Source organism: Limnohabitans planktonicus II-D5, from assembly GCF_001270065.2.
In the GTDB taxonomy this organism is placed as follows: Bacteria; Pseudomonadota; Gammaproteobacteria; order Burkholderiales; family Burkholderiaceae_C; genus Limnohabitans_A; species Limnohabitans_A planktonicus.
Genome location: NZ_LFYT02000026.1, coordinates 1 through 57,201, shown reverse-complemented (window position 1 = coordinate 57,201; position 57,201 = coordinate 1). Strand labels below are relative to the sequence as shown.

Sequence of the window (57,201 nt, the reverse complement as noted above, 5' to 3'; positions counted from 1 at the left end):
GGATCTGGTCGCGGCCCACCGGCACCTTGTGCGCCTTGAACATCAGAATGTCAGCGCCCATCAGCACCGGGTACATGAACAGGCCTGCGGTCACATCGGCATCGGTGTCCTTGCCTGCTTCGTGGTTCTTGTCCACGGACGCTTTGTAGGCGTGAGCGCGGTTGAGCAGGCCTTTGCCCGTGACACAGGTCAGCAACCAGGTGAGTTCGGGAATTTCGGGGATGTCGGACTGGCGGTAGAAGGTGACTTTCTCGGTGTCCAGACCCGAGGCAATCCAGCTGGCGGCGATCTCCAGCGTGGAGCGCTGGATGCGTGCGGGCTCGTCGCATTTGATGAGCGCGTGGTAGTCGGCCAGAAAATAAAAACCGTCGTTGTGGGCGTTGCGGCTGGCTTGCACGGTGGGTCGGATGGCGCCCACGTAGTTGCCCAGGTGCGGGGTGCCGGTTGTGGTGATGCCGGTGAGAACGCGTGTGCGAGGCTGGGAAGTCATGTGAATCGAGTGGGCGAAAGATAAATCAAAAAAGCACTGGTTCAAGGGACCAGGAATGACAAGGGGCTGAGGACCATCTTGATCAGATCAAAGGTCACACCCATCAGAGGCTGCATCCACAAACTGCTGACCACGCCGGTGATGACCAGGGCCATCACGATGAAAAACCCCCAGGGCTCCATGCGGGAAAACATCAGCGCCTGGCGCATCGGCAGCAGGCCGACCACAATGCGGCCCCCATCCAGCGGAGGCAGTGGAAACAGGTTGAAAGCGAACATGACCACATTGGTGAGCATGCCGGCCTTGCACATCTCCAGAAAAAAGCGCTCGGTGACGCCGCTGCCCACCAGCACATAGAGCAGCACACCCCACAACAGGGCTTGCAGCAAATTGGACGCAGGCCCGGCCAGTGCCACCCACACCATGTCGCGTTTGGGGTGACGCAGGCGGTCAAAGCGCACCGGCACGGGTTTGGCATAACCAAACAGGAAAGCGCCGCCAGTGCTGAAGTACAGCAACAGTGGCATCAAGATGGTGCCAACAGGGTCAATGTGGGGCAGGGGATTGAGGGTGACGCGCCCCAGCATGGCGGCGGTCGAGTCGCCCAGGCGCTGCGCCACAAAGCCATGCGCCGCCTCGTGCAAGGTGATCGCAAAGATCACCGGCAGGGCGTAGATCAGGACGGTTTGAATGAGTTCAGAGATATTCACCCCCCGATTGTCTCAGACCTCGGAGGGAACTTGCCTGATCCAGTCCCGCAGGTTTGGCCGCCACAGGGGCCAGACCTGCCCTTCACGCTGCCACTGGCAAGAAGCGTTCGACCAGCAATGACCAGTAGGCCGAGCCCACAGCCACGTTCTTGTCGTTGAAGTCGTAGCCCGGGTTGTGCACCATGCAAGCCCCGTGGCCGTCCCCTGAGCCATCGCCATTGCCAATCAGCAGGTAGCTGCCAGGCACTTCTTCGAGCATGAAAGCGAAGTCTTCGCTGCCATTCAGGGCGCGGCCCTGGCGCACCACTTTGTCAGCCCCCACCAGCTCTTCGGCCACATCGCGGGCAAAATCGGTTTCAGCCAGGTGATTGACCAAGACCGGGTAGCCGCGTTGGTAGTCGATGTCTGCCGTGACACCATAGCTTTGGGCTTGGGCATGGACCAGTTCGGTGATGCGCTTTTCGAGCAGGATGCGCACATCGCGGTCCAGCGAGCGCACGCTCAGTTTGAGCGTGGCGGTTTGCGGAATCACGTTGTTGGCCACCCCGGCGTTGAACGCGCCCACCGTGATGATCGCCATCTGCTGCGGGTCGACATTGCGGGCCACGATGCTTTGCAGCCCCATGACGATGGCCGATCCGGCCACCACCGGGTCGGCGGCCACATGCGGCATGGCACCGTGCCCGCCCTTGCCATGCAAGGTGATGGTGACGTTGTCAGAGGACGCCATGGCCGAGCCGTCACGCAAGACCAGGTGGCCTTGCGGGTGGCTGGGCATGTTGTGCATGGCAAAGATGGCGTCACAGGGGAACTGCTTGAACAGGCCGTCTTCCATCATCTTCTTGGCACCACCCAGGCCTTCTTCGGCGGGCTGGAAAATCAGGTTGACGGTGCCCGAGAACGCGCCTTTTTGCGCGATGTGCTTGGCCGCTGCCAGCAGCATGGCGGTGTGCCCGTCGTGGCCGCAGGCGTGCATGATGCCCACGTTGCAACTGGCGTAAGGCAGGCCGGTGGCTTCGTCAATCGGCAGGGCGTCCATGTCGGCACGGATACCGATGCTTTTGCTGCCCGTGCCCTTTTTGATCTGGCCCACCAGGCCCGTGCCGCCCAGTCCGCGCGTGACCTGGTAGCCCCAGGCGCTCAGTTGCTCGGCTACCAGATCGCTGGTGCGGTATTCCTTGTAGCCCATCTCCGGGTGCTTGTGGATGTCGCGGCGCACCGCGATGAATTCATCCGCCTGGGCATGCAGGGCGTGCAGTTTGTCGTGCAGAAAAGCTTCACTGGGTGCGTTCATGAAGGGCCTCTTTGGGGGTGGATTACTGGGCTTGCAGATTAATCGATTTGGCAATGGCGCGGTAGCGCTCGATGTCCCCAAGGTAAATGCGGGCCAGCTCGGCGGGCGTGCGCGAAGGCAACACCACGTTCCCGCTGCCTTCCAGGGCCTTGCGGGTTTCGGGCACTTCAGCGGCCGCATAAAAGGCCTTGTTCAGGGTGTTGACCACAGCGTCCGGGGTGTTTTTGTGCACTTGCACACCGGCCCAGAGGTCAAAGTCCATGCCTTCCAGTCCCTTCATGGTGGCCATGGCGGGAAATTGCTTGAACAGCGCGTGTGGCGTTTTGGCCGTGACAGCCAGTCCCTGGATTTTTCCGTCGATGAGGGTTTGGGGAATCGAGCCTGCCATGGGCAAGAAAGCCATGTCGATTTGCCCGCCCATCAAATCGGTGAGCAGGGGCGCAATGCCTTTGTAGGGCACATGCAGCATCTTCACCTGGGTCAGTTGGGAGAATTTTTCGCCCACCAGGTGGTACAGCGAGCCGGGGCCCACGCTGCCGTAACTCAGCGGCTTGTCCGAATTTTTGCGGGCCAGAGCCAGCAGTTCATCCACGGTTTTGACGTTGAGTGAGTTGCGCACGGCCAAGATGGTCGTGGTGGTCGCAAATTGGGCCACCAGTTTGAAGTCTTCGGGTTTGTACTTCACGCCCTGAATGGCCATGGGGGTCAGCACCAGTTCCATCGGGCTGCCCAAGCTCAGGGTGTAGCCGTCGGCGGGTGCGTTGACCAGTTTGCTCATGCCGATCGCACCACCGGCACCGCCAATGTTCTCGATGATCATGGGCTGGCCGAGTTTGGCCGCTGCGTCGGGCTGCACCTTGCGGGCAAAAAAGTCCGAGGGCCCACCAGCGGGGTAGGGCACGATCAGGCTGACGGGTTTGGCCGGGTAGGTTTGCGCCCAGGCAGCGCCACAAGCGCTGGAGGCTACAACCAGGCTGCACAAGAGGGTTTTGAGGTTCATGGTGTCTCCGATTGAATGTTTGAATGGGTGGGTGGTTCAAAAGCCACAAGCGGATCGTAGGAAGCTCAAATTCATGTGTCCAATGACTTATTTTTCTAATTTTCATTCTTAAAATGAATATATGAACCTCAAGCACCTGTCCCACTGGCTGGCCTTGGCCGAAACCGGGTCCTTCAGCCGTGCCGCTGAAAAGCTGCACATCACGCAGTCGGCCCTGAGCCGCAGCATCCAGGTGCTTGAAGACGAGCTGGGCGGACCTTTGGTGGACCGCATTGGCAAGAAAAACGAGCTCACGCCCCTGGGCCTCACGGTGCTGGAGCGGGCGCGGCGCATCGTGCACGAAGCGGCCGAACTCAAGCAGGGGGCTGCCTTGCTGCAACAAGGGGGGCTGGGCAACCTCAGGGTGGGTCTGGGCTCAGGGCCGGGCGCTTTGCTCATGACCCCTTGGCTGCGCCATGTGGCTCTGCACCACCCCGGCGTGCAGGTGTCCATTGGGCGCGGCGCGACCGAATTGCAGTTGCAGCAACTGCGAGAGCGTGAACTCGATGCCCTGGTGGTGGATGTGCGCCGTGTGGCACCTGCCGCCGATTTGCAGATCGAAGTCATGGCCGATTTGCGCGCGGGATTTGTCTGTCGCAAGGGCCATCCGCTGCTGCGTGCTTTGAGCGAAGCCGAGCAGCACGGCGATACGGGGGCCATGAGCCAGGCCATGCCTTTCGAAGCCCTGCTGGCTTACCCCATTGCCTCCACCCCCTTGTCGGACGAAGTGGCGCGGATTCTTGTGGCCCATTACGGGGCGGCCGCCGACCCGCAGCACATGACCACGCTGCGCTGCGAGGAAATTGCCAGCCTGATGGACACCGTGCGCCACACCGATGCCGTTTACCTGGGCATCATCGCGGCGGCGCAACACGGCTTGAAAAGTGGCGAACTGGTCGAAATGCCACTGAGCCCGGCCTTTGTCGGCGCAGCTCGACTGGCTCTGGTGACCCTGGCCGGTCGCACCGAGGCACCCATGATGGCTGTGTTTCGACGATTTGTGGCCCAGCAGATGCAAGAAGCTCAACCCGCTCTGGAAGACCGTGAGCCACCTGTTTTCCGGTAGACAGCCCTGCTGGCGATGGCTGAGGTGGTGGTGTGCGAGAGACCGCTGACAGGGCAAACCCCTATAAAAACAGTCGCTGCTTTGATTGATCCAGCCTGTGAAGTCTTCAATGCTCAAAGATGTTGTGGGTCGGCGGTCGAAGACCCCGACATGGCTTATGCCCAAACCCATCATGGCGGACTCTTCGAGTGGCGACCTGCGAGATGACATGTCTCACCCATTTCAAACTTCAGCGTGCCGGATCAGCAGCTGTTGCAGCGGGGCCTGCACGAGGGCAACCGTGCCTGAAAAAGTTTTGACTGGGACGTGATGGAACGCGTGCACGCCAAGGGCTGCATCAGCAACCCTGAGGGTAAGCAAAAATCGGTGGTCTGCACAGAAGAAGGTTTGCAGGCGTCGGGTCGGCAGTTTGAGGCACTTTTCGGCGCACCAAAACCTTAAGGTTTGCGTGTTCCAGTTGGCTGGGCAGCTTGCGGTTTTTTGTGCATGCGCGCTTTGCATGCGGCGGCTTTGGCTTCGGCCTCTTGTGCGTTACCCGCATCCACCAAGGGCAGCACAGATGTCAGCGGGTTCACCAGTCCCAGCAGCAGCGCTAAACCCAGCTTCATGCCCAAGGGGCCATTTTCCACCGTCACCAAAGGATGGGAAAAACTGCCCTGGATGAGCACAGGCGCGCGCAGCGTCAACACACTGAAATCCTTGGGCGCCACCATGGCACGCAAGTCCAGCTTTTCTGTGGCAAGGGATAGGCTGCCTTCTGCCCAGAGTGTCGAGTCAGAGGTGTCAAGCACCCACAAACGCAGGCGCAGAGTGCCAGCCGACACACGCAGGTCTGCCAGAGCGCAGTCCAGTTTCAAGGAGTCATCGCCTTGGAGATACACGCCCAGAGATTCGGCCACATCCAGTCCCGCCATCTCCACCAGCAGATGCGACACCGTGCCACCCACCACATTGGCATGGATATCGCCCTCCAAAGTGGCCAGGATTTCAGCGGTGGAACGGCCTTGGCCTTGCACCTTGGCGTGACCCTTGAGCAGACCAGACACATAAGGTGGCCGACCTGCGGGGCGCTTTTGGTGAATCCAGCGCTGCAGTTGCACGCCGTCCCAATTCAGGGCAGCCACCCAGTTCGCAGTGTTTCGCTGGCCGTTGAGCGACAGAGTGCCAGCCAGATGGCCCTGGGCCGTTCGGGCCTCAATGCTGGACAGCGTGAGCACGCCGTTGAACAGCGTCAAATGCGTCTTGAAAGGACGCAGGGGTTCGAGCCACTGGGTGGGGGGATCGACTTGCTGAAAGGCGATGTGCAGATCGGCATCCATGGCGCGTAAAGAGGCCAGATCAAAGGGCCGGGAAGGCAGGACCTTGGCTCGAGATGCGCTGGTGTTGGATGCCTGGGGCGCGCCTACGGCCGGTGCCAGATCCTCCAGTTTCAAGCGTGTGCCGTTCAGCTGTCCGCGCAGCCGAGGCGGTGTGGTCGCTTTATCGAACACAAAGTCACCGCTGAATTGGCTGCTGCCCACGCGGGCTTTGTGCAAAGCCACGGCCCAGCGATCACTGCTGCGCTGCACCTGACCACTGGCGTTGAAAGCCGGCGTGGTGGGCAGCGTCACGCCCAAGGGCTCACCGATGACTGCCAGCGACGGACCTTTCACTTGGAAAGTGCCGTCCAGGCCATTGAGATGGAGAAAGTCGCGAGCGGCGCCTTCAAAATTCAGGCTGGCTTGGCCCAAACTGGCCGCCAGCTTGACAGCCACCGGCGTTCCCTGAGCCGCGTCCACCTCCCAAGGCAGTGCGCCGGTGGATTGCAAGGTGATTTGGAATGCGTTTTGCCGGTAGTGACCACGGGCGGTACTGCGTAAAACGCGGTTTTGTGAGACCAGAGGGGCGGATGACGAGCCTGCAGGGCTGCTCAGGTTCAGTTGGGCTTCAAAGTTCAAGGCCAAGGGCGCATCGCTGAAATGCACTGTGCCAGCGGGCAGATCGATGTTTTGAATGCGTGGCGGCTTGGGGGCCGCGCCACTCTTGGCCATTTGCCAGCTGGCTTGACCATCGGCAGTACGCTCCAGATAAACCGTGAGCTGCCGGGCAGCCAAGCTCTGCACAAGCAGTTGATGACCCTGCCATGCACGCCACACATCGCTGTAGCGCAGGTGCAAATCAAGGTCTTGTGCCGACAGAAAATACGGCGCACGACTCCAGGCCGGTGCGCCTATTTCCAGGAAACGACTTTGCAAGCGGATGCCGCCCCAAAAGTGCAGTGAAGCCGTTGCCTGGCCTTTGTCATTGGCCGCACTCAGGCGCACATCGCGCCCGAGCTTTTGTTGCAACTGACTTTGCAATGGCCCTGCCAGAAAAGGCCAGCCCATCGACTCACCCACGGCCAAGCCCACGCCCAGGATCAGCACCAAACCCGCAGGAACCCAATGCCAAGGCTTGATCAAGCCAAAACCCCATGTTGCGCGACAAGAAAACTGTGTGCACTGCAGCACAAGATCACCCTCTTGTCAGGGTTCCATGGCTTAGACATGTTCATTTCATGTGATTGACAAAATCTGACTGTGCAACAGAGACGTTGTTTATTCAGTTCGCAAGCGAACTGACGCACCACTCACCAAAATGGTGTGCATCCCCCATCTGATTGATCCGGCCCGCTGAAGTCTCCAGCGGTGACTTCAAACCAGCACCTCGTGGGAGCCAGCCCTGCTGGCGATAAGACGCTTGTGGACCACAGGCTTTTCGCTGGGCTGGTAAGCGCCCACAAAACCCACTCAACGTGCAGTACACCACCCAGACTTCATGGGGTCGAATCTAGAGATGAGTAGGCGTTTGTGGGGCGGTGCTGTTCAACCCGTGTTGCGCAGCCCCGCCGCAATGCCGTTGATGCTGATGTGAATCCCGCGCTGCACGCGTTCGTCGGCCAAGCCTGCCCGGTAGCGGCGGATCAGCTCGACTTGCAGGTGGTGCAGCGGGTCGATGTAGGGGAAACGGTGGCGGATCGAGCGGGCCAGAGCGGGGTTGCTTTCCAGTCGGTTTTTTTCACCGGTGATCTGGGTCAGCGCATCGGCGGTGCGGTGCCATTCCGCCTCAATGGCGGTAAAAATCTTTTTGCGCAGTCGGGCGTCGCCCACCAGTTCGGCATACCTTGAGGCCAGGGCCAGGTCGCTTTTGGCCAGCACCATGTCCATGTTGGACAGCAGGGTGCGGAAAAACGGCCATTGGCGGTACATCTTTTGCAGCAAGGCCAGCGCGGCTTTGCGCTCGGCCGGGTCGGGCTTGTCCAGGAAGGTTTGCACCGCCGAGCCAAAGCCCAGCCAGCCGGGCAGGGTCAGGCGGCATTGGCCCCAGCTGAAGCCCCAGGGGATGGCGCGCAGGTCTTCGATTTTTTCAAGTGCTTTGCGCGAAGCGGGACGTGATCCGATGTTCAGCTGGGCCAGCTCTTTGAGCGGCGTGGCACCAAAAAAGTAGTCGGAAAAACCGGGAGTCTCGTAAACCAAGGCGCGGTAGGCGTCCATGCTGGCTTCTGACAGCTCTGCGGCCGCGTCCAGAAATGCCCTTGTCGCGGGCTTGGTGGGTTGCAGCAGCGTGGCTTCGAGTGTGGCGGCGACCAGGGTTTCCAGGTTGCGGCGGCCGATTTCGGGGTTGGCGAATTTGGCACCAATGACTTCGCCTTGCTCGGTCAGGCGGATCTGGCCACGCACGGTGCCCGGCGGCTGAGCCAGGATGGCCTGGTAGCTGGGGCCGCCGCCCCGGCCCACGGTGCCGCCCCGGCCGTGGAACATGCGCAAGGTGATGCCGTGGCTGCGTTCGAGTTTGTCAAACAGCTCGACCAGCGCGATTTCGGCGCGGTACAGCTCCCAGTTGCTGGTGAAGATGCCACCGTCCTTGTTGCTGTCTGAATAGCCCAGCATGATGTCTTGCTCGCCACCCGAACGTGCGATCAGCGCAGCCACCCCGGGTAGGGCATAGAAGTCGCGCATGATGGGCGCGGCGTTGCGCAGGTCTTCGATGGTCTCGAACAGGGGCACCACGATCAGGTCGTTGAGCGCTTGGCCGTCCAGCGTGCCGTGCATCAGGCCAGTTTCTTTTTGCAGCAGCAGGACTTCGAGCAAGTCGCTCACGGTTTCGGTGTGGCTGATGATGTAGTGGCGGATGGCTTGTGGGCCAAAACTGGCCAACATGCGGCGGGCCATCTCGAAAATGGCCAGCTCCGACACAGCCTGTGCGCTGTAGTCGGCGCCGGGCACGCGCAGTGGGCGGGCGTCGTTGAGCAGGCCCAGCAGCAGCGCTTGCTTGGCGTGTTCGTCGAGCTGGCTGTAGTTCTTTTCCACGCGAGCTGCGGTCAGCAGTTCGGCCACCACGTCTTCGTGTTTGTCCGAGCTTTGGCGCAGGTCCACCGTGGCCAGATGGAAGCCAAACACCTCGACTGCGCGGATCAGCGGGTGCAGGCGCTGGGCGGCCAGCGCTTGGGCATGGTGGCTGCACAGCGAAGCCTCAATCACGCGCAGGTCCGCCAAAAAGGCTTCGGCGCTGGCATAGGGGTTTTGCGGGGCCACGGCGTGGCGGGCGGCGTCGCCACCGGTCAGTTTTTTCAGGGTGGCGGCCAGACGGGCATACATGCCCGTGAGCGCCCGGCGGTAGGGCTCGTCCTGGCGGTGTTCGTTGGTGTCGGGGGACTTCGCGGCCAGGGCCTGCATTTCGGGGCCAAAGGGCACCAGCATGGCCGACAGCGACAGTTCGCTGCCCAAAAAATGCACTTCGGTCAGGTAGTGGCGCAGGGCCACATCGCTTTGGCGCGTCAGTGCGTGTTCGAGCGTTTGCGCGGTCACGTTGGGGTTGCCGTCGCGGTCGCCGCCGATCCACTGGCCCATGCGCAAAAAGCTGGCAATCGGCTGGCCAGGCAGGGCTTGTTCCAGTTCGGCATAGAGCTTGGGGATCTCGCGCAAGAAAGTGGCTTCGTAATAACTCAGCGCGTTTTCAATCTCGTCGGCCACGGTGAGTTTGGTAAAGCGCAGCAGTCGCGTCTGCCACAGCTGCATGACGCGGGCGCGCATTTGCAGCTCGTTGGCGGCCAGCTCTTTGGGCGTCAAGGCGTCCTTGGCGGCATTGACTACGGCGGCGCGGGCCTTGATGGCGTCGCGTTCGGTCAGCAGGTGGGCGATGTCGCGCTCGGCATCCAGAATGCTTTGGCGCTGCACTTCTGTCGGGTGGGCCGTGAGCACGGGCGAGACATAGCTGGTGGCCAGCATGTCCGAGATGCTTTTGGGCGTGATGCCCGCCCAACGCAGGCGCTGCAGCGCCACGTCGATGCTGCCTTCTTGGGTGTGGCCCGCCCGCTCGTGGATGGCGCGGCGGCGGATGTGGTGCCGGTCTTCGGCCAGGTTGGCTAAGTGGCTGAAATAGGTGAAGGCGCGGATCACACTCACGGCGCGGTCGCCCGGCAGGCTTTTGAGCAGTTTTTTCAGGGCCTTGTCGGCCTCGTGATCGGCGTCACGTCTGAAGGCCACCGAGAGCTTGCGGATTTGTTCGACCAACTCATAAGCCTCGGGGCCTTCTTGCACTCGGATCACATCGCCCAAAATGCGGCCCAGCAAGCGGATGTCTTCAACCAGGGGCCTCTCGCTGTCGCGTTTTTCGCTTTTGTTGGGGGCACTGGTGCCCGATTTGGCGGGCAAGGTGGTTTTGGCGGGGGCCTGTTTCATGGTGTGCTGAGCGAAAGGGGGGGCTGTGGATCGGGGGGGCGCAAAAGCTTGGAGCCTGCGTGGGCAAGAAGTCTCCATCAAGTGTCAATCGGCCTTGACGTCATGCTAGCATCGCCAAGAGAGACAAAATTACCAATTGATTTCATTTTGATGGGATCACAATTATTTTCAGGAACCCCACCGTGACCGAGACCACCCAACCCTCCATCGTCATCGCCACCCGTGAGAGCCGTTTGGCTTTGTGGCAAGCCGAGCATGTCAAGTCTTTGCTGGAGGGGCTTGGCTGCACAGTCAAGTTGCTGGGCATGACCACACAGGGCGACCAAATTCTGGACCGCAGTTTGTCCAAGGTGGGTGGCAAGGGCTTGTTCGTCAAGGAACTTGAAGTGGCGCTGCAAGAGGGCCACGCCGACATCGCCGTGCATTCGCTCAAAGATGTGCCCATGGACATGCCCGAGGGCTTTGAGCTGGCCTGCGTGATGGAGCGCGAAGACCCGCGCGACGCTTGGGTCTCGCCGCAATACGCCCGTCTGGAAGACTTGCCCCACGGCGCGGTGGTGGGCACATCGAGCCTGCGCCGCACGGTGCTGCTGCGGGCACTGCGGCCTGATTTGAAGATCGAGCCTCTGCGGGGCAACCTGGACACCCGTTTGCGCAAATTGGACGAAGGCCAGTATGCGGGCATCGTGCTGGCGGCTGCAGGTCTCAAGCGCCTGGGCATGACGGATCGCATTCGCCATATTTTTGAAACCAACGAGATGCTGCCTGCTGCAGGGCAGGGCGCACTGGGCATTGAAATTTGCAGCAACCGGCCCGATTTGCGCGCCTTGCTGGCACCGCTGGCCGACAGCGTGAGCTGGCAGCGTGTAGCCGCCGAGCGTGCCGTCAGCCGCGCCATGGGCGGCAGCTGCTCCATGCCTTTGGCCGCGCACGCCACGATCGAGGGGGGTGTGCTCAAGCTGCAAGCGGCCTGGGGTGATCCGGATGGGGCGGCCACGCTGGTGACCGCCGCCGAGGATGTGCCCGCCCAAGACCTGGCCGTGGCCGAGGCTTTGGGTCTGCGTGTCGCGCACGCCCTGCAACGCGACGGGGCGCATTGACAGCGTGGCTTGACATGGCCATGTCAGACCCAGGCCCTGCGGTCATCGTCACTCGGCCAGAGCGCGAAGCACTGCCCTGGGCCAAGGCTTTGCAAGCCGAAGGCCTGAAGGCCGAAATTTTTCCCCTCATCGAGATCGCCCCTTTGCCCGACGCTTCGCTCGTGCAAGCGGCTTGGGCGCAAGTGCCCGAGTGCCTGGCGCTGATGTTTGTCAGCGCCAATGCGGTGCGGTTTTTCATGGCGGCGCGGCCCCCGCTGATGGGCAAGCTGTGCCGGGCTTGGTCCACCGGGCCGGGCACACAGGCTGCCTTGTTGGAGGCAGGCTGGCCGCCGCAACAAGTGGATTCGCCCCACGCGCTGTCTGAGCAATTCGACTCGGAAGCCCTGTGGGCCGTGGTGGCTGACCAGGTGCGGGTCGCCGTGTCGAGGCCACACCAAGAACACGGACCCAGCACGACGCCCAAGGTCTTGATCGTGCGCGGCGCCGATGCGCAGGGTCAATTGGCTGGGCGTGACTGGCTGGCGCTGCAATTGGAGGCGGCGGGGGCGCAGGTCTTGCAAGCCGTGGCCTATGTGCGCCAGGCCCCCGAACTCAACCCGGCCATGCAGCAGCGTGCCCGTCAGGCCATGACCGATGGCAGCTGTTGGCTGTTCAGCAGCTCTGAGGCGGCGCAGCACCTGCTGGCCGCTTGCCCCGGTCTGGATGTGGGGCGTGCCCGCGCCCTGGCCACGCACCCGCGCATTGCACAGCGTTTGTTGCAAGCGGGCTGGGGCCGTGTCGATCTGGTGCCAGCGGGCCTTGGCGCACAGGCGGTGTCTATAAAATCGCTGGCATGACTTCTTCGCCTGAATCTGTTCAATCCCATGCAGCGCCTTTGCCCGTGGCGTCACCCCCGTCGCGTCCGTGGGGCTTGTGGTTGGCCGGGGTGCTGGGGGCCTTGGCTTTGCTGGTGTCTGTGTTGCTTTGGCAAAAACTCTCGCGCATTCAGGAGCAACTGGCCCGCCAAAGTGCCGACGCCGGGCAGCAGTCGCTCGAAGCCAAAGCCTGGGCCAAGCAGGCACAGGAAACCGTGCAGGACAGCGCCGCCCGGCTGGCCTTGGTAGAGGCCCGGCTGGGCGAGGTGGCGCTGCAACGCAGCCAGCTTGAGGAGCTGATGCAGAGCCTGTCACGCTCACGCGATGAAAATTTGGTGGTGGACATTGAAGCGGCTTTGCGCATGGCGCAGCAGCAGGCGCAATTGACGGGCAGCATCGAGCCTTTGCTGGCCGCACTCAAATCGGCCCAGCTGCGGGTGCAGCGTGCGGCGCAACCCCGTTTGGCGCCCTTGCAGCGCGCCCTCGAAAAAGACCTGGAACGCATGAGCGCAGCGCAGGTGTTTGATTTGCCCGGCTTGCTGATCAAGCTCGATGAAGGCGTGGCCCTGGTCGATGGGCTGCCCCTGGCGAACCAGCAACTGGCTGCAATTGGCGCGCCACGCAATTCCACCGAACAGGGACAGAACCCCTCACCATCCCCTTGGTGGATGACCGGATTGGCGCAGTGGGGCGAGCAACTCAAGGGCTTGGTGCGCGTGAGCCGCATTGATTCGCCAGAGGCGGCGTTGCTCTCGCCCGAACAAGCGTTTTTCTTGCGCGAAAACCTCAAGCTCAAACTGCTCAATGCGCGCTTGGGTCTGCTGGCTCGCCAAAAAGATGCAGCCCGTGCCGACTTGGCTTCTGCCGCTGTCATGGTGCGCCGCTATGCCGACGTCAGTTCCCGTAAGACCACACAGTTGTTGCAGATGCTGGAGCAATCCGGCCAGCAGATGAAGGCCGGTGACATGCCCCGCCTCGAGGCGTCTTTGACCGCGCTGGCCACCGCCGCCGCTGGCCGCTGAGGAGGCCGCATGCGCGCAGCACTTTGGCTTTTGAGTTTGTTTGCCCTGGCCGTGGCGGGGGCTTGGTTGGCCGGTCATAACAATGGAACGGTTGCATTTTTCCTGTCGCCTTATCGGGTGGATGTGTCGCTCAACCTGGTGCTGCTGGTGCTGGGCGGCGTGGTGTTGGTGGTGGTGCTGGCTCAGCAGGCCTTGTCGGCCCTGTTGTCTTTGCCCAAGCAGGCCCAGCGCTGGCGTGTCCAGCAAAAGGAACGTGCAGCCCATGCAGCCTTGTTGGATGCGATCAGCCATTTCATGGCCGGGCGTTTTTTGCGTGCCCGCAAGGCTGCGCAAACCGTGCTGGACAAAGAAGCGCTGCTGAGTGAAGCGGGCATGAACCTCGATCATGCCGTTTCTTTGCGCACGGTGGCCCACATCATGGTCGCTGAATCGGCCCATGCCTTGCAAGACAAAGGGCTGCGTCAACAGCATCTGGACCAGGCCTTGTTGCAAGCCAATCAGGCAGATGCTGCTGACCGGCAGACCCTGACGGAAGGCGCGCAATTGCGAGCAGCGCGCTGGCTGCTCGATGATCGGGATGCGCAAGCCAGCTTGGCGCAATTGAAAGCGTTGTCGCCGGCTGTCGGGCGGCGCATGGTGGCCATGCGATTGCAGCTCAAGGCCGCACGTCTGGCCGGTCAACCCGCCCAGGCGCTGGATACCGCTGCACTGCTGGCCAAGCACCGAGCCTTCACCCCGGAGGCGGCTGACAGCCTGGTGCGGAGTTTGATCATGCAATGGTTGACGCATGTGCACGATGCCGAGGCGACCCAAGGTGTTTGGAATGCCTTGAGCCCGGCGCAGCGCAACATGCCAGATGTGGTGGCCGAAGTGGTTTTGCGCTTCATGGCGCAAGGCGGTGCGGCCTCTGTGGCGCGGCAGTGGTTGCTGCCTTTGTGGCCTCAGTTGCTTGCCCTTCCTGTCGAATGGACAGCCGATCAGCGCGTTCGCTTTGTGCGCGCCCTGGAAGTCAGCCTTGCCGATGCGGAGGCGGCAGATGCCCGTCAATGGCTGGCGCGCGTGGAGACGGCCCAGCAGGCCCAACCGCGAGACGCTCTTTTGCAGTATCTGTCGGGCATGGCCTGTCTGCGACACCAACTGTGGGGCAAATCACACAACCTGCTGGCGCAGGCCGTCAAGGGATTGCAAGATGCCGAACTGCGCCGCCGTGCCTGGTGCGCCTTGGCTGAGCTGGCCGAACAACGCCAGGACTCTGTCGCGGCCACCCAAGCCTGGAAACAAGCCGCGCAAGTCTGAACCTATTGATCCGGCACGCTGAAGTTTGAAAAGTGTGAGACATGTCATCTCGTAGGTCGGTACTCGAAGAGTTCGACTGAGTCCGACGTTTACCCGCTTCGGCGCAGGCCGCATGTCGGGGCTGAAGCCGCCGACCTGCATCATTGAGCTTTGAAAACTTCACAGGGCCGAACCCATAGGTTGAAGAGACAAAAAAAACCGGACCCTCAGGTCCGGTTTGTCCGATCCGGGCTGACGCGAGGTCAGCACAGGCTTCAGAACGGCACGTTCAGATCTTTCAGGTCTTTGCGTGTTTCCACCAGAACCAAGGGACCTTCGTTGAGCACCACTGCGGGCGGACGCTCACGCGGCACGCGCACGGGCTGGGGTTCGGCGGCAATGGCGGCTTGCACGCTGGCGATTTTGTCTGCATCCGAGTTCACCCAAACCAGACCGGAGTCCTGAGCCACTTGCTGCAGGCTTTCAATGGGCAGCTTGTACGCGGTGACTGCAGGCAGCCCAGCTTGTGCTGGCGCTGGCTGGGACACCGAGGCAGCGGCGACAGGTGCTGCCGTAGGCTCTGGGGTGGGGGCGGCTGTAGGGGCAGCCGAGGGCGCAGCCACAGCCATCGCAACAGGCGCAGCCTCTGGACTGGGCGCTGGCGCAAGCGGTGCGCTGGCCAGCGTGCTCTCAGGCGCTGGAGCCCCGGCAGGTGCTGAAGTTTGTGCAGACTCGGGCACGCTTGGCGCCCGGTTTTCAGCGGCCAATGGGGCAGGCGTCACAGCGGCAGACGCTTGTTGTGCGCGTTGCTCAAAGTAAGAGCGTGCGGCCGGCCGGTCTTCACCCGTCGTGGTTTGGGCTGCGGGCGCTGCGATGGACTCAGCCTGGGTATCGGCGTCGGCAGCGTTGTCTTGACGATCTTGGCGAGGCTCACCAGCGCGTTCGCGACGGTCGCGGCCGTAGCGGTCGCGTGAGCGGCGTTCGCGGCGTTCACCATTGTTTTCAAACCCAGTGCCTGCTTCAGGCAAAGTCTGCGCGTCTTGACCTTCAGCCATCGGGGCGGCATCTGTCTGGTTGAACTCGCTCGGGGCGCGTTCTTCGTTGCGACGCTCACCACGCTCGCCACGTTCGCGGCGACCTTCGCCACGATCAGCACGTTCACCGCGTTCACGGCGGCCTTGACCTTCACCACGTTCAGCGCGAGGGGCGCGTTCGGTACGGGCTTCGCTGCCTTCGCCGTTCAACTCAGCCGGGGCCTCGTTGCGCAGCTCTTGGCGGTTTTCCCCGCGCTCGTTGCGACGGCCTTCGCGAGGGGGGCGTTCAACTGCTGGGCGCTCGGCCCGATCGCCACGCTCGGCGCGTTCGCCGCGAGGGGGGCGGGCTTCGCCTTCGCGCAGTTCGTTGCGGCCTTCGCGGCCTTCGCCTCTGCGTCCGCCTTCGCGGGGTGCGCGCACTTCCGTGGGGGCACCATCACCGCGGCCTTCGTTGCGGCGGCCACCACGGCGACCGTCACGGCCGCCTTCGCGGCCACCTTCGCGGCGCTCGCCATCACGGCGGCTTTCGCGGGATTTTTCTTCTTTCTTGTCTGCGACTGCAGGCGTTGCCGCGGGAGCACCGCCGAACAGGCTCTTGATCCAGCCAAAGAAGCCACCAGCAGATTGCGGGGCAACTGCCGCCGCAGGCTTTGCTTTGGCGGCTACAGGCTTGGCAGCCACGGGGGCCGGGGCTTCGGCTTTGACCGGGGCCACAGGCGCTGGGGCATCGGGCAGCACGCCCTTGATGACCGGGGTTTGCTTGTTGGTGGGCTCTTGCGAACGGCGCGTCACGGTGGTGGCGTCTTCGATCTCTTCGGCCATTTTGTAGCTGGCTTCGATGCGGTCCAGGCGTGGATCGTCGTGCTTCAAGCGCTCGAGCTTGTAATGCGGCGTTTCCAGCGACTTGTTGGGCACCAGCAGCACGTTGATGCGTTGCTGCAGTTCGATCTTGGCGATTTCGGAGCGCTTTTCATTGAGCAGGAAAGACGCGACTTCGACGGGCACTTGGGCGTGCACGGCGGCGCTGTTGTCCTTCATGGACTCTTCCTGGATGATGCGCAAAATTTGCAGCGCCGAGCTTTCGGTGTCACGAATATGGCCAGCGCCGCCGCAACGTGGGCAGGGGATGGACGCACCTTCGGACAGGGCGGGCTTCAGGCGCTGACGACTCATTTCCATGAGGCCGAACTTGCTGATGGTGCCGAACTGCACCCGGGCGCGGTCCTGGCGCAGCGCGTCGCGCAGGCGGTTTTCCACATCGCGGCGGTTTTTCGACTCGTCCATGTCGATGAAGTCGATGACGATCAGGCCGCCCAGATCGCGCAGGCGCATCTGGCGGGCCACTTCGTCGGCGGCTTCCAGGTTGGTGCGGGTGGCGGTTTCTTCGATATCACCGCCCTTGATGGCCCGGGCCGAGTTCACGTCCACTGACACCAGAGCTTCGGTGTGGTCGATCACGATGGCACCGCCCGATGGCAGTTGCACCGTGCGGGCATAGGCCGATTCGATCTGGTGCTCAATCTGGAAACGGCTGAACAAAGGCGCGTCGTCGCGGTAGCGCTTCACACGCGGGGCGAACTCGGGCATCACGTGGCTCATGAACTGCTGAGCTTGGTCGTAAATGTCGTCGGTGTCGATCAGGATGTCGCCGATGTCGTTGTTGAAATAGTCACGAATCGCGCGGATGACCAGCGAGGATTCTTGATAGATCAGGAAAGCCCCTTTGCCCTGAGTGGCACCGTCAATCGCGGTCCACAGCTTGAGCAAATAGTTCAGGTCCCACTGCAACTCGGGCGCAGAGCGGCCGATGCCAGCGGTACGGGCGATGATGGACATGCCCTTGGGGTATTCCAGCTGGTCCATGGCCTCTTTGAGCTCGGCCCGGTCGTCGCCCTCGATGCGGCGGCTGACGCCACCACCACGGGGGTTATTGGGCATGAGCACCACGTAGCGGCCTGCCAGACTGACGAAGGTGGTCAGAGCCGCACCTTTGTTGCCGCGCTCTTCTTTTTCGACCTGCACCAAAAGGGACTGGCCTTCCTTGATGACATCCTGGATGCGCGCCTGGCTGACGGACACGCCTTCAGCAAAGTATTGACGCGAGATTTCCTTGAAGGGCAAAAAGCCATGGCGGTCTTCGCCGTAGTCCACAAAGCAGGCTTCGAGCGAAGGCTCGACGCGGGTCACGATGGCTTTGTAGATGTTGCCCTTGCGCTGCTCGCGCCCTTCGATTTCGATTTCGTAGTCGAGGAGTTTTTGTCCGTCGACGATGGCCAGGCGGCGCTCTTCAGCTTGCGTGGCGTTGATCAGCATCCGTTTCATGATGCGTTCCTTCTTTAATCAGTGTCGGCCGGGCGGTGCTGTTTTGGATTGCACGCGCACGACCGGTTTCCGTCCTGACCCTTTAGGGGTCCACGTTGCCGCAGTTGACGCCTGAAACGAAGGGAATTGCCGGAGATGATCGACCACTCAGCTGCGCGTGAGCACAGGAATGGGGATCGTGGCGCGTGGATGGGGCGAGGGCAAAGATGTGCAGAGATTCGTCCACTTCCGGGGGCTTCCCCCGGTGTCCAAGACAAACGGCCGGGCACAAGGCGTGACGACAGAGCCGGGCTTCGCGAGCCACTCCATCCACATCAGCATCGTTCCGAACAACACAACCATCTCGCTTTGATCCGTCCAGCAACTCTTCAAAGTTGCTGGACTTGGGGAATTCCGTATCTGGGTTTCTGGGCGTCGACCTGACCTCCGGGGCGTTTTGCCACTGTTGGCGTTGGCCTTCAGTCTGCAAATCGAGCCGGGGGTGGCATCGACCATCTGGTTTGGCGCGGTGGTGGTGGACTAAACTCCTGTCCTCAGGAATTCATTTCCATTTGAATCAACCACTTACAGCCAATAGCCAGTGAATCACATTATAGGGGGCCAAACCGTGGCCACGGCACCTGCCGTGAAATGGTTGTTGGTGGACGAAGAATCTGCCGGTCAGCGACTGGACAATTTTCTGATGCGCCACCTCAAAGGGGTGCCCAAAACCCATGTTTACCGCATCATCCGCAGCGGCGAGGTGCGCATCAACAAGGGTCGTGCCAGTGCTGAGACCCGGGTCGAAACTGGCGATGAAGTGCGTCTGCCGCCGGTGCGGATCTCCGATAAAGTCGCTGAAAAGGCTGCGCATCCGGCACCAGGACGGGAATTTCCGACGCTTTTTGAAGACGACAGCCTGATGGCCATCGACAAACCGGCCGGGGTGGCGGTGCATGGCGGCTCGGGTGTGAGCTTTGGCGTGATCGAGCAACTGCGTCAGGCCCGGCCACAGGCCAAGTTGCTGGAGTTGGTGCACCGGCTGGACCGGGAAACCAGCGGTATTTTGCTGGTGGCCAAAAAGCGCAGCGCCTTGAAACACCTGCAAGACCAGTTCCGTGAACGCGAAACCGGTAAGACCTATCTGGCCTTGGTCAAGGGTGATTGGCCCGCCAAGCTCAAGGTCATTGATCAGCCGCTGCACAAATTTTTGCTGCCCGATGGAGAGCGCCGTGTGAAAGTGACCACGCCCGAAGACCCGGATGGCATGCGTTCGATCACGCTGGTCAAGGTGGCCGAGCGCCTTCCTGGTGCCACGCTTTTGGAAGTGACGATCAAGACCGGGCGCACCCACCAGATTAGGGTGCACCTGGCCTCGCAGGGGCATCCAATTGCCGGAGACGATAAATACGGTGATTTTGAGTGGAATCGCCAGATTCAAAAGCAGGGCAGTCGCCCCGCACTCAAGCGCATGTTTTTGCATGCTTGGCGCTTGCAGTTCAACCACCCGGTGAGTGCCGAGCGTGTGGCCCTCCAAGCCGATTTACCGCCTGATTTGAAAGACTACATTTCACATGCCCGCCCAACGTCCTCGCCAGTTTGACCTGATCGCTTTCGATTGGGATGGCACTTTGTTTGATTCCACGGCCATCATCACCCGCTGCATTCAGCGGGCAGTGGTGGATGTGGGTGGGGCCGAGCCCAGCCGGGAAGCCGCTTCGTATGTGATCGGCATGTCTCTGTTGCCCGCGCTGGCCCATGCTGCGCCCGATGTGCCCCAAGACAAATACCCGGCCCTGGGAGAGCGCTACCGTCACCATTACCTGGCGCTTCAAAACGACATCAGCCTGTTTGAAGGGGTGCTGCCCTTGTTGGCCGATCTGAAATCCCGTCACCACTGGCTCACGGTTGCCACAGGCAAAAGCCGTCATGGCCTCAATGAAGCCTTGCAGGCGGTGGAGTTGCGCCATGTGTTCGATGGCTCACGCACGGCCGACGAGACGGCGGGCAAGCCCAGCCCCTTGATGCTGCATGAGTTGATGCGCGAGTTTGGCGTGGAGCCTGAGCGCACCTTGATGATTGGGGACACCACGCACGATTTGCAAATGGCCCTGAACGCGGGTTGCGCCAGTGTGGGTGTGAGTTATGGGGCGCATGAGCCCGAGGCCTTTCATGCCCTGAAGCCGCGTCATGTGGCGCACAGTGTGCGTGATTTGCACGATTGGCTGTTGCAACACGCTTGAGTGCGGAGATGTCCATGGAACCGGTGATCCCTTTGTGCAACAGTTCCGATTTGGTCAATGGTGGGCGGGCGGTTCCCTTTGACATTGTGTATGCCGGTCAGACCTGCCGTGCATTTGCCATCCGTTATCAGGGACAGGTGCATGCCTACTTGAACCGCTGTACCCATGTGGCCATGGAGATGGACTACCAGCCAGACCGTTTTTTTGACGACACCGGGCGTTGGTTGATCTGCGCCACGCATGGTGCCACCTACCAGCCGGAAACCGGCGCTTGCTCGGGCGGTCCGTGCCGTGGCGGGTTGGTCAAAATAGACCTTTCAGAACGGGATGGTGTGGTTCACTGGCATACTGCCTACAACTTGAAACCCCTTGAATTTTGACCATGCAAGACCCTTTGGACAATGTGTCCGCAGTCCCCCCGGCTGACCCTGTTTCTTCTTCTATTTCAGCTGCGCAGAACGCATCGGCCCCTGGCTGGGAGCGCAAGGTGCTGGAGCAATTGGCCTTTGCCACGCTGCGTGAACAGCAAACAGCCCGGCGTTGGAAGGTCGGTTTGCGTCTGGCCTGGTTGGCCTTGCTGGCGGTGGTCTTTTGGCAGATCTTCAGCTACACCACGCCCATCAGCAATCCCAGCTTGCCGCATACCGCGATGGTGTCCATTCGCGGCGAAATTGGCTCTGAAGGCGAAGGCAGCGCTGAAAACATCATGGCGTCCATGCGCAATGCGTTGGATGACTCCGGCTCGCAGGCCTTGGTGATCTTGATCAATTCGCCCGGTGGCAGCCCTGTGCAGGCGGGCTTGATCAACGATGAAATTCACCGCCTCAAGGTGCTGCACAAAAAGCCGATCTATGCGGTGGTGGAAGAGTCTTGTGCATCGGCTGCGTATTACATTGCGGCGGCGACTGACAAGATTTATGTGGACAAGGCCAGCATCGTGGGCAGCATTGGTGTGCTGATGGATGGTTTTGGATTTACCGGACTCATGGACAAACTGGGCATCGAGCGGCGCTTGATGACGGCAGGTGCCAACAAGGGATTTCTTGATCCCTTCAGCCCCCAAACCGAAGCGCAGCGCAAGCATGCACAGGCCATGTTGGACCAAATCCATGCCCAGTTCATCGACGTGGTCCGCAAAGGACGCGGCGAGCGCCTGAAGGAAACGCCGGAGATGTTCAGCGGCCTGTTCTGGAGCGGCCAGCAAGCCGTGGACATGGGGTTGGCCGATGCCTTGGGCAGCCTGGACGGCGTGGCCCGCGATGTGGTCAAAGCTCCTGAGGTGGTGGACTATTCCCGCCGCGAAAATGTGGCTGAGCGTTTGGCCAAACGCTTTGGCGCTGCCATGGGTGAAGGCGCTGTCCACGCCTTGCGCCTGGGTGCCACTGTTCGTTGATCTTTTGCGCTGAGCGGTTCAACGTCGCGATTTCGACGGCCGACCCACAGATCTGTTCTTGCAGGTCGGCACCCGCAGTGTCCGACATTATCAGCGTCAACATCCCATGCAAGGGGCGTCTCAAGGCCCAATCGCATACACCGCAGGGGTGTGCGAATCGGGGCCTTTGAGGCCCTTTTTCCATTGGGCCACGCTGTGACTCTGGATGTTTGCCGAGGGCAGCGTGAGGCCGCTGGCTATGGCCAGGCGTGTGACGCCCTGAAGGCTTTGCAGCAAAGCGCTCAGCATGGCGGCGTTGCGGTAGGGCGTTTCAATCCACAGCTGGGTCTGACCTGTTTTGTGGGCCAGTGATTCCAGTTGTTTGAGCCGCGCACCCCGTTCGTTGGCGTCTTGTGGCAGGTAGCCGACAAAGGCGAAGTTTTGACCGTTGAGGCCACTGGCCGCCAAGGCCAGCAGCAAGGACACGGGGCCCACCAGGGGCACCACGCTCAGGCCCAGGTCATGCGCTGCGCGCACCACCGAGCTGCCGGGGTCGGCCACCGCTGGCATGCCCGCTTCGCTGATCAGGCCCATGTCTTGGCCCTGCAAGGCGGCTGCCAACAGGGGCTTGGCGTCAAAACCCGATTGGTGATCCCCTTTTTTGTGCACATGACGCGGCAATTCGGTGATCTGTTGTTCGACCAGTGGCGCACACAGCGGGTGGGTAGCGCTCACGCGTTTGAGGAAAGCTCGAGTCGTCTTGGCGTTTTCGCAGACCCAATGTTGCAGGCCCGCGGCGGCGGCCAGGGTGGTGCTGGGCAAAACGTCGGTGATGGGGGCTTGCTCTGCGCAGCCAAAGTCCAGCGGCGTCGGGACCAGAAAAAGTCGGCCCGGGGTCATGGCGTGGCTCGCAGCAGTTGGATTCCAGCTTGGCGCAGCATGCGTGCGGTGCGGATCAGCGGCAGGCCGACCAGCGCGGTCGGGTCGTCGTTGTCAATCGACTCCAGCAAGGCGATGCCCAGGCCTTCGCTTTTGGCGCTGCCCGCGCAGTCATAGGGTTTTTCAGCCTGCAAATAAGCTTCGATCTCTGCGTCGCTCAGGTCGCGAAACACCACCCGCACAGCCGCCAGATCGACTGCTTCAAAGCCGGTGGCCAGACACACCACGGCGAGCGCGGTCTGAAAAATCACGGTCTGGCCGCGCATTTGCCGCAGTTGTTGCACGGCGCGGGCATGTTCTCCAGGCTTGCCCAGCGGCTGGCCAGCCAGATCGGCGACTTGATCGGAGCCAATCACCACCGATTCGGGGTGTTTGGCGGCCACCGCTTTGGCTTTGGCCAGAGCCAGGCGCAGGGCCAGGTCGCGGGGGGATTCGCCTAAATCGGGTGTTTCATCCACGTCGGGTGCCGCGACGGTGAACGGAATGCGCAGGCGTTCCAGGAGTTCGCGGCGGTAGCGCGAGGTCGAACCCAGTACCAGTGCGCGGCTGATCTGGCTGGTGGGAATGGGGGAATGGGGGGGCATGGAAGAAATGCTCATGGGGGTGATTCTCTTACACTGCGCACATGGAAAAAAAGTTTGATCCCCAACACTTGGATGTTGTGGCGTTTGCCCGCGATGAGGCCGTTTTGGAAGGGCAAGGTGCTTTGCAGGCCATGTCCCGTTTGTGTCAAGAGCAGGTCGATGGGGATGTGCTGGCCGGGCCCGTGGTCTGGTGCCTGGAGGGGCGGCTGGAGCCCCAATCGGGTGGGGCTGATCATGTCTGGCTCGATTTGGAAGCTTCAGTGGCTTTGCCTATGCAGTGCCAACGTTGCTTGACGCCTGTTTTGGAGACAGTTCAGGCCCAGCGGTCCTTTCGTTTTGTGGCCGACGAGGCCACGGCTGCTGCGCTGGATGACGAGGCTGAAGAAGATATTTTGGTGGTCAGCCGCGACTTCGACGCCTTGGCGCTGGTCGAAGATGAGCTGATTTTGTCCTTGCCCCTTGTCCCTTTGCATGAGGTTTGCCCCGAGGCCTTGCCCATGTCTGCCGTAGACCCGGAGTTTGAGCAGGCCGCCGAGCGCCCCAATCCCTTCGGTGTGCTTGCAGGGTTGAAAAAGTCGTCATCTTGATCTCTTGGACTGAGCAATTGGGAAAGTGTTCCGGCTTGGGCTATAATCAATGGCTTCGCCCAGTCTGACTGGGAGACACTGTCATCAACCAGAAGCTGCGTTGTATTTGCGCGGCCTCCACAAGCTTCCAAGGAGCCATCATGGCTGTTCAGCAAAACAAAAAATCGCCTTCCAAGCGCGGCATGCACCGTTCACACAATGCACTGAATGTGCCTGGTATCGCTGTGGAACCCACCACCGGTGAAACACACCTGCGTCACCACATCAGCCCCAACGGTTTCTACCGTGGTCGTCAGGTGTTGAAAAACAAATCTGAAGCCTGATCGGCGTCAGCCCTCAAGCCGCCAGAGGCCCGGCGCTACTTTTTAAGTAGCATCGGGCTTTTGTTTTTGTGGATTTTGTTTTGTACTTTCCGGTTTTGAGCCCAAGGATTCCATGACCTCGCCCAATCCAATCACCGTGGCTGTCGATTGCATGGGCGGTGACCACGGTCCCCGCGTCACGCTGGCGGCCTGCCGCCGCTTTTTGTTGACCCACCCCGATGCACGCCTATTGCTGGTGGGCCGTTCTGAGGCCTTGGTTGGTTTTGCCGATCCTCGTGCTGAGGTGGTGGCTGCCTCCGAAGTGGTCGAAATGGATGATCCGCTCGAGTTGGCGCTGCGCAAGAAAAAAGACTCGTCCATGCGCGTGGCCATCGAGCAGGTGCGTGACGGTAAAGCCGGTGCTGCGGTGTCCGCAGGCAACACGGGGGCACTCATGGCGATTGCCCGTTATGTGCTCAAAACCATGGACGGCATTGACCGCCCGGCCATTGCAGGGCAGATGCCCAACTTCAAGGGAGGCGGCACCACCATGCTCGACCTGGGGGCCAATGTGGACTGCACGCCCGAACATTTGCTGCAGTTTGCGGTCATGGGATCGGCCCTGGTCTCCGTCTTGCAAAACAAGCAAAACCCCACGGTGGGCTTGCTCAATATTGGCGAAGAGGCCATCAAGGGCAATGAAATCATCAAAAAAACCGGTGAATTGCTGCGCTCAGCGGGCAGTTCGGGTGATTTGAATTTCCACGGCAACGTCGAAGGCAATGACATTTTCAAGGGCACCGTGGACATTGTGGTGTGCGATGGTTTTGTCGGGAACGTGGCTTTGAAGGCCAGCGAAGGTCTGGCAACCATGATTGGCGGCTTCTTGAAAACTGAGTTTTCACGCAACATCTTCACGAAAATTGCAGCACTTTTAGCTTATCCGGTTCTATCTGCATTTAAAAATCGTGTAGACCACCGCCGCTACAACGGTGCGGCCTTGTTGGGGCTGCGCGGTCTGGTGTTCAAGAGCCATGGCTCGGCCGATGAGGTGGCTTTCGAGACGGCGCTCAACCGGGCTTATGATGCAGCCCGAAACCAATTGCTGGATCGCGTTCGTGAACGCATCGCGCATGCGGCTCCCTTGTTGATGGGGGCGCAAGCCGAGCGCTCAGAAGCGGTCACCACACCATGAGAATTTATTCCCGCATACTGGGCACCGGCAGCTACCTGCCGGAAAAACGCCTGACCAATGCCGATTTGGCGGCTGAATTGGCGCAACAAGGCGTCGAAACTTCGGACGACTGGATCGTTGATCGCACCGGTATCCGTGCCCGTCACTTTGCGGCCGACCATCAGGGCAGCAGCGATCTGGCGACCGAAGCTGCACGCCAGGCGCTGGCTGCTGCAGGCATTTCGGCCGACGACCTAGACCTGATCATCGTCGCCACATCGACTCCCGATATGGTGTTTCCCTCGGTGGCGACCATGGTGCAGCACAAGCTGGGCACCGCAGGTTGCCCGGCGTTTGACGTGCAGGCCGTGTGCAGTGGCTTCATTTATGCGCTGACAATCGCCGATTCGATGATCCAGTCCGGTTCGGCCAAGCGTGCGCTGGTGATCGGCTCGGAAGTGTTCAGCCGTATCCTGGACTTCAAGGACCGAACCACCTGTGTGTTGTTTGGCGACGGTGCTGGCGCGGTCATCCTCGAAGCCTCTGAGCGGCCCGGCATTTTGGCCACCGACTTGCATGCCGATGGCAAATACAAAGACATTTTGTGCGTGCCCGGTCACGTCAACCGAGGCGCGATTTTGGGTGACCCGGTGCTCAAGATGGATGGTCAGGCTGTTTTCAAACTGGCCGTGGGTGTGCTCGAAGAGACCGCCCGCGCCAGCTTGGCCAAGGCCCACATGACCGATGCCGACATCGACTGGCTCATTCCGCATCAGGCCAATATTCGCATCATGCAAAGCACTGCGCGCAAGCTCAAGCTGGGTGCCGACAAGGTGGTGGTCACGGTGGATCAGCACGGCAACACATCGGCCGCTTCGATCCCGCTGGCGCTGGACACCGCCGTGCGCGACGGGCGCATCCAGCGCGGCCAGACCCTCATGCTCGAAGGCGTGGGCGGCGGCTTCACCTGGGGCTCGGTGCTGCTGTGTTATTGACTCGCTAAGTATTTGACAGGCCCTGGACAGTGATGCGCGGCATGCCCCATCTCAATTTCCCGGATTCTTTCCAGACACACAAAATTTGCACATGACCACATTTGCTTTTGTTTTTCCCGGCCAAGGCTCCCAATCGGTGGGCATGCTGGACGCCTGGGGCGACCACCCCGTGGTGCTCGAAACCCTGAAAGAAGCCTCTGACGCTCTGGGCGAAGACGTGGCCCAACTGATCCACGAAGGCCCCAAGGAAGCGCTGGCCCTGACCACCAACACCCAGCCCGTGATGCTGGTGTCGGCCGTCGCCGCCTACCGCGCTTGGTTGGCCGAGGGTGGAGCCAAGCCGTCCGTGGTGGCGGGGCACTCGCTGGGCGAATACAGCGCCTTGGTGGCTTCGGGTGTACTGACACTGCAGCAGGCCGCGCCTCTGGTACGCCTGCGGGCCGCCGCCATGCAAGAAGCCGTGCCCGTGGGCGTGGGTGCCATGGCCGCCATTTTGGGTTTGGCCTCGGACAAAGTCATAGCCGGTTGCCAAGAAGCACAAGCCACTTTTCCGGCAGGCAGCGCCGAAGTGGTGGAAGCTGCGAACTTCAACGATGCGGCCCAGACCGTGATCGCCGGCAGCAAAGCAGCCGTGGACAAAGCTTGCGAAGTGCTCAAGGCCATGGGTGCCAAGCGCGCACTGATCTTGCCCGTGTCGGCCCCATTCCACTCGAGCTTGATGAAGCCCGCTGCTGAAAAGCTGCGCGAGAAACTGGCCACCTTGTCCTTGGGTGTGCCGCAGATTCCGGTGCTCAACAACATCGATGTGGCCATCGAAACCGATGCCGACCGCATCCGCGATGCGCTCTACCGTCAGGCTTTTGGCCCGGTGCGCTGGGTCGAGTGCGTGCAGGCCATCAAGGCCCGTGGCGTGAGCACGCTTGTCGAATGCGGCCCCGGCAAGGTGCTGGCAGGCATGACCAAGCGCATTGACGCCGAATTGAACGGCGTGGCGGTGTACGACCCCGCCACTCTGGCTGAAGTGAAAGGAATTCTGGCATGAGCGAAGCACAACAACAAATTGCACTCGTTACCGGCGCATCTCGCGGCATCGGTGCATCGATTGCCCTGCATTTGGCCCAACAAGGTTTCGTGGTCATTGGCACCGCCACCAGTGATGAGGGTGCCGCCAAGATCAGCCACGCCCTTTCGGCTTTCCCCGGCAGCCGGGGTGCCAATCTGAACGTCAATGATGCCGACGCTGGCGCTGCGCTGATCGACGCCATCGTCAAAGAGCACGGTGGTCTGCAGGTGCTGGTCAACAACGCGGGCATCACCCGCGACACCTTGGCCATGCGCATGAAGGACGACGATTGGGACGCGGTGCTCGACACCAACCTCAAGGCGGTGTTTCGCATGAGCCGCGCCGTGATGCGCCCCATGATGAAGCAGCGCTATGGCCGGATCATCAGCATCACCAGCGTGGTGGGTGCCTCTGGTAACCCGGGTCAAGCCAATTACGCCGCTGCCAAGGCGGGTGTCGCGGGCATGACCCGAGCACTGGCCCGTGAGTTGGGCAGTCGGGGCATCACCGTCAACTGCGTGGCCCCCGGTTTCATCGAGACCGATATGACCGCCAGCTTGCCCGAAGAGCAACAAAAAGCCTTGCTGGGCCAGATTCCTCTGGGCCATCTGGGCAAACCCGAAGACATCGCGCATGCCGTGGCCTACCTGGCCGGAACGCAGGCGGGCTATGTCACGGGACAAGAATTGCATGTCAATGGTGGCATGTTCATGGCCTGATTTTCGGAAAGCCTTTCCGGACAGGTAAAATCTTCATTTTTCACAACCCTCAGAGGGACCCCATGAGCGATATCGAAGCACGTGTCAAAAAAATCATTGCTGAACAACTCGGCGTTGAAGAGTCACAAGTCACCAACGAAAAAGCCTTTGTGGCTGATCTGGGTGCCGACTCCCTGGACACGGTGGAACTGGTGATGGCACTCGAAGACGAGTTCGGCATCGAAATTCCTGACGAAGACGCAGAAAAAATCACCACGGTGCAAGCTGCGATCGACTACGCCCAAAGCAAGAAGGCCTGATCGACGATGACCCGGCGCCGCGTTGTTGTCACGGGTTTGGGATGCATCAGCCCCGTGGGCAACACGGTCGCCGATGCATGGTCCAACCTGCTTGCCGGTCAGTCCGGCATTGGTCCCATCACCCGTTTTGATGCCTCAGCCATGTCCTGCCGGATCGTGGGTGAAGTCAAAAACTTTGATCTCGAGTCTTACATCAGCGCCAAAGAGGCGCGAACGATGGACCGCTTCATCCATTACGGCATTGCTGCTGCCGCCCAGGCCATTCAGGATTCTGGGCTGGCCACTGGCGATGCACTGGATGAAGAAGAGGCTTGTCGCATTGGTGTGGTCATTGGTTCGGGCATTGGCGGCTTGCCGCTGATCGAAGAAACCCACATTGAGTACACGGCGCGCGGCGCGCGTCGCATTTCCCCATTTTTCGTCCCGGCCTCGATCATCAACATGATCTCAGGCCATGTGTCGATGCGCAGTGGTTTCAAAGGCCCCAACCTGGCCGTTGTGACCGCTTGCACCACAGGTTTACACAGCATTGGCGAAGCCGGTCGTTTGATCGAATACGGCGACGCTGACGTGATGATTGCAGGTGGCTCTGAAGGCACTGTATCGCCGCTGGGCGTGGGTGGCTTTGCTGCCATGCGCGCCTTGTCGACCCGCAATGAAGACCCCACAGCGGCATCGCGTCCCTGGGACAAAGACCGCGACGGTTTTGTGCTGGGCGAAGGCGCTGGCGTGATGGTGCTCGAAGAGTACGAACACGCCAAGGCCCGTGGTGCCAAGATCTATGCCGAGCTGTCTGGCTATGGCATGAGTGCTGACGCGGGTCACATGACTGCTCCCAGCATGGACGGCCCGCGCCGCGCCATGCTCAACGCACTGCGCAATGCAGGCGTCAATGCCGACCAAATCGACTACCTCAATGCCCATGGCACGTCCACGCCGCTGGGTGACATCAACGAAACCAATGCCATCAAGGCGGCTTTGGGCGACCACGCGTACAAAACCGTGGTCAGCTCCACCAAGTCCATGACCGGTCACCTGTTGGGTGGCGCGGGCGGCATTGAGAGTGTGTTCACTGTGCTGGCGTTGCATCACCAAAAAGTGCCGCCGACCATCAACCTGGTCAACCCCGACCCCGAATGTGATCTGGACTACTGTGCCAACACGGCACGCGATTTGAAAATCGATGTGGCCCTGAAAAACAACTTCGGTTTTGGCGGTACCAACGGTTCGCTGGTTTTCAAGCGCATCTGACGCGAGACGCCCTGATGCACAACGCCCCACCTGTGGTTTACCCGGTGGGGCGTTTTGTTTGGAGTTGGGGCTTGGGCCTGCTGTGGGCTTTTGGGGGGGCGCTGGGACTGAGTCAATGGCAATTGGCAAGTTCAGTCACCCTGATAACGGTCATTTCTGCATGGCTGGTTTGGAGTCTTTGTCTGATGCTGGCTGCGTTGTGCTGGAGACGTGAACGCCTGAACTCCGGTCAGTTGGTCTGGAGTGGAGAGCAGTGGCTGTGGCGGGATGTGAAGGGTGTGGAGACAGCGCAAGCTTTGAAGCCTTTGCTGGATGTCGGAGACGCCATGGTTGTATGCATCCGTCCATCTGGTGCCACTTTTGGGCAAGCTTCTCACATGGTATGGCTGCACCGTCAATCGATGCCCCACGACTGGCATGGCTTTCGATGCGCTGTATATTCGCGCCCACCATTGCCGCATCCGCCCGCCCAATTTGTTCAAGGTTTGTAAAGTCATCTTGAACTTGTGGGGCAAGCCACAAACTACAGAATGTTTTCTCGCAATGACATACACAAGGAGAGATGTGTGATCAAAAAATATGGGTTCAAAGCCAGATTGGCCAGTGTGTTGTTCATCAGCATGTTCAGCAGTGCGTGGATGTTCTCGCCAATGACTGCTGCGGCACAAAGTTCGTCTGTTGCGCTTCGCGGATTGCCTGACTTCACGGAGTTGGTTGAACAAGTCGGTCCATCCGTTGTCAATATACGCACACTTGAAAAAGTGCGTGTTGGCAACCCCGCGCCGGGATCTCAGGACGAGGAAATGCAGGAGTTGTTTCGCCGCTTTTTCGGTGTGCCCATGCCCAGTGTTCCCAATGCGCCGAGACAGGCACCCCGTCAAAATCGGCCTCAGGAAGAGGCTCAACCGCGTGGCGTGGGGTCTGGTTTCATTTTGAGTGCAGACGGTTTCATCATGACCAATGCCCATGTGGTGGACGGCGCAGACGAGGTGCTGGTCACACTGACGGATAAACGCGAATTCAAGGCGCGCATCGTCGGGGCTGACAAGCGCACCGATGTGGCCGTTGTGAAAATTCAGGCTACAGGTTTGCCTGCCGTGCGGGTGGGTGATGTGGGCCGTCTCAAAGTGGGTGAATGGGTCATGGCGATTGGCTCTCCGTTTGGACTGGAAAACAGCGTGACAGCGGGCATTGTGAGCGCCAAGCAACGCGACACAGGTGAGTATTTGCCCTTTATCCAGACCGATGTCGCCATCAACCCAGGCAATTCCGGTGGGCCGCTGATCAATATGCGGGGTGAAGTGGTTGGGATCAACAGTCAGATTTATTCACGCTCGGGCGGCTTCATGGGCATTTCCTTTGCGATTCCCATGGATGAGGCCATGCGGGTGAGCGAGCAATTGCGCAGCAATGGCCGTGTCAGTCGTGGACGCATTGGCGTGCAAATTGCGCCTGTGACCAAAGAAGTGGCCGAATCCATCGGTCTCGAAAAAGCGCAAGGGGTGCTGGTGCGTGGCGTTGAGGAGGGTTCACCCGCTGAAAAGGCCGGTATAGAAGCGGGCGACATCATCACCCGTTTTGAAGGCAAAGTGATTGATAAACCAGCCGATTTGCCGCGCGCTGTGGGCAACACCAAACCGGGAAGCCGGGCGGCCATCACGATTTTTCGGCGTGGAAAATCACAGGAACTGAATGTGATGGTTGCCGAAATTGAAGCTGACAAGCCGATCGCCGCAGCGCCCGATAAAAAAGCTCAAACTGCTGCGGTTCAGCACTTGGGTTTGAGTGTGAGCGACTTGACTGAGGCTGTGAAAAAGGAGTTTCGTGTGCGTGGCGGTGTGCGCGTGGATGCTGCGGTAGACGCAGCCGCGCGCGCGGGTATCCGTGAGGGTGATTTGGTGTTGGCCATTGCCAACACGGAGGTCACATCTGTGAAGGAGTTTGATGCCCTCATGTCCCGAATTGACAAGAATCGACCCGTGAGTGTGTTGATTCGCCGCGGCGATGGTGCGCAGTACGTATTGATTCGTCCTGGAAAGTGAGCAGGCCTGCTTGTCAAATGCCCTTGGTTCTTTTCAGGGCATGTGTACGATTTGGCATGCATTCAGAATATTCTGATGCAAAAAAATCAGGTCATGAAAATAATTTTAAAAGTGTGTGTTTGCTGACTTTTTGCATCGCTCATGACTAATCTGGATAAAATCATGTGTCTTGACCAAGGATTGATGGCATAAATCGCAGGGCTGGATTCACCATGTGGGATTCCTCACAGGTGTCCACAGATGACACACAAGTTATTCAGGTAAAGACCTCAAGGGTTGTGAATAAGTTGTGGATAAAGTTCATGTTGCAAAGCAGCAACGACCTGTGAAACGTGATTTTGGGGCTGTGCGAATGGGGTAATTTGCCTACAATGAAACCCCAACTATCGCAGTTGCCATAGATTGTTGGTTCAGGGCGCGTCACCACCAGACGCGCCCTTTTTTCTTTTTACGGATCCTTGATCCACAAATACTTGCAGACCTTGTTTGATGAATCACATCAGAAATTTTTCGATCATTGCGCACATTGACCACGGCAAATCCACGCTGGCCGATCGCTTGATTCAGCGTTGCGGAGGTCTGGAGGCTCGTGAAATGGAAGCCCAGGTGCTGGACTCGATGGACATCGAGAAAGAGCGCGGCATCACCATCAAAGCGCAGACCGCTGCGCTCCACTACAAAGCCAAAGACGGGCAGGTCTACAACCTGAATCTGATCGACACGCCTGGCCATGTGGACTTCTCCTATGAAGTCTCGCGCTCGCTGTCGGCCTGTGAAGGCGCTTTGCTGGTGGTGGATGCCAGTCAAGGCGTGGAAGCCCAAACAGTGGCCAACTGTTACACCGCCCTTGACTTGGGCGTGGAAGTGGTGCCGGTGCTCAACAAAATGGATTTGCCCAACGCCGATCCCGACAATGCCCGCAGCGAAGTGGAAGACGTGATCGGCATTGACGCAACCGATGCAATTCCATGCTCGGCCAAAACCGGCATGGGCATTGAAGAAATCCTCGAAGCCGTGGTCGCCCGCATTCCTCCGCCCAAGGGCAATCCCGATGCGCCGCTGCGCGCCATGATCATCGACAGCTGGTTTGACAGCTATGTCGGTGTGGTCATGCTGGTGCGTGTGGTCGATGGCCAGTTGCTCAAAGGTGAGCGCATCCGCATGATGGCCAGTAACGCGGTGTACGAAGCGGGCAGCCTGGGTGTGTTCACCCCCGCCAACCAACCGCGCGAATCGCTCAAGGCGGGCGAGGTGGGCTACATCATTGCGGGCATCAAGGAGTTGCAAGCCGCCAAGGTGGGTGACACCGTCACTTTGGAAAAGAAACTGCCCAACAATTTGGGCCCTGCCGCCGAGGCCCTTCCGGGTTTCAAAGAAATTCAGCCTCAAGTGTTTGCCGGTCTGTACCCGACGGAAGCCAACCAATACGACGGTCTGCGTGACGCGCTCGAAAAACTCAAGCTCAACGATGCGTCTTTGCATTACGAACCCGAAGTCTCTCAAGCACTGGGCTTTGGTTTTCGCTGCGGCTTTTTGGGCTTGCTGCACATGGAAATTGTGCAAGAGCGTCTGGAGCGCGAATTTGACCAGGACCTGATCACCACCGCGCCCAGCGTGGTGTACCAAGTGGTCCAGCCCGGTGGAGAGGTTGTCATGGTGGAAAACCCCTCCAAGATGCCTGACCAAGGCAAATTGCAGGAAATCCGCGAACCCATCGTCACGGTGCACCTGTACATGCCGCAAGACTATGTCGGCCCCGTGATGACACTGGCCAACCAAAAGCGCGGCGTCCAGATGAACATGGCCTATCACGGTCGCCAGGTCATGCTGACCTATGAAATGCCGCTCGGCGAGATCGTGCTCGACTTCTTCGATAAGCTCAAATCGGTCAGCCGAGGCTATGCCTCGATGGATTACGAGTTCAAGGAGTTCCGGGCATCCGACGTGGTGAAAGTGGACATTTTGCTCAACGGCGAAAAGGTCGATGCCCTGTCCATCATCGTTCACCGTTCACAGTCCCAGTACCGGGGACGTGCGGTGGTGGCCAAGATGCGCGAGATCATCAGCCGCCAGATGTTCGATGTGGCGATTCAGGCGGCCATTGGTGCCAACATCATTGCCCGTGAGAGCATCAAGGCCTTGCGCAAAAACGTGCTGGCCAAGTGCTACGGCGGCGACATTTCGCGCAAGCGCAAACTGCTTGAAAAGCAAAAAGCCGGTAAAAAGCGCATGAAACAGATTGGTTCGGTCGAGGTGCCTCAAGAGGCGTTCTTGGCCATTTTGCAGGTGGAAGATTGATGCAGTTCTTGACTTCTTTGGTGTTGTCCGCTTTTGTGGGCTATGCAGGTGCCTGGTATACGGGCTTCATTGACGGCAACTTTGCGCTGCTCTTGCTGGTGGCCACCGTGGTCACAGGCATTTATTGGCTGGCCGAGCGCTTTGTGTTCTTGCCGCAGCGCCAAAGGGCGGCCGCTCAACTGGCGGCAGAAACCGCGCAGCGCCGTGCAGAACTGGCCAAGATGGGCATCGACAAGGTGGATACGAACATCAAGGAAGCGCAAGAAAAATTGCTGATGCAACCTTGGTGGCTGGATTGGACCGCTGGCTTGTTCCCGGTCATCATCGTGGTGTTCATCTTGCGCTCGTTCCTGTTCGAACCCTTCAAGATTCCATCCGGCTCGATGATCCCGACCCTGCACATTGGAGATTTGATTCTGGTCAACAAGTTTCACTATGGCATTCGCCTGCCCGTCGCCAATACCAAGCTGACCGAGGGCACGCCAGTGCAACGCGGCGACGTGATGGTGTTCCGTTACCCGCCCAAACCCAGCGTGGATTACATCAAGCGCGTGGTGGGGGTGCCGGGGGATGAGGTGGCCTACCTCAACAAGAAGCTCAGCATCAATGGCAAAGAGGTGCCCAGCCAGGACTTGCCCGACTTTTTTGACGAGTCGACCATGCGTTACTTCAAACACCGGAGCGAGACTTTGGGTGCCAAGCCGCATCAGACCATTCAGGACGATGACCGTCCTGCTTTCGTGCCCGGCGCAGACCAATTCGTCGGCCGTGAAAACTGCAACTACACGGTGGAGGGCGTGACCTGCAAAGTGCCTGCAGGTCACTATTTCATGATGGGTGACAACCGTGACAACTCGCTGGATTCGCGCTATTGGGGCTTCGTGCCCGATGCCAACATCGTGGGCAAAGCCTTTTTCGTGTGGATGAACTTTGGCAACCTCAAGCGCATTGGCGCTTTTGACTGAGGTGAGCGTGGCCACATCTCCCGCCTTGTCTGAACTGCAAATCCGCCTGGGCTATGCATTTCGCCAAGTGGGTTTGCTGCAGCAGGCGCTGACGCACCGCAGCTTCAGCGCCGACCATTACGAACGCTTGGAGTTTTTGGGCGACTCGGTGCTCAATTTGGCGGTCTCGCACATGTTGTATGTCCAACTGGCCGACATGCCTGAAGGTGACTTGTCACGCGTACGGGCCAACCTGGTCAAGCAAGACACGCTGCACCAATTGGCCAAGACGCTGGACGTTTCTGAGGTCATGCGTCTGGGTGAAGGCGAGATGCGTTCCGGCGGGCAGGGCAGACCTTCCATCTTGGCTGACATGGTCGAAGCCATCATTGGCGCGGTTTACCTGGATGGCGGCTACCCAGCTGCCCAAGCGCTGGTCGAACGCCTGTTCGCCAAGGTGGACATCAAACCCGACATGCAAGCCGTTGGCAAAGACCCCAAGACCGAATTGCAGGAGTGGCTGCAAGGGCGCAAGTTGGCCTTGCCCAAATACACCGTGGTCGGCACCTCCGGCGCGGCGCACCGCCAGCAGTTCGAGGTCTCTTGCGAGGTGACCGAATTGCGCCAAACCCAACAAGGCTCGGGCGCATCGCGTCGCGCCGCCGAACAAGCAGCGGCCGCCGCCATGCTGCTCACCTTGAAATCCGAAAGCGCCGCATGAGCACCGACAAAAAAACGCCTGAAACTGAACGCACACCTCAAGAGCAAACCATGCGCCGCCCCGTGCAAATCGCGGGCGTGACCATTCAGCCACGATCCTCCTCTGAGGACGCTTCTTTGGCTCCGGTTGCTGCTGCCCACGCGCCTGTGCCGGTGGAGGGGCAGCGCTGCGGCCTGGTGGCCATTGTGGGCAAACCCAACGTGGGCAAGTCCACCTTGCTCAACGCCTTGGTGGGCCAAAAAATCAGCATCACCTCGCGCAAAGCCCAAACCACACGCCACCGCATCACCGGCATCCGCACCCAGGGTGCGGCGCAGTATGTGTTTGTCGACACGCCGGGTTTCCAGACCATCCACGGCACCGCGCTCAACAAGTCGCTGAACAAAACCGTGGTCGGCGCTGTGAGCGATGTGGACTTGGTGCTGTTTGTGGTCGAGGCGGGCAGCTTCACCACGGCCGACGCCAAAGTGCTGGCGCTGCTCAAGCCCGGCATTCCTGTTTTGCTGGTGGCCAACAAACTGGACAACGTGCACCGCCGTGGCGACATCGCGCCCTGGCTGCAAAGCATGCAAGAGCGCCACGCTTTCACCGAGTTCGTGCCCATGTCGGCCAAACAGCCCAAGGACATCGAGCGCCTGCTGGGCATTTGCGAAAAATACCTGCCCGAGCAGCCCTGGTGGCATGCCGAAGACGAACTCACCGACCGCAGCGAGAAGTTCCTGGCCAGCGAAATGGTGCGCGAAAAACTCTTCCGCCTGACGGGTGACGAGCTGCCCTACACCTCCACCGTGGTGATCGACAAGTTCGAAGAAGAAGCTGGTCGCACTGCCAAGCGCATGCTGCGCATTGCCGCCACCATCGTGGTCGAGCGCGAAGGGCACAAGGCCATGGTGATCGGCGACAAGGGCGAAAAGCTCAAGCGCATCGGCACCGAAACCCGCGTCGAGCTGGAAAAGCTGCTGGACGCCAAGGTGTTCATTGAGCTGTGGGTGAAGGTGCGTTCGGGCTGGGCCGACGACGAAGCCCGCGTGCGCAGCTTCGGCTACGAGTAATTCCACTGCCAATGGCCTCCAAGCGGATTGCAGACGAGCCAGCCTATGTGCTGCACCGCTACGACTGGAGTGAAACCAGTCTGATTCTGGAAGTCTTCACCCGCCACCACGGCCGTGTGGCCTTGGTGGCCAAGGGAGCCAAGCGCCCGACATCGAGTTTTCGGCCGGTGCTACTGCCGCTGCAGCCTTTGTCGCTGGCCTTTGGGGGCGACGGCGATATTCGCACCCTCAAATCGGCCGAATGGGTGGGCGGGCATGTCATGCCCACGGGCGAGGCGCTGTTGTCGGGCTACTACCTGAATGAGTTGCTGATGCGCCTGACCGCACGCGACGACCCCCACCCCGCTTTGTTCGAGATCTATGCTGCCGCTGTGCGCCTGCTGGCCAGTGGCGATCCCAATGCCCTGCAATGGGCCTTGCGTGGCTTTGAGCTGCTGCTGCTGCGCGAAATGGGCCTGTTGCCCGCTCTGAACCTGCAGACCCTGACCCTCAAGCCTTTGTCGCCCACGGACAGTTATGCGCTCGTGCCCGAGGCGGGATTGCAGTGGGTCAGCGATGACCCGCGCCACGCCTTGCGCGGTGAACATTGGCTGGCGCTGCACGCGGCTCTTGCATCACCCAGCCCCTTGGCGGCTTTGTTGCGCGAGTGCGCCGACCTGCTGGTGCAACTGCAGCGCCCCTTGCGCCTCTTGCTCAACTACCATTGCGGTGTGGGCGCTTTGCGCACCCGCCAAATGATGCTGGATTTGCAAACTTTATGAACACCTCCGCGACCCCTTCTTACCAAGGCGTGGCCCTGTCGGTCAACGTCAACAAAGTTGCGCTGCTGCGCAACTCACGCCACTTGGGCATTCCCAGCGTGGTCCGTGCCGCTGAGTTGTGCCTGCAAGCGGGCGCGAACGGCATCACCATCCACCCCCGGCCCGATGAGCGCCACATCCGCGCGAGCGATGTGCCGGAGCTGCACGCCCTGATGCAGGCTTGGCCCGAGCGCGAGTTCAACATCGAAGGCAACCCCTTTCACAACCTGATGGACCATGTGCGCGCCGTGCGCCCGCACCAGGTGACCTTCGTGCCCGACAGCGAAGGCCAGTTCACCAGCGACCACGGCTGGACCTTTCCGCAAGACGCCGAGCGCCTGAAACCTTTGATCGACGAATGCAAGGCGCTGGGCGTGCGCGTCAGCCTGTTCATGGACCCGATTCCGGAGCAAATGGCCGCCGCCCGCGCCGTGGGAGCCGACCGGGTGGAGCTCTACACCGAGCCCTATGCCGCCGCCTTTGGCACGCCAGCGCAAGCCATTCAGCTGCAGCGCTACGCCGATGCCGCCGTGGCCGCCACGCAAGCGGGCCTGGGCCTCAATGCTGGGCACGACCTGAACCGTGACAACCTGCCAGCCTTTGTGGCGGCGGTGAAGGGCCTGCAAGAAGTCTCGATCGGCCACGCCTTCATGGCCGATGCGCTGGAGATGGGCTATGCGGCTACTGTGCAAGCGTATATGACGCGATTGGGTTGAGCGTATAGAGTTCAGCGTTCAGCGTGAAGACATCAAAACCCCGCCCAACGCCCAACGCCCAACGCCCAACGCCCAACGCTCAACGCTCAACGCTCAACGCCCAACGCACAAGGCTCAACACTCAACCCCCAAAAAAAATGATTTACGGCATCGGCACCGACATCTGCGACATCCGTCGTATCAAAGCCAGTTTGGAGCGTCACGGTGAGCGCTTTGCAGCCAAGGTCTTGAGCGACGCCGAGTTGGCCACCTGGAAAGCCCGTAGCGCCCGCTGGCCTGAGCGGGGTGTGCGCTACCTGGCCACGCGCTTTTCGGCCAAAGAGGCGTTCAGCAAAGCCATTGGCTTGGGCATGCGCATGCCCATGACCTGGCGGCTGTGCGAGATCGGCAAACTGCCCAGCGGCCAGCCTGTGATCGTGCTGCATGGGGGCTTGAAAGACTGGTTTGAAGCCAAAAATCTCAGCGCCCACATCACCGTGACCGACGAGTCCGAATACGCGGCCAGTTTTTGCGTGGTCGAGACACTTGCCCCGGTGGTGCTGGCACCAGTCAAAGCACCCCCTTGAATTCCCCTTGTTCACCCTGAACTATTGAGTCACGCATGAGCATCCACGCCCCCCTGATCATCGACATTGCTGGCACCACGCTGACCGAGGTGGACCGCCGCCGCCTGGCACATCCGCTGACCGGCGGGATGATTCTCTTTGGTCGTAACTGGCAAAGCCGTGCGCAGCTGACCGAGTTGTGCGCCGCCGTCAAAGGCATCAGTGCGGACCTGCTGATCGCTGTCGACCACGAAGGCGGGCGCGTGCAGCGCTTTCGCACCGACGGCTTTACCCATTTGCCCAGCATGCGGGCCATAGGCGAGCTTTGGGGTCAGGACGAGAAGGGCCAACCCGGCTCGGGCGTGCTCAAGGCCTGTGAAGCGGCCACCTCGGCAGGCTTTGTGCTGGCCAGCGAGTTGCGTGCTTGCGGCGTGGACTACAGCTTCACGCCCGTGCTCGATCTGGACCATGGCGAGAGCGGTGTCATCGGTGACCGCGCTTTTGCCCGCGACCCGCGTGTGGTGAGTCTGCTGGCCCGCAGCCTGATGCAGGGCCTGCTGCAGGCAGGCATGGGCAACTGTGGCAAGCATTTCCCCGGGCATGGCGCCGTCAAAGCCGACTCGCATGTGGCCTTGCCGGTGGACAAGCGCAGCCTCAAAGCCATCCTGGCCGACGACGCCCAGCCCTACCGCTGGCTCACCAGCGTGCTGACTGCCGTCATGCCCGCCCATGTGATCTACAGCAAGGTCGACAGCCGCCCTGCAGGCTTTTCTCCGCGCTGGCTGCAGGACATCTTTCGAGGACAGTTGGGCTTTCAGGGGGTGGTTTGCACGGACGACTTGTCGATGGCCGCCGCACGCCAACTGGACGGGCGCACGCTCAGCTACACCGAAGCCGTGGTGACCGCATTGCAGGCAGGGTGCGACTTGGCCTTGTTGTGCAACCGCTCGGCCGTCCATGGTGGTGCTGAACTGGACGAAGTGCTTGACCAGTTGGCCGAAGCCCAGCTGAAAGGCCAATGGCAGCCCAACGAGGTCAGTGAAGAGCGTCGCCTGAACCTCTTGCCGCGCTCGCCCGCCCGCCCCTGGGACGAACTGGTGCGCTCGGCTGATTACATGCAGGCGCTCGATCACCTGCCTTGATGTTGTTTTGAGAAAGAAAAAGTTGTGGCCACTTTGCTGACTTGGGTGTTTCGACTGTTCATGACCTTCATGGGACTGGCTTTTTTGCTGGGCCTGGTGGTGGCCTTAGGGCTCTACATTGTCTGGGCCACGCTGCGCTGGCTGCTGACCGGGCGCAAGCCGCAGGTGGTGATGGTCTGGCAACAGTTCAGCGCCATGCGCAAGAACTTTGGCCAAGGCGGTTTCCGTGGGCAAACCGCCCCCGGTTCTGAAGAGGCTTGGGGCCGTGCGCAGACTCGCTCTTTCGGCGATCAGGTGGTCGATGTCGAAGTGCGCGAGGTGGTCGAAGACGCGCCTCGTTTGCCCCCTGAGCGGCGGGGCTGAGCCGTGATGGATCCATGAAGCAACCCGGCCATGGCCGGGTTGTTTGTGAGGCTTTGAGCGCTTATTCTTGCACGTGACGCAGGGCCGGGAACAGGATCACATCGCGGATGCTGGCGCTGTCGGTCAGCAGCATCATCAGGCGGTCAATGCCGATGCCGCAGCCGCCCGCAGGCGGCATGCCGTATTCGAGGGCGCGCACAAAGTCGTGGTCGTAGTACATGGCTTCGTCGTCGCCGTCGTCTTTGGCGGCGACTTGGGCTTGGAAGCGTGCGGCTTGGTCTTCGGCGTCGTTCAACTCACTGAAGCCATTGCCGAACTCGCGGCCAGTGATGTAGAGCTCAAAGCGCTCGGTCACTTCGGGGCGGTTGTCGTTGGCGCGGGCCAGCGGGCTGATCTCGGTGGGGTGCTCCATGATGAAGGTCGGCTCCCAGAGCTTGTCTTCCACGGTTTCCTCAAAGTAAAACACCTGCAAGCTGGCCAGGCTGCGGGTGGACAGCTTGTCCTTGGCTTCGCTCATGCCCAGCTTTTTCAGGGCATTGATCAGCCACTCGGCGTTGTCCACGTTTTCACCGGCTTCGGTGTGCTTGACGATGGCTTCGCGGATGGTCATGCGGGCGAAAGGCTTGTTCAGGTCCACGGGCTTGCCGTTGTAGGTCAGGTCGAGAGTGCCCGCAGCGGTCATGGCTGCGTCGCGGATCAGGCTTTCGGTAAATCCCATCAGGTCCTGGTAGTTCCAGTAGGCTGCGTAGAACTCCATCATGGTGAACTCGGGGTTGTGTCGCACCGAGATGCCTTCGTTGCGGAAGTTGCGGTTGATCTCAAACACACGCTCAAAGCCCCCCACCAGCAAACGCTTGAGGTACAACTCGGGCGCGATGCGCAAAAACATCTCTTGGTCCAGCGCGTTGTGGTGCGTCACAAAGGGTTTGGCGTTGGCACCACCGGGAATGGGGTGCAGCATGGGCGTTTCGACTTCCAAAAAGCCGTGTTGAACCATGAACTCGCGAATGCCGCTCACGGCCTTGCTGCGGACCGCAAAGCGCTTGCGGGCGGTTTCGTCGGTCATCAGGTCCACATAGCGCTGGCGGTACTTGACTTCCTGGTCGGCGACACCGTGGAACTTGTCGGGCATGGGGCGCAGGCTCTTGGTGAGCATGCGGATGCTGGTCGCGTGGATCGACAATTCGCCCGTGCGGGTTTTGAACAAATGGCCTTCCACGCCCACGATGTCGCCCAGGTCCCAGTGTTTGAACAGGGCGTACAGCTCTTCGCCCACATCGTCGCGGGTCACATAGACCTGGATGCGGCCCGTGGCGTCTTGCAGCGTGGCAAAACTGGCCTTGCCCATCACGCGCTTGAGCATCATGCGGCCCGCGACTTTGGCCATGGTTTTGGCCACGCCTTCGCCGTTCAGGGCTTCGGCGTCTTTGTCGCCATGGGCTTGGTGCAGGTTGGCCGCGTGGTGCTCGGGCTTGAAGTCGTTGGGGAAGGCCACGCCTTTGCCATCGGCTTGCGCCTGCCGCATGGCCTTGAGCTTTTCACGGCGCTCGGCGATCAGCTGGTTTTCATCTTGTGGGGCTGGCGTGGGTGCTGCTGCTGAGGCTTGGGTGTCGGACATGTGTGGCTGGTGGTTGGGGTCGGGGCGCAATGCGTGCCTGAACCTGGATGACGTCAATGAAAGGAGGGCAAGGCTGCGCCAAGGCGCAAAACCCGCTATTTTAAGAGTTCGCGGGGGGCTTTTGGCCGGGGCTGCCTGGCGGCGTGGCCGAAGGCTGAGGAGCGCGCTCAGAGGGCGCCACCATGTCGCCGATCAACTCCAGCCGCATCAGGGGCTCTTGCAGGGCAAAAAGTCGGTATTTCATCTGCAGGGGCAAGGGCAGCAATTCGCCCCAGCGGTGGGACAGCCAGCTGCAGTCCTGCAGCCGCCAGGCTTCGGCCCAGTGGGGCACCACGCTGGCTTGTTCGCTCACTTGGGTCAGGATGTCGTGCATGTGCGCCGACAGGTGTTGCAGGTCTTCTGGCACTTGCACGGCCGGCTCAGGGGGCAGGGCTTGCACTTGGCCCGTCCACATGCCATTGCTGCGCTGCTGCGTGGCCTGGATGCTGAATTTCTCCACACCCCGACACCAGACCATGACCAATCCGGGCTGAGGCCGCTCGATGCGCTCGATCTGCACTCGCGTGCCCATGGCTTCAAACTGTTCGGCCGCTTCGCCAGGCCGGTGCACTTCGCGCCCTTGGGTGAGCGTCACCACGCCAAAGCCGGAGCCTTGGCGTTCGCATTCGCCAATCATGTGCAGATATCGCAGCTCAAAGAGTTGCAGGGGCAACAAAGCGCCGGGAAAAAGCACGGTGCCCAGGGGGAACAGGGGCAATTCCGTCCATGAAGCGGGGGATGGGGTGGGCGCGGAATTCATCTGGGTATCATCGCACGAGCAGGAGAAAAGCAATGTGGTTTCAGATGGTCAGTATGGTGTTGGAAGTGGTCGCGGGCTTGGTGGCGGGCACCTGTTTGCTGCGTTTTCTGATGCAGTGGCAGCGCGTTTCTTTCAATCAACCCTTGGGGCGTTTTGTGTTTGCGATGACGGATTGGCTGATTTTGCCGTTGCGCAAAGTCATTCCTTCCGTGTCGGCTTGGGACTTGTCGAGTCTGGTGGCCGCTTGGTTGATCAAGTTGGTGCAGTTTTTGCTGCTTTGGCTGGTGGCGGGTGGACACGGCGCTTTGGCCCTGCTGCCCTTGGTCAGCCTGATCGGGCTGGTGCAGTTGCTGGTCTCGGCCTTGAGTGCGCTGGTCCTGGTGCTGGCCATCACGTCCTGGGTCAACCCGGGTGCGCCTATACATGTGATGGCCATGCGTTTGTGTGAGCCTTTTTTGCGTCCTTTTCAGCGTGTCGTGCCCCTGTTGGGGGGCATCGATTTGTCGCCCATAGCACTGTTGCTGGTGTTGCAGTTGCTGGGGATGCTGCTTTCAGGCCTGCAGATGAGCCTGATGCGCTGATGTGCTGATGCACGGTCGCGACTTCTCTCGCAGGTCGGCACTCGAAGAGTCCGACGTGGGTGGTGCGCAGGAGCGGGTGACTGCGGCTTTATGGTGGTTCAAGCAAACGTCGGGGTCTTCGACCACCGACCTACGGGTGCTGTCTTGTAGGTCGGCACTCGAAGAGTCCGACGAGGGTGGTGAGCAGGAGCGGGTGACTGCGGCGTTATGGTGGTTCAAGCAAACGTCGGGGGCTTCGACCACCTACCTGCGGGGCGCTGTGTTGTAGGTCGGCACTCGAAGAGTCCGACTTGGGTGGTGCGCCGCTACGGCCAGCTTGGTTGTTGCGATTCGGTGACCCATCCTGCAATGACAAAGGCCCTCATTTGAGGGCCTTTGTCATGTGTGGGCAAACGTTCAACTCACGGCATCGGCCGGTTGGCGTTGCAGCATGGCCAGGGTGCTGGCGATGGTTTTGCGCAGTTCACGGCGATCGCAGATGAAGTCCACCGCGCCTTTGGTTTGCAGGAACTCCGCACGCTGGAAGCCCTCGGGCAAGGTCACGCGCACGGTGCTTTCGATCACGCGGGGACCGGCAAATCCGATCAGGGCTTTGGGTTCGGCAATGACCACATCACCCAAGAAGGCAAAACCGGCCGACACACCGCCCATGGTGGGATCGGTCAGCACGCTGATGTAGGGCAGGCCTTTTTTGGCCAGGCGGGTCAGTGCGGCGTTGGTTTTGGCCATTTGCATGAGTGACAGCAGGCCTTCTTGCATGCGGGCGCCACCCGTGGCGGTGAAGCACACGAAAGGCACTTTTTGCGCGATGGCGGTTTCCACGCCGCGCACAAAGCGCTCGCCCACCACCGAGCCCATGGAGCCGCCCATGAAGTCGAACTCGAAACAAGCCACCACCAACTCAATGCTGTGCACGGCACCACCCATGACCACCAGGGCATCGGTTTCACCGGTGTTGTCCATGGCTTCTTTCAGGCGCTCAGGGTATTTGCGGCTGTCTTTGAACTTGATCGGGTCAACCGGCACCACTTCCTGGCCGATTTCGTAGCGGCCTTCGCCGTCCAGGAAGCTGTTCAGGCGGGCACGAGCGCCAATGCGCAGGTGGTGCGAGCAGCTGGGGCAGACGTTCTGGTTTTCTTCGAGGTCGGTCTTGTAAAGCACGGTCTCGCAGCTGGGGCATTTGACCCACAAGCCTTCAGGCACCGAGCGGCGGTCGGCCGGGTCGGTGTGCTGGATTTTTGGGGGGAGCAGTTTTTCTAGCCAACTCATGAGGATTCTCCTTCAGGGGCGGATTATCGTTGAAACGCTTTCGGTGCTTTTGTCGGCTTTCGGTGACGGGACAGTTCAGGCGTCAAGCGCCTGGCGGATACCGCTCAGGAACTCTGCGGCCACGCTGTTGATCTGCTCAGTTGGGGCCGCATCGATCAACTGGATCAATCGGCTGCCGATCACCACCGCGTCGGCCACGCGGCTGATGGCCTTGGCGGTCTGAGCGTCGCGGATGCCAAAACCTACGCCGACGGGCACGCTGACGTGCTGGCGAATGCGCGGCAGCATGGCCTCGACCGCGTCGGTGTCGAGCGTGCCCGAGCCGGTCACGCCCTTGAGCGACACGTAATACACATAGCCGCTGGCCACTTGGGCCACCTGCTGCATGCGCTCGTCGGTGCTGGTGGGGGCCAGCAAGAAGATCAGGTCCATGCTGTGGGCGCGCAGCTTGGCGGCAAATTCGACGCACTCTTCGGGCGGGTAGTCGACGATCAGCACGCCGTCCACACCCGCTGCCGAGGCGTCTCGGATGAAGCTGTCAGCGCCGTGTTTCTGGTCGTAGCGCTCCACTGGGTTGGCGTAACCCATCAGCACCACCGGGGTGGTGGTGTTGGTTTGGCGGAATTCGCGCACCATGGCCAGCACTTGCACGGTGCCAATGCCCAGAGCCAGGGCTTTGTCGCCCGCTTTTTGGATCACCGGGCCGTCGGCCGAGGGGTCTGAAAACGGCACCCCCAGCTCGATGATGTCGGCCCCGGCTTCGGCCATGGCATGCATCAGGGGCACGGTGGTGGTTTTTTGGGGGAAGCCTGCCGTGACATACGGGATCAGGGCTTTGCGGCCCTGAGACTTCAGGGCGGAGAGGGTGGCGTCGATGCGGCTCATGATCGGTTAGGCGTTAAGTGTTGGGCGTTGGGCGTTGATGTGGGGGGGGCTTGGCAAGGCGCAAAACGCTTCACGCCGAACGCTGAACGAAGATGCCTTTGACCGACTGGCCTTGGCAGCTGGGGCGGCAATAAAAATCGGCGTTCGACAAATCGGCCACGGTGCCGATGTCCTTGTCGCCACGACCCGACAGGTTGACCAGAATGCTTTGATCAGAACGCATGGTCTTCGCCAACTTCATGGCATAAGCCACGGCGTGGCTCGATTCGAGGGCGGGGATGATGCCCTCGGTGCGGCACAGGTAGTGGAAGGCTTCCAGCGCTTCCTTGTCGGTGATGCCCACGTACTCGGCGCGGCCAATGTCCTTCAAGAAGGCATGCTCGGGGCCGACGCCGGGGTAGTCCAAACCCGCGCTCACACTGTGCGTTTCGGTGATCTGGCCGTTTTCGTCTTGCAAGATGTAAGTGCGGTTGCCGTGCAGCACGCCGGGTGTGCCCAGTTGCAGCGAGGCGGAGTGCTTGCCCGTGTCCAGACCTTCGCCTGCAGCTTCCACGCCGATCAGGCGGGTTTTATCGTGCGGGATGTAGGGGTAGAAGATGCCCATGGCGTTGCTGCCACCGCCTACGCAGGCGATCACGGCGTCGGGCTGCTGCTCTGCCATTTGGAGCGTTTTGAACATCTCGGGCATTTGCGTGAGGCATTCCTCACCGATCACGCTTTGGAAGTCTCGCACCATCATGGGGTAGGGGTGCGGCCCGGCCACAGTGCCGATGATGTAGAAGGTGTTATCCACATTGGCCACCCAGTCGCGCATGGCTTCGTTCAGGGCGTCTTTGAGGGTTTTGCTGCCGGACTCCACGGGAACGACCGTGGCACCCAAGAGCTTCATGCGGTAGACGTTGGGGCTTTGGCGTTTGACGTCTTCGGCGCCCATGTAGACCACGCATTCCAGGCCGTAGCGGGCGCAGATGGTGGCCGTGGCCACGCCGTGCTGGCCTGCGCCCGTCTCAGCAATGATGCGCGGCTTGCCCATGCGCTTGGCCAGCATGGCCTGGCCGATGGTGTTGTTGATCTTGTGGGCACCGGTGTGGTTCAGGTCTTCACGCTTCAAGAAAATTTGCGCGCCGCCCATTTCACGGCTCATGCGGGCCGCGTGGTAAACGGGTGAGGGGCGGCCCACAAAGTGCGCCAGCTCCGACTTGAATTCGGCGATGAAGGCCGGGTCGTGCTGGTACTGGGCGTAGGCGGCTTTGAGCTCGTTGATGGCGTGCGTCAGTGTTTCACTGACGAAACTGCCGCCATAGATGCCGAAATGGCCTTTGAGGTCGGGTTGTTGGTAATCGAACATGGTGATGGCCTTCGTTAGGGCGGGGCCGCTCGGTGCTTGCAGGGCTGAGTGCTGCAAAGTAAGCCGAGGCGTGCCCGTGGACTGATTTAAAGGGAGAGTGCGTTGTCTGCGGTGCGCACCGCCTGGACAAACTGCCGCATTTTGTCGGCATCTTTGAGGCCCTTGCCTGCTTCGATGCCGGAGCTCACGTCAACGGCCAGAGACAGGCCGTGCGTGCGCAGTGCACGAATGCCATCGCCCACGTTTGCAGGTGTGAGTCCACCAGACAAAACGAGGTGAGCATTGACGTTTGGTGGCAGGAGTGACCAATGGAATGTTTTTCCGCCGCCGCCGTATCCGTCGACATGCGCGTCGAGCAAGAGGGCTTGGGCTGCTTGATGAATGTGGGCAAATTCTAGCAAGTCGAAGTCATGGACCTTGGACAGGGGAATTCGGGCGGCTTTGAGGTGGGGGCGACCTGTGCGCTGCGACATGTCTTGGCAGAAGTCGGCCGATTCGTCGCCATGAAACTGCAGCAAAGCGCCCGGCACGGCTGTGCAAGCCGCTTCGATCCGCGCAGGTGTCTCGTTGACGAAGAGCAGCACGGGTGTCACAAAAGCGGGCAGCAGGCGGGCCAGATCGGCTGCGCGCTCGACGCTCACACTGCGTGGGCTGGGCGGGTAAAGCACGAAACCAATGGCGTCTGCACCCGCGGCGCAGGCGGCCAACACATCCGCTTCGCGGGTGAAACCGCACATCTTGATGCGGGTGCGGTGCTGTGTGGCGGGGCTGATCAGCGTCATGGCAACCAATCAAAAGCAGGGGTGGTGTCGGGCAGGCCCCATTCGGGGCTGTAGATGGGCCCGGCAAAGTACAGGCCATCGGGCGAAAAGGTGGGTGCTGCGGCATCGCGGCTTTGGGCCAAAAGTACCTCCCGCATCCAGTCGGGTGACTGGTGGCCTTGGCCAATTGTGACCAGGCATCCCATGATGTTTCGGATCATGTGGTGCAAAAAGGCGTTGCCTTCGAACTCAAAGCGCCAATACGCGCCGTGCCGGGTGATGCGGATGTGCCGCAGCGTTTTGACAGGCGACAGCGCCTGGCAACTGCTGGCCCTAAACGACGAAAAGTCGTGCTCACCCAGCAGATGCTCGCTGGCTTGGCGCATGCTTGCTTCGGCCAGAGGGCGGTACACCCAGCCCACGCGGCCCGCCTCCAGGCTGGGGCGCACGATCGAGTCGAGCACCACATAGATGTAGCGTCTGCCGGTGGCGCTGGCGCGGCAATGGAAGCTGTCAGGCACATATTGCGCCCACTGCACCGCAATGTCAGTGGGCAAATACCGGTTGGTGCCGCGCACCCAGGAGTAGGGATCGCGCTCCAGTTCGGTGTCAAAGTGCACCACTTGCATGAGACCGTGCACCCCGGCATCGGTGCGTCCTGCACACAGGGTGCTGACCCGGGGTACATCGCAAAACTGGGCGAGGGCTTTTTCGAGTTTGTCCTGAATGGTTTGGCCAGAGGACTGGCTTTGCCACCCTTGGTAAGCCGTACCCGAGTAGCAGACGCCCAGCGCCAGTCTCACCGGATTTGACCGAGCAATTGCAAGGCGCGTGCCTTGAGATCACCCGTGGCAGAAGACGCCACCGACAGGATCAAGGCCCGGGCCAGGTCTTGGTCGCCCTTGGCCAGCAACTGGCTGGCCAGGTTCAGCTTGGACATTTCAGTGTCTTCAGCCGATGGTGCTGCACGTGGAGCTGGCGCTGGTGCGGCCACTTGCACTTGAACCGTTGGTGCCGGTTGATGCTGTGGTGTCATCATGGCTTGTGGCATGGCCTGGATGGGGGGCTGCATCGGCTGGGTGTGCGTTGTCATCGCTGGAGCTGATGACATGGGCATGATGTTGACCGCACCATACTGGGGTGCTGCAGCATGGGCCGGGCCCATCGGGGCTGTGGGCCCCAGGTTCAGGTCCAGCGAAGACATTTGCGGTGGAATGTCCTGATGGCGCATGGTGGAGTTGCTGGAAGTCTGGAAGGCGTGAGGAGGCACATCGTCATACGAGGGTGCAAACACTTCTTCGTTGGCCGACGATTTGCGGCGGATCCAGAAAATGAAGACCAACAGCACAAATATCAGCCCAGTAGTCCATGCCCACATGGTCTTGTTTTGAGCAAACTCATCGAGCACCGATGCGCCCAGTTTGGTCAAGCTTGATTCGCTGTCGGCTGCCGGTGGTGTGCCAGGCAGGCTGGAGCCGTTGCCTTTAGACAAGGCATCGAGCTCCTGCACGTTTTTGTTGAGCGCAGCCAATTGGTCAGCCGCATCTTTGCTTTCGCGTTCAGCCGCCAATGTGGCTTCAGGGCTGGTGGTACTGATTTGCGACTTGGACAGTGTCAGCCTGTCTTGCTGAGGTGTACTGTCCTCTTTGTTTTTGAGGTCGGTGCTCACCTTGCCGGACATTTCACGCCCTTGAGCACTGCCCACAAGCAATGGCGACTGTGCCAAGCGCCGGGCGTAGGCGGCAAAGTCGCGTGTCTGGGCAATGACGGTTTGTCGGGCTTCGGCTTGTGGGATTTGCGCCGCTTCTTCGGGCGCGGGCATGCGCAATACTGCGCCTGCACGGACCAGGTTGACGTTGCCCTCAATGAAGGCGTCCGGGTTGGCCTTGACCATGGCCAGAAGCATCTGATCCAGCGACACATGCGAGGGCAGATTCCTCAAGGCCAGCTTGGAGGCCGTGTCACCTGGGCGAACCGTCAAGGTTTCAGACGCGCTGTCGCTTTGACTGGCAATAGATGGTTTGGCCCCCAATACGGCAGGTGCTGCCGGCACATTGCCCGTGGCATTTGCAGGTGTTCGGTTGTCGACAGGTGCAAAACGGTAGACCGGGATGTTCTGTGCGTTGAGTTCAACGCTCGTCGGTGGCGCAGCTGAGGCTTCTGCTGGGGCTGCTGGAGGGGCCACAGGCACAGGCGCTGGCACAGCTTGAGCGATTGGTGTGGCAGGTGTTACTGCCAGGTAATTTGTGGAAGCTGTCTGTTCCGATGTGCTGCGAGGCGCTTTTCTGTCGCCACTGCTTGCCGTCAACAAGACCGCATAGTTTTTGACCAATCGACCAGTGGCCCATTGTGTTTCCAGGATCAAGTCAACAAAAGTGTCTTGTAAGGGCACACTCCCCTTCAAGGCAATATAAGGCCTGCCATTGCTGCGAGTTTCTATCGTAGTGGCCACGCTGTACAGCGCACTGTTGAACTCCATGCCCGCTTGCTGAAAGCTGGCAGGAGAAGCGAGCTGAGCGCGTAGGCCGCGTAACTCTTCCGGGGTGTATTGGGCAATGTCGACCTCGGCGTGCAAAGGCTCGCCGATGGCTGATAAAACTTGAAATCGACCCAAATCGAGGGCATGGGCAGAGAAACACCAAGAACAGATGACCAAACCACTGATGGCTTTTAACTTCCAGTCTTTTGCTGTCAAGCTTTGCGTTTTACCCATGTTTTCCCCGAATCCTTGTATCGAAAGCAGCAGTGGTCAGGCGTCCAACAAGATCCGGAGCATGCGCCGCAGTGGCTCTGCAGCCCCCCACAGCAACTGATCACCAATGGTGAATGCACCCACATACTCCGGGCCCATGGCCAGTTTGCGGACGCGTCCCACTGGAATGGTCATCGTGCCGGTCACTGCCACAGGCGTCAAATCCTTGATGGTCGCCTCCCGCGTATTAGGCACCACTTTAACCCATTGGTTATCGGCGGCGATCATGGCTTCCAGATCGGCCACGGGGACGTCTTTTTTCAGCTTGAAAGTCAGGGCCTGGCTGTGGCAGCGCATGGCACCCACGCGCACGCAGAAACCGTCCACTGGAATCGCTGCAGAGTTGAAACCCTCTCCCATGCCCAAAATCTTGTTGGTTTCGGCCATGCCTTTCCACTCTTCCTTGGACATGCCGTTACCGAGATCTTTGTCGATCCAGGGGATCAACGAGCCACCCAGCGGCACGCCAAAGTTGGCGGTCTCAGACGCCGTGAGGGCACGTTGTTTGGCCACCACCATGCGGTCGATTTCGAGGATGGCGCTCTTGGGGTCGTCCAGCAGGGCCTTGACCTCGGCGTTCAAGGTGCCGTATTGGGTCAGCAGTTCGCGCATGTGCTGTGCGCCGCCGCCTGAAGCCGCTTGGTAAGTCTGGGTGCTCATCCACTCGACCAGACCGGCTTTGTACAAAGCGCCCACGCCCATCAACATGCAGGACACGGTGCAGTTGCCGCCCACCCAATTGTTGCCACCGTGCGCCAGCGCGTTTTTGATGACGGGCATGTTGACTGGGTCCAGAATGATGACCGCGTCTTTTTCCATGCGCAGGGTCGAGGCCGCGTCGATCCAGTGGCCGTTCCAGCCTGCAGCGCGCAGCTTGGGGAAGACTTCAGAGGTGTAATCGCCGCCCTGTGCGGTGATGATGATCTCGCAACGCTTGAGTTGCTCGATATTGAAAGCGTCTTGGAGTGTGGTTTCGTTCTTGGCCATCGAGGGGGCTTTGCCGCCTGCATTCGATGTGGAAAAGAAGACCGGCTCGATCAGGTCAAAGTCTTTTTCCTGAACCATGCGGTCCATCAACACCGAGCCGACCATGCCGCGCCAGCCGACCAAACCTACTAACTTGCTCATTTCAACGCCCTTTCAGTTTTTAAAACAGTGTTTGACCTGACTGTTTGCCCGGCTCGTCTGGCCGGTAGGGGCGCACGACGAACCAGGCCGGATCAGCCCTTAATGGTCGTGGTTTTTGTGGTGATAACACGCGCACCGGCAGCCACTGCAGCGGCAGTGATCAGGTTCAGGGTGAACAGGCGGGCGTGAAACATGGGGCCCGATTGTAGCGGATTGGCTGGCGTGGGCCTGACAGCGGTCAGACGCAGTTTGCGCGTAAACCCTTTGTCTTTGGCATGTCTGAGTTCTCTATACTTTTCGAAAGGAAAAACGAATGAGTGCACAACAATTGATTTTGAGCCTGGTGTTGGCCACCATGGTGTTTTCGGTGTCGCTGGAATTGCGGATTGAGGACTTCCGGCGGGTGGCCCAAACCCCGCGTGCCGTGGTTTGCGGCCTGATTCCCCAGTTCATCTTGCTGCCTGTGTGCACTTGGCTGGCCACGCTGGCGCTGGATTTGCCCGCCAACGTCGAGGCGGCCATGATTTTGGTGGCGGCCTGTCCGGGCGGGAGCCTGAGCAATGTGGTCACCCACATGGGGGGTGGCAACACGGCCTTGTCGGTGAGCATATCGGCCGTGGCCAGTGTGATTGCCCTCTTTGCCACGCCCTTCAACTTCAGCTGGATGATCGCTGCCAACCCCGAAACCGCCTCTTGGCTGCGCGAGTTGTCGATCGACCCGTCCGGCATTTGGCTGAGCCTGGTGGCGCTTTTGGGCATTCCGCTGGCCTTGGGTTTGCTTTTTTCACACCAGTTGCCTGCTCTTACCCAGCGCATCCGCAAGCCGCTGGGCAACTTTGCCGTGGGCGCTTTGATCTTGTTCATCGTGGCAGGTCTCATCAAGGAGCGGCAGTTGCTGACACTGGGTCTTTTGCCCACCTTGCTGATCGTGGTGTTGCACAACGCCAGCGGCCTGTTTCTGGGTTGGACTACAGCCAAGGCCATGCGCGTGAGCGAGCGTGACCGCCGGGCGATCATGATCGAAGGCGGCATGCAGAACTCGGGGCTGGCGTTGGGCATCATCGCGGTGCAGTTTGGCAGCGATCTGGGCATGGTCACCCTGGCCAGCCTGTGGGGCATTTGGCACATTGTGAGCGGCATGGGTTTGGCCTTTTATTGGAAGAGAAAAGATGCTCGATTGCTTGATTAAGAACGGCACCGTGGTGGACGGCACGGGTGCGCCCTCCCGTGTGGCCGATGTGGGGGTGCGCGGGGGCCGCATTGTGGCGGTGGGCCAGGTGGACGAACCCGCCCACCAAACCGTGGATGCCACAGGCCTGTGGATCACCCCCGGTTTTGTGGACATCCACACCCATTACGACGGGCAAGTGACTTGGGACGAGTGCTTCACCCCCAGCATCTACCACGGCGTGACCACGCTGCTCATGGGCAACTGCGGGGTGGGTTTTGCCCCCAAGCGACCGGGTCACGAGGACGACCTGATCAAGCTCATGGAGGGCGTGGAAGACATTCCGGGTGCGGCGCTGCACGAAGGCATCCGCTGGAATTGGGAGAGCTTTCCGCAATACATGGACGCGCTGGCCGCCACGCCGCGCAGCCTGGACTATTTGGTGCAGGTGCCGCACGACCCCTTGCGCATGTATGTGATGGAGGAACGCGCCCTGGCCCACGAGAAGGCCACGGCGCAAGACATCGACGCCATGCGTTCGCTGTTGCGCGAAGCCCTGCAGGCGGGTGCCGCCGGGTTCAGCACCGGGCGCAGCGACAACCACCGCACCTCCGAGGGCAAGGACACACCTGCCGCGAATGCGGGCAACGACGAATTGACGGGCCTGGCCCAGGCCTTTGAGGGCTTGGGCCACGGCGTGGTGCAGATCGTGAGCGACTTCAACTTGCTGAACGGCCCCGATCAGTTTGACGCCGAGTTTGACAGCGTGGAAGCGCTGGCGCGGGCCAGCGGCAAGCCGGTGTCCATGACCTGGCTGCAACGCGACCCGGGCGGCGAGCAATACCTGAAGATTCAGCAGCGGGTCGAAGCGGCGGTGCAGGCAGGCCTGCCGCTGTACATGCAGACGGCGGTTCGGGGCATTGGCGTGCTCAACGGGCTGGACGCGAGTTTTCACCCCTTCATGGGTTTCCCGTCTTACAAAGAGGTGGCACATTTGCCTTTGGCAGAGCGCGCACAGGCGCTGCGCGATCCGGCGTGCAAGGCCCGCATCTTGTCGGAAAAGTCCGAACGTCTGGCTGGAGACGGAAGCGCCATCCCGCCGCTGGTGGACATCTTGCTGGCCAAGATCGACCTGATCAGCGGGCGCATGTTTGCGCTCGAAGACACGCTCAACTACGAGCCTTCGGTCATGCAGAGCTTTTTGGTGCGGGCCAAGCAGGCGGGCATCACGCCGTTGGAGGCGATTTACGACCACCTGAGTGCGGGCAGTGGCGAGGGCCTGATTTACTTCCCGATCTTCAATTACAACGAGGGCTCGCTCGACGCGGTGCGCCGCATGCTGGCCCATCCCAGAGCGCTCAGCAGCTTGAGCGATGCGGGGGCCCACGTCGGCACGGTGTGCGATGCCAGCTTCCCGACCTTCATGCTCACGCACTGGGTGCGCGACCGAGGACGTGACAGTATCCCGCTTGAAACCGCGGTGGAGATGCTCACGAGCCGCAATGCCCGGTACCTGGGTTTGACAGACCGGGGCGTGATCGCTCTCGGCATGCGTGCCGACCTGAACGCCATCGACCCCAAACGCCTGAGCGTGGGCCTGCCCCGGTTGGTGCGCGACTTGCCTGCGGGCGGCAAGCGCTTTGTGCAAAAGGCTGAAGGCTATGTGGCCACCTGGGTGGCGGGTGAGCAGGTGCAGCGCGATGGCGAGATCACCGAGGCCCGCCCGGGGCGTTTGGTGCGCATGGGCCAAAACTGACGCGCTTCATTTTTGAAACGTCCGAAATAAAAAGCCCGGCCACCTTCACAGGTGCCGGGCTTTGTTGTTAGCGGAGGTTGATCAGCCGAGTTTGATCAGCCCAGCGCCTTGACCACCGCATCACCCATTTCGCGGGTGCCCACTTTGGTCGTGCCTTCACTCCAGATGTCACCCGTGCGCAGGCCCAGGGCCAACACTTTTTGCACAGCCGCTTCGATGCGCTGGGCAGCTTCGGGCTGGTTCAGGCTAAAGCGCAGCATCATGGCGGCTGACAAGATGGTCGCCAGTGGGTTTGCGATGCCTTTGCCTGCGATGTCGGGGGCGCTGCCATGGCTGGGCTCGTACAGGCCTTGATTTTTCGTGTTCAGGCTGGCCGAGGGCAGCATACCGATGGAGCCTGTGAGCATGGAGGCTTCGTCGCTCAGGATGTCGCCAAACATATTACCCGTGACCACCACGTCAAAACGCTTTGGCTCCTTGACCAGCTGCATGGCGGCGTTGTCCACATACATGTGGTCCAGAGCGATGTCGGGGTACTCTTTGCCCACTTCGGTGACCACGTCTTTCCAGAACTGGAAAGTTTCGAGCACGTTGGCTTTGTCCACGCTGGTCACGCGGCCTTCGGTGCCTGCGGCTTTGCGCTTGCGGGCGGCCTGGAAGGCCACATGCGCGATGCGCTCGATCTCGGGCTTGGAGTAGCGCATGGTGTCAAACGCCTCTTCCGCTCCGGGGAAGTGGCCATCGGTCGCGATGCGGCGGCCGCGTGGCTGGCCAAAGTAAATGTCGCCCGTCAGCTCGCGGATGATCAGGATGTCCAGACCTGAGATCAGCTCTGGCTTGAGGCTCGATGCACCGACCAGCTGTTCGTAGCAAATGGCAGGGCGGAAATTGGCGAACAGGCCCATGTTTTTGCGCAAGCCCAAAATCGCTTGCTCGGGGCGCAGAGGGCGGTCGAGCGTGTCGTATTTCCAGTCGCCGACCGCGCCAAACAGCACGGCATCACTGTCCATGGCCAGCTTGAGTGTGGCTTCGGGCAGAGGATGGCCATAGGCGTCGTAAGCCGCGCCGCCGACCAAGGCGGTTTCCATCTCGAACTTCAGGTCGAGCGTGTTAAGAACTTTGACGGCTTCAGAGACGATTTCGGTGCCGATGCCATCACCGGGGAGGACTGCGATTTTCATAGGGGTTCTCGTGTTCTTTTATGCGTTGACGGCGGTGTGCGCCAGCCAAGGCTTGGTGGCCAGACGCTCGGCTTCATAGGACTTGATCTTGTCAGCGTGGCGCAAGGTCAGGCCAATGTCGTCCAAGCCGTTGAGCAAGCAGTATTTGCGGAAGGCTTGCACCTCAAACGGGATTTCCTGGCCTTGTGGGCGAACCACGACCTGGCGCTCCAGATCCACGGTGAGCTCGTAGCCGGGGAAGGCCGCGACTTCGTCGAACAACTGGGCCACCACGGCTTCGGGCAGCACGATGGGCAGCAGGCCGTTTTTGAAGCAGTTGTTGAAAAAGATGTCGGCAAAGCTGGGTGCGATCACGCAGCGAAAGCCGTATTGGTCAATGGCCCAGGGCGCGTGCTCACGCGAAGAACCGCAGCCAAAGTTCTTGCGCGCCAGCAAAACGCTGGCACCTTGGTAGCGCGGCTGGTTCAGCACGAAGTCCGGGTTGGGCTTGCGGCTGGCCGGGTCCTGGCCGGGGTAGCCGACGTCGAGGTAGCGCCATTCGTCAAACAGGTTGGGGCCAAAGCCGGTCTTGCGGATCGACTTGAGGAACTGCTTGGGGATGATGGCGTCGGTGTCCACGTTGGCGCGATCCATTGGGGCCACCAAGCCTTTGAGAAGGGTGAATTTTTGCATAGCTAAATGGAAGTGGCAGGGGTTTGTAAAAGGGTTTCGACGTCGTTGATGACTTGGGGTGACGCACTTTGTTGGGCGTGTTTCTTGGCTTTGTGGGCCATGAGCGTATCCCATGGCGTACTCAGCCGAGCAAGTTTGGCCCAGGTGTAGGCCAAACCCATGTGATCTTGTTCTGTTTCGTACAGTGCAATGGCTTGGGTGTAGCGGGTTTGCGCCGAATCGACTTGACCCAAGCGGTGGTCCAGATCGCCTAAAGCCTGGAGCGCGTTGGCGCGGCCCAGATTGTGTTGTTCTTTTTCGTAAAGGGCGATGGCTTGGGTGTAGCGGGTTCGCGCCGAATCGACTTGGCCCAAGCGGCTGTCCAGATCGCCTAAAGCCTGGAGCGCGTTGGCGCGGCCCAGATCGTTTTGTTCTTTTTCGTACAGGGCGATGGCTTGGGTGTAAAGGCCCCGCGCCGAATCGACTTGGCCCAAGCGGCTGTCCAGATCGCCCAAAGCCCTGAGCGCGTTGGCGCGGCCCAGATCGTTTTGTTCTTTTTCGTACAAGGCGATGGCTTGGGTGTAAAGGCCCCGCGCCGAATCGACTTGGCCCAAGCGGCTGTCCAGATCGCCCAAAGCCCTGAGCGCGTTGGCGCGGCCCAGATCGTCTTGTTCTTTTTCGTACAGGGCGATGGCTTGGGTGTAAAGGGCCCGCGCCGAAGCGATTTGGCCTAGGCGGCGGTCCAGATCGCCTAAAGCCTGGAGCGCGTTGGCGCGGCCCAGATCGTCTTGTTCTTTTTCGTACAAGGCGATGGCTTGGGTGTAAATGGCCCGCGCCGAAGCGATTTGGCCCAGGCGGCGGTCCAGATCGCCCAAAGCCCTGAGCGCGTTGGCGCGGCCCAGATCGTTTTGTTCTTTTTCGTACAGGGCGATAGCTTGGGTGTAAAGGGCCCGCGCCGAATCGACTTGGCCCAAGCGGCTGTCCAGATCGCCTAAAGCCTGGAGCGCGTTGGCGCGGCCCAGATCGTTTTGTTCTTTTTCGTACAGGGCGATGGCTTGGGTGTAAAGGCCCCGCGCCGAATCGACTTGGCCCAAGCGGCTGTCCAGATCGCCCAAAGCCCTGAGCGCGTTGGCGCGGCCCAGATCGTCTTGTTCTTTTCGTACAAGGCGATGGCTTGGGTGTAAAGGCCCCGCGCCGAAGCGATTTGGCCTAGGCGGCGGTCCAGATCGCCTAAAGCCTGGAGCGCGTTGGCGCGGCCCAGATCGTCTT

The 57,201-nt window shown here is 60.6% G+C and carries 53 protein-coding genes and 1 pseudogene (1 of these 54 only partly in view); 32 read left to right on the top strand and 22 right to left on the bottom strand.

Going from position 1 to position 57,201, the window contains the following annotated elements; genetic code table 11:
- The 4 genes from H663_RS36690 to H663_RS36675 all read right to left on the bottom strand — a co-directional run.
- Positions 1–490, bottom strand: partial view of a tryptophan--tRNA ligase gene (locus H663_RS36690; protein ID WP_053170308.1) — the 5' end (the start) only. 803 nt of this gene lie to the left of the window's left edge; 490 of the gene's 1,293 nt are visible here — the first part of the coding sequence; its start codon is at positions 488–490; the stop codon falls past the left edge of the window.
- 41 nt (positions 491–531) lie between these two features.
- A complete protein-coding gene (locus H663_RS36685) occupies positions 532–1,200 on the bottom strand; it encodes a site-2 protease family protein (protein WP_053170307.1) in 669 nt (222 codons plus the stop codon).
- Between the two features lie 82 nt (positions 1,201–1,282).
- Positions 1,283–2,494: a M20 aminoacylase family protein gene (locus H663_RS36680; protein WP_053170305.1), complete on the bottom strand. Its 1,212-nt coding sequence runs from the start codon at positions 2,492–2,494 to the stop codon at positions 1,283–1,285.
- Positions 2,495–2,516: 22 nt separating this feature from the next.
- Positions 2,517–3,494 (bottom strand): Bug family tripartite tricarboxylate transporter substrate binding protein, encoded by a 978-nt coding sequence (locus tag H663_RS36675; protein ID WP_053170303.1) that lies wholly within the window; start codon positions 3,492–3,494, stop codon positions 2,517–2,519.
- Between the two features lie 121 nt (positions 3,495–3,615).
- On the opposite strand from H663_RS36675, the gene H663_RS36670 reads away from it, so the two are divergent.
- A complete protein-coding gene (locus H663_RS36670) occupies positions 3,616–4,599 on the top strand; it encodes a LysR family transcriptional regulator (protein ID WP_053170301.1) in 984 nt (327 codons plus the stop codon).
- Between the two features lie 300 nt (positions 4,600–4,899).
- Positions 4,900–5,040 (top strand): annotated as a pseudogene (locus H663_RS42485) (DUF6429 family protein); the annotation flags it as partial.
- Here H663_RS42485 and H663_RS36660 read toward each other — a convergent pair.
- Positions 5,037–7,040, bottom strand: coding sequence for an AsmA family protein (locus tag H663_RS36660; RefSeq protein WP_053170299.1), 2,004 nt, complete (start codon positions 7,038–7,040; stop codon positions 5,037–5,039). The pseudogene H663_RS42485 and the gene H663_RS36660 sit on opposite strands and share 4 nt — an antisense overlap.
- A gap of 402 nt (positions 7,041–7,442) precedes the next feature.
- A complete protein-coding gene (gene ppc, locus H663_RS36655) occupies positions 7,443–10,298 on the bottom strand; it encodes a phosphoenolpyruvate carboxylase (protein ID WP_205872743.1) in 2,856 nt (951 codons plus the stop codon).
- A gap of 182 nt (positions 10,299–10,480) precedes the next feature.
- Between ppc and hemC the strand changes: the two genes are divergently transcribed.
- From hemC to H663_RS36635, 4 genes are read left to right on the top strand one after another with little or no spacing between them, the layout of a single operon-like run.
- The gene (hemC, locus tag H663_RS36650; protein ID WP_053170297.1) at positions 10,481–11,398 is read left to right on the top strand and encodes a hydroxymethylbilane synthase; all 918 of its coding nucleotides are present in this window, start codon (positions 10,481–10,483) and stop codon (positions 11,396–11,398) included.
- A 20-nt stretch (positions 11,399–11,418) separates the two neighbouring features.
- Complete coding sequence (locus H663_RS36645; RefSeq protein ID WP_053171538.1) at positions 11,419–12,234, top strand: uroporphyrinogen-III synthase; 816 nt, start codon at positions 11,419–11,421, stop codon at positions 12,232–12,234.
- On the top strand, positions 12,231–13,274 hold the full coding sequence (locus tag H663_RS36640) for a uroporphyrinogen-III C-methyltransferase (protein WP_053170294.1): 1,044 nt from the start codon (positions 12,231–12,233) through the stop codon (positions 13,272–13,274). The genes H663_RS36645 and H663_RS36640 overlap by 4 nt, the downstream gene beginning before the upstream one ends.
- A gap of 9 nt (positions 13,275–13,283) precedes the next feature.
- Positions 13,284–14,570 (top strand): heme biosynthesis HemY N-terminal domain-containing protein, encoded by a 1,287-nt coding sequence (locus H663_RS36635; RefSeq protein ID WP_053170292.1) that lies wholly within the window; start codon positions 13,284–13,286, stop codon positions 14,568–14,570.
- 254 nt (positions 14,571–14,824) lie between these two features.
- On the opposite strand, the gene H663_RS36630 is transcribed toward H663_RS36635, so the two are convergent.
- Positions 14,825–17,905 carry an Rne/Rng family ribonuclease gene (locus tag H663_RS36630; RefSeq protein ID WP_053170289.1) on the bottom strand — a complete coding sequence of 1,027 codons (3,081 nt, stop codon included), beginning with the start codon at positions 17,903–17,905 and terminating at the stop codon, positions 14,825–14,827.
- A 580-nt stretch (positions 17,906–18,485) separates the two neighbouring features.
- On the opposite strand from H663_RS36630, the gene H663_RS36620 reads away from it, so the two are divergent.
- From H663_RS36620 to H663_RS36605, 4 genes are read left to right on the top strand one after another with little or no spacing between them, the layout of a single operon-like run.
- Positions 18,486–19,487: an RluA family pseudouridine synthase gene (locus H663_RS36620; protein WP_053170285.1), complete on the top strand. Its 1,002-nt coding sequence runs from the start codon at positions 18,486–18,488 to the stop codon at positions 19,485–19,487.
- Positions 19,459–20,127: an HAD family hydrolase gene (locus H663_RS36615; protein ID WP_053170283.1), complete on the top strand. Its 669-nt coding sequence runs from the start codon at positions 19,459–19,461 to the stop codon at positions 20,125–20,127. Before H663_RS36620 ends, H663_RS36615 begins: the two co-directional genes overlap by 29 nt.
- 8 nt (positions 20,128–20,135) lie before the next feature.
- Positions 20,136–20,507, top strand: a complete 372-nt coding sequence (locus H663_RS36610) for a Rieske (2Fe-2S) protein (RefSeq protein ID WP_053170281.1) — start codon at positions 20,136–20,138, stop codon at positions 20,505–20,507.
- Positions 20,508–20,509: 2 nt separating this feature from the next.
- Entirely contained in the window at positions 20,510–21,520 is a 1,011-nt protein-coding gene (locus H663_RS36605) for a S49 family peptidase (protein ID WP_053170279.1), read from the top strand.
- Between the two features lie 120 nt (positions 21,521–21,640).
- Here H663_RS36605 and H663_RS36600 read toward each other — a convergent pair whose 3' ends face one another.
- Positions 21,641–22,399, bottom strand: coding sequence for an SAM-dependent methyltransferase (locus tag H663_RS36600; protein ID WP_053170277.1), 759 nt, complete (start codon positions 22,397–22,399; stop codon positions 21,641–21,643).
- Positions 22,396–23,022 (bottom strand): Maf family nucleotide pyrophosphatase, encoded by a 627-nt coding sequence (locus H663_RS36595; RefSeq protein WP_053171535.1) that lies wholly within the window; start codon positions 23,020–23,022, stop codon positions 22,396–22,398. The genes H663_RS36600 and H663_RS36595 overlap by 4 nt, the downstream gene beginning before the upstream one ends.
- Positions 23,023–23,063: 41 nt before the next feature.
- Between H663_RS36595 and H663_RS36590 the strand changes: the two genes are divergently transcribed.
- The 19 genes from H663_RS36590 (at position 23,064) to H663_RS36500 (ending at position 40,035) form a co-directional block, all read left to right on the top strand.
- Positions 23,064–23,609, top strand: a complete 546-nt coding sequence (locus tag H663_RS36590; protein WP_053170274.1) for a YceD family protein — start codon at positions 23,064–23,066, stop codon at positions 23,607–23,609.
- Positions 23,610–23,749: 140 nt separating this feature from the next.
- Positions 23,750–23,932: a 50S ribosomal protein L32 gene (gene rpmF / locus H663_RS36585; RefSeq protein WP_005794249.1), complete on the top strand. Its 183-nt coding sequence runs from the start codon at positions 23,750–23,752 to the stop codon at positions 23,930–23,932.
- A 112-nt stretch (positions 23,933–24,044) separates the two neighbouring features.
- The gene (plsX, locus tag H663_RS36580) at positions 24,045–25,106 is read left to right on the top strand and encodes a phosphate acyltransferase PlsX (protein WP_053170272.1); all 1,062 of its coding nucleotides are present in this window, start codon (positions 24,045–24,047) and stop codon (positions 25,104–25,106) included.
- Positions 25,103–26,080: a beta-ketoacyl-ACP synthase III gene (locus H663_RS36575; protein ID WP_053170270.1), complete on the top strand. Its 978-nt coding sequence runs from the start codon at positions 25,103–25,105 to the stop codon at positions 26,078–26,080. The genes plsX and H663_RS36575 overlap by 4 nt, the downstream gene beginning before the upstream one ends.
- A 91-nt stretch (positions 26,081–26,171) precedes the next feature.
- Positions 26,172–27,122, top strand: coding sequence for an ACP S-malonyltransferase (gene fabD, locus H663_RS36570; RefSeq protein ID WP_053170268.1), 951 nt, complete (start codon positions 26,172–26,174; stop codon positions 27,120–27,122).
- A complete protein-coding gene (gene fabG, locus H663_RS36565) occupies positions 27,119–27,862 on the top strand; it encodes a 3-oxoacyl-ACP reductase FabG (protein ID WP_053170266.1) in 744 nt (247 codons plus the stop codon). Before fabD ends, fabG begins: the two co-directional genes overlap by 4 nt.
- 62 nt (positions 27,863–27,924) lie before the next feature.
- Positions 27,925–28,161 carry an acyl carrier protein gene (gene acpP, locus H663_RS36560; RefSeq protein WP_019427049.1) on the top strand — a complete coding sequence of 79 codons (237 nt, stop codon included), beginning with the start codon at positions 27,925–27,927 and terminating at the stop codon, positions 28,159–28,161.
- Positions 28,162–28,167: 6 nt separating this feature from the next.
- Positions 28,168–29,412: a beta-ketoacyl-ACP synthase II gene (fabF, locus tag H663_RS36555; RefSeq protein ID WP_053170264.1), complete on the top strand. Its 1,245-nt coding sequence runs from the start codon at positions 28,168–28,170 to the stop codon at positions 29,410–29,412.
- A 71-nt stretch (positions 29,413–29,483) separates the two neighbouring features.
- Positions 29,484–29,903, top strand: coding sequence for a hypothetical protein (locus tag H663_RS41705; RefSeq protein ID WP_165803942.1), 420 nt, complete (start codon positions 29,484–29,486; stop codon positions 29,901–29,903).
- A 129-nt stretch (positions 29,904–30,032) separates the two neighbouring features.
- Complete coding sequence (locus H663_RS36545; RefSeq protein ID WP_053171533.1) at positions 30,033–31,454, top strand: DegQ family serine endoprotease; 1,422 nt, start codon at positions 30,033–30,035, stop codon at positions 31,452–31,454.
- A gap of 489 nt (positions 31,455–31,943) precedes the next feature.
- Positions 31,944–33,752, top strand: a complete 1,809-nt coding sequence (lepA, locus tag H663_RS36540) for a translation elongation factor 4 (RefSeq protein WP_053170261.1) — start codon at positions 31,944–31,946, stop codon at positions 33,750–33,752.
- Entirely contained in the window at positions 33,752–34,717 is a 966-nt protein-coding gene (lepB, locus tag H663_RS36535; protein ID WP_053170257.1) for a signal peptidase I, read from the top strand. The genes lepA and lepB overlap by 1 nt, the downstream gene beginning before the upstream one ends.
- Positions 34,718–34,724: 7 nt before the next feature.
- Positions 34,725–35,417: a ribonuclease III gene (gene rnc, locus H663_RS36530; RefSeq protein WP_053171530.1), complete on the top strand. Its 693-nt coding sequence runs from the start codon at positions 34,725–34,727 to the stop codon at positions 35,415–35,417.
- Entirely contained in the window at positions 35,414–36,469 is a 1,056-nt protein-coding gene (era, locus tag H663_RS36525; RefSeq protein WP_205872742.1) for a GTPase Era, read from the top strand. Before rnc ends, era begins: the two co-directional genes overlap by 4 nt.
- 11 nt (positions 36,470–36,480) lie before the next feature.
- Positions 36,481–37,230 carry a DNA repair protein RecO gene (recO, locus tag H663_RS36520; protein WP_053170255.1) on the top strand — a complete coding sequence of 250 codons (750 nt, stop codon included), beginning with the start codon at positions 36,481–36,483 and terminating at the stop codon, positions 37,228–37,230.
- Positions 37,227–37,985, top strand: coding sequence for a pyridoxine 5'-phosphate synthase (locus tag H663_RS36515; protein WP_053170253.1), 759 nt, complete (start codon positions 37,227–37,229; stop codon positions 37,983–37,985). Before recO ends, H663_RS36515 begins: the two co-directional genes overlap by 4 nt.
- Positions 37,986–38,122: 137 nt before the next feature.
- A complete protein-coding gene (gene acpS / locus H663_RS36510; RefSeq protein ID WP_053170251.1) occupies positions 38,123–38,551 on the top strand; it encodes a holo-ACP synthase in 429 nt (142 codons plus the stop codon).
- 35 nt (positions 38,552–38,586) lie between these two features.
- Entirely contained in the window at positions 38,587–39,672 is a 1,086-nt protein-coding gene (gene nagZ / locus H663_RS36505; RefSeq protein ID WP_053170249.1) for a beta-N-acetylhexosaminidase, read from the top strand.
- A gap of 24 nt (positions 39,673–39,696) precedes the next feature.
- Positions 39,697–40,035: a hypothetical protein gene (locus H663_RS36500; RefSeq protein ID WP_240620555.1), complete on the top strand. Its 339-nt coding sequence runs from the start codon at positions 39,697–39,699 to the stop codon at positions 40,033–40,035.
- 61 nt (positions 40,036–40,096) lie between these two features.
- Here the strand turns inward: H663_RS36500 and lysS are convergent, their stop codons facing one another.
- Positions 40,097–41,653 (bottom strand): lysine--tRNA ligase, encoded by a 1,557-nt coding sequence (lysS, locus tag H663_RS36495; protein ID WP_053171521.1) that lies wholly within the window; start codon positions 41,651–41,653, stop codon positions 40,097–40,099.
- Positions 41,654–41,753: 100 nt separating this feature from the next.
- Positions 41,754–42,452 carry an LON peptidase substrate-binding domain-containing protein gene (locus H663_RS36490; protein WP_053170247.1) on the bottom strand — a complete coding sequence of 233 codons (699 nt, stop codon included), beginning with the start codon at positions 42,450–42,452 and terminating at the stop codon, positions 41,754–41,756.
- 32 nt (positions 42,453–42,484) lie between these two features.
- Here H663_RS36490 and H663_RS36485 point away from each other — a divergent pair, with 32 nt between their 5' ends.
- Positions 42,485–43,033: a YggT family protein gene (locus H663_RS36485; protein WP_053170245.1), complete on the top strand. Its 549-nt coding sequence runs from the start codon at positions 42,485–42,487 to the stop codon at positions 43,031–43,033.
- Positions 43,034–43,429: 396 nt separating this feature from the next.
- Here H663_RS36485 and accD read toward each other — a convergent pair whose 3' ends face one another.
- The 7 genes from accD to asd all read right to left on the bottom strand — a co-directional run bounded on the left by accD (position 43,430) and on the right by asd (position 51,176).
- Positions 43,430–44,302 (bottom strand): acetyl-CoA carboxylase, carboxyltransferase subunit beta, encoded by an 873-nt coding sequence (accD, locus tag H663_RS36475; protein ID WP_053170241.1) that lies wholly within the window; start codon positions 44,300–44,302, stop codon positions 43,430–43,432.
- A gap of 75 nt (positions 44,303–44,377) precedes the next feature.
- On the bottom strand, positions 44,378–45,187 hold the full coding sequence (gene trpA / locus H663_RS36470; protein WP_053170239.1) for a tryptophan synthase subunit alpha: 810 nt from the start codon (positions 45,185–45,187) through the stop codon (positions 44,378–44,380).
- Positions 45,188–45,257: 70 nt separating this feature from the next.
- On the bottom strand, positions 45,258–46,535 hold the full coding sequence (trpB, locus tag H663_RS36465) for a tryptophan synthase subunit beta (RefSeq protein WP_053171518.1): 1,278 nt from the start codon (positions 46,533–46,535) through the stop codon (positions 45,258–45,260).
- Positions 46,536–46,621: 86 nt separating this feature from the next.
- Positions 46,622–47,317, bottom strand: coding sequence for a phosphoribosylanthranilate isomerase (locus tag H663_RS36460; protein WP_053170237.1), 696 nt, complete (start codon positions 47,315–47,317; stop codon positions 46,622–46,624).
- Complete coding sequence (gene truA / locus H663_RS36455; protein ID WP_053170235.1) at positions 47,314–48,099, bottom strand: tRNA pseudouridine(38-40) synthase TruA; 786 nt, start codon at positions 48,097–48,099, stop codon at positions 47,314–47,316. The genes H663_RS36460 and truA overlap by 4 nt, the downstream gene beginning before the upstream one ends.
- Positions 48,096–50,009, bottom strand: a complete 1,914-nt coding sequence (locus H663_RS36450) for a FimV/HubP family polar landmark protein (RefSeq protein WP_053170233.1) — start codon at positions 50,007–50,009, stop codon at positions 48,096–48,098. Before H663_RS36450 ends, truA begins: the two co-directional genes overlap by 4 nt.
- A gap of 36 nt (positions 50,010–50,045) precedes the next feature.
- The gene (asd, locus tag H663_RS36445) at positions 50,046–51,176 is read right to left on the bottom strand and encodes an aspartate-semialdehyde dehydrogenase (protein ID WP_053170231.1); all 1,131 of its coding nucleotides are present in this window, start codon (positions 51,174–51,176) and stop codon (positions 50,046–50,048) included.
- Positions 51,177–51,489: 313 nt separating this feature from the next.
- On the opposite strand from asd, the gene H663_RS36440 reads away from it, so the two are divergent.
- Positions 51,490–52,365, top strand: coding sequence for a bile acid:sodium symporter family protein (locus H663_RS36440; protein WP_053170228.1), 876 nt, complete (start codon positions 51,490–51,492; stop codon positions 52,363–52,365).
- Positions 52,346–54,100 (top strand): N-acyl-D-amino-acid deacylase family protein, encoded by a 1,755-nt coding sequence (locus H663_RS36435; RefSeq protein WP_053170227.1) that lies wholly within the window; start codon positions 52,346–52,348, stop codon positions 54,098–54,100. Before H663_RS36440 ends, H663_RS36435 begins: the two co-directional genes overlap by 20 nt.
- Positions 54,101–54,195: 95 nt before the next feature.
- Here the strand turns inward: H663_RS36435 and leuB are convergent, their stop codons facing one another.
- The 4 genes from leuB to H663_RS42070 all read right to left on the bottom strand — a co-directional run.
- On the bottom strand, positions 54,196–55,281 hold the full coding sequence (gene leuB, locus H663_RS36430; RefSeq protein WP_053170225.1) for a 3-isopropylmalate dehydrogenase: 1,086 nt from the start codon (positions 55,279–55,281) through the stop codon (positions 54,196–54,198).
- A gap of 18 nt (positions 55,282–55,299) precedes the next feature.
- A complete protein-coding gene (gene leuD / locus H663_RS36425) occupies positions 55,300–55,953 on the bottom strand; it encodes a 3-isopropylmalate dehydratase small subunit (RefSeq protein WP_053170223.1) in 654 nt (217 codons plus the stop codon).
- 2 nt (positions 55,954–55,955) lie between these two features.
- A complete protein-coding gene (locus H663_RS36420) occupies positions 55,956–57,026 on the bottom strand; it encodes a tetratricopeptide repeat protein (RefSeq protein WP_165803941.1) in 1,071 nt (356 codons plus the stop codon).
- The coding region (locus tag H663_RS42070; RefSeq protein ID WP_205872741.1) for a tetratricopeptide repeat protein at positions 56,924–57,201 on the bottom strand (278 nt) is incomplete at its 5' end. The genes H663_RS36420 and H663_RS42070, both read right to left, overlap by 103 nt.

Bases quoted from the DNA above. Each gene is read 5' to 3' on its own strand.
- H663_RS36680 (WP_053170305.1), bottom strand. From the start codon at position 2,494: ATGAACGCACCCAGTGAAGCTTTTCTGCACGACAAACTGCACGCCCTG.
- H663_RS36675 (WP_053170303.1), bottom strand. From the start codon at position 3,494: ATGAACCTCAAAACCCTCTTGTGCAGCCTGGTTGTAGCCTCCAGCGCT.
- H663_RS36670 (WP_053170301.1), top strand. From the start codon at position 3,616: ATGAACCTCAAGCACCTGTCCCACTGGCTGGCCTTGGCCGAAACCGGG.
- ppc (WP_205872743.1), bottom strand. From the start codon at position 10,298: ATGAAACAGGCCCCCGCCAAAACCACCTTGCCCGCCAAATCGGGCACC.
- H663_RS36645 (WP_053171538.1), top strand. From the start codon at position 11,419: ATGTCAGACCCAGGCCCTGCGGTCATCGTCACTCGGCCAGAGCGCGAA.
- H663_RS36640 (WP_053170294.1), top strand. From the start codon at position 12,231: ATGACTTCTTCGCCTGAATCTGTTCAATCCCATGCAGCGCCTTTGCCC.
- H663_RS36635 (WP_053170292.1), top strand. From the start codon at position 13,284: ATGCGCGCAGCACTTTGGCTTTTGAGTTTGTTTGCCCTGGCCGTGGCG.
- H663_RS36630 (WP_053170289.1), bottom strand. From the start codon at position 17,905: ATGAAACGGATGCTGATCAACGCCACGCAAGCTGAAGAGCGCCGCCTG.
- H663_RS36615 (WP_053170283.1), top strand. From the start codon at position 19,459: ATGCCCGCCCAACGTCCTCGCCAGTTTGACCTGATCGCTTTCGATTGG.
- H663_RS36610 (WP_053170281.1), top strand. From the start codon at position 20,136: ATGTCCATGGAACCGGTGATCCCTTTGTGCAACAGTTCCGATTTGGTC.
- H663_RS36605 (WP_053170279.1), top strand. From the start codon at position 20,510: ATGCAAGACCCTTTGGACAATGTGTCCGCAGTCCCCCCGGCTGACCCT.
- H663_RS36600 (WP_053170277.1), bottom strand. From the start codon at position 22,399: ATGACCCCGGGCCGACTTTTTCTGGTCCCGACGCCGCTGGACTTTGGC.
- H663_RS36595 (WP_053171535.1), bottom strand. From the start codon at position 23,022: ATGCCCCCCCATTCCCCCATTCCCACCAGCCAGATCAGCCGCGCACTG.
- H663_RS36590 (WP_053170274.1), top strand. From the start codon at position 23,064: ATGGAAAAAAAGTTTGATCCCCAACACTTGGATGTTGTGGCGTTTGCC.
- rpmF (WP_005794249.1), top strand. From the start codon at position 23,750: ATGGCTGTTCAGCAAAACAAAAAATCGCCTTCCAAGCGCGGCATGCAC.
- plsX (WP_053170272.1), top strand. From the start codon at position 24,045: ATGACCTCGCCCAATCCAATCACCGTGGCTGTCGATTGCATGGGCGGT.
- H663_RS36575 (WP_053170270.1), top strand. From the start codon at position 25,103: ATGAGAATTTATTCCCGCATACTGGGCACCGGCAGCTACCTGCCGGAA.
- fabD (WP_053170268.1), top strand. From the start codon at position 26,172: ATGACCACATTTGCTTTTGTTTTTCCCGGCCAAGGCTCCCAATCGGTG.
- fabG (WP_053170266.1), top strand. From the start codon at position 27,119: ATGAGCGAAGCACAACAACAAATTGCACTCGTTACCGGCGCATCTCGC.
- acpP (WP_019427049.1), top strand. From the start codon at position 27,925: ATGAGCGATATCGAAGCACGTGTCAAAAAAATCATTGCTGAACAACTC.
- fabF (WP_053170264.1), top strand. From the start codon at position 28,168: ATGACCCGGCGCCGCGTTGTTGTCACGGGTTTGGGATGCATCAGCCCC.
- H663_RS36545 (WP_053171533.1), top strand. From the start codon at position 30,033: ATGTTCAGCAGTGCGTGGATGTTCTCGCCAATGACTGCTGCGGCACAA.
- lepA (WP_053170261.1), top strand. From the start codon at position 31,944: ATGAATCACATCAGAAATTTTTCGATCATTGCGCACATTGACCACGGC.
- lepB (WP_053170257.1), top strand. From the start codon at position 33,752: ATGCAGTTCTTGACTTCTTTGGTGTTGTCCGCTTTTGTGGGCTATGCA.
- era (WP_205872742.1), top strand. From the start codon at position 35,414: ATGAGCACCGACAAAAAAACGCCTGAAACTGAACGCACACCTCAAGAG.
- recO (WP_053170255.1), top strand. From the start codon at position 36,481: ATGGCCTCCAAGCGGATTGCAGACGAGCCAGCCTATGTGCTGCACCGC.
- H663_RS36515 (WP_053170253.1), top strand. From the start codon at position 37,227: ATGAACACCTCCGCGACCCCTTCTTACCAAGGCGTGGCCCTGTCGGTC.
- acpS (WP_053170251.1), top strand. From the start codon at position 38,123: ATGATTTACGGCATCGGCACCGACATCTGCGACATCCGTCGTATCAAA.
- nagZ (WP_053170249.1), top strand. From the start codon at position 38,587: ATGAGCATCCACGCCCCCCTGATCATCGACATTGCTGGCACCACGCTG.
- lysS (WP_053171521.1), bottom strand. From the start codon at position 41,653: ATGTCCGACACCCAAGCCTCAGCAGCAGCACCCACGCCAGCCCCACAA.
- H663_RS36490 (WP_053170247.1), bottom strand. From the start codon at position 42,452: ATGAATTCCGCGCCCACCCCATCCCCCGCTTCATGGACGGAATTGCCC.
- H663_RS36485 (WP_053170245.1), top strand. From the start codon at position 42,485: ATGTGGTTTCAGATGGTCAGTATGGTGTTGGAAGTGGTCGCGGGCTTG.
- accD (WP_053170241.1), bottom strand. From the start codon at position 44,302: ATGAGTTGGCTAGAAAAACTGCTCCCCCCAAAAATCCAGCACACCGAC.
- trpA (WP_053170239.1), bottom strand. From the start codon at position 45,187: ATGAGCCGCATCGACGCCACCCTCTCCGCCCTGAAGTCTCAGGGCCGC.
- trpB (WP_053171518.1), bottom strand. From the start codon at position 46,535: ATGTTCGATTACCAACAACCCGACCTCAAAGGCCATTTCGGCATCTAT.
- H663_RS36460 (WP_053170237.1), bottom strand. From the start codon at position 47,317: ATGACGCTGATCAGCCCCGCCACACAGCACCGCACCCGCATCAAGATG.
- H663_RS36450 (WP_053170233.1), bottom strand. From the start codon at position 50,009: ATGGGTAAAACGCAAAGCTTGACAGCAAAAGACTGGAAGTTAAAAGCC.
- asd (WP_053170231.1), bottom strand. From the start codon at position 51,176: ATGAGCAAGTTAGTAGGTTTGGTCGGCTGGCGCGGCATGGTCGGCTCG.
- H663_RS36440 (WP_053170228.1), top strand. From the start codon at position 51,490: ATGAGTGCACAACAATTGATTTTGAGCCTGGTGTTGGCCACCATGGTG.
- H663_RS36435 (WP_053170227.1), top strand. From the start codon at position 52,346: ATGCTCGATTGCTTGATTAAGAACGGCACCGTGGTGGACGGCACGGGT.
- leuB (WP_053170225.1), bottom strand. From the start codon at position 55,281: ATGAAAATCGCAGTCCTCCCCGGTGATGGCATCGGCACCGAAATCGTC.
- leuD (WP_053170223.1), bottom strand. From the start codon at position 55,953: ATGCAAAAATTCACCCTTCTCAAAGGCTTGGTGGCCCCAATGGATCGC.